At 39.1% G+C, this 41,149-nt stretch carries 46 protein-coding genes and 1 pseudogene; 39 read left to right on the top strand and 8 right to left on the bottom strand.

Annotated features, from left to right (window positions below):
- The first annotated feature begins 353 nt into the window (after positions 1–353).
- From DWZ63_RS06290 to DWZ63_RS06170, 24 genes are all read left to right on the top strand, one after another.
- Positions 354–1,595 (top strand): ammonium transporter, encoded by a 1,242-nt coding sequence (locus DWZ63_RS06290; protein ID WP_055944953.1) that lies wholly within the window; start codon positions 354–356, stop codon positions 1,593–1,595.
- 86 nt (positions 1,596–1,681) lie between these two features.
- On the top strand, positions 1,682–2,038 hold the full coding sequence (locus DWZ63_RS06285) for a P-II family nitrogen regulator (RefSeq protein ID WP_022013083.1): 357 nt from the start codon (positions 1,682–1,684) through the stop codon (positions 2,036–2,038).
- 75 nt (positions 2,039–2,113) lie between these two features.
- Positions 2,114–3,298: a helix-turn-helix domain-containing protein gene (locus DWZ63_RS06280; protein ID WP_055944952.1), complete on the top strand. Its 1,185-nt coding sequence runs from the start codon at positions 2,114–2,116 to the stop codon at positions 3,296–3,298.
- A 375-nt stretch (positions 3,299–3,673) separates the two neighbouring features.
- Positions 3,674–4,348: a cytidylate kinase-like family protein gene (locus DWZ63_RS06275; RefSeq protein WP_082440762.1), complete on the top strand. Its 675-nt coding sequence runs from the start codon at positions 3,674–3,676 to the stop codon at positions 4,346–4,348.
- Positions 4,349–4,754: 406 nt separating this feature from the next.
- The gene (locus tag DWZ63_RS06270) at positions 4,755–7,799 is read left to right on the top strand and encodes an SrtB-anchored collagen-binding adhesin (protein ID WP_054344587.1); all 3,045 of its coding nucleotides are present in this window, start codon (positions 4,755–4,757) and stop codon (positions 7,797–7,799) included.
- 233 nt (positions 7,800–8,032) lie between these two features.
- Positions 8,033–8,359: a YdcP family protein gene (locus tag DWZ63_RS06260; RefSeq protein ID WP_005339720.1), complete on the top strand. Its 327-nt coding sequence runs from the start codon at positions 8,033–8,035 to the stop codon at positions 8,357–8,359.
- A 15-nt stretch (positions 8,360–8,374) separates the two neighbouring features.
- The gene (locus tag DWZ63_RS06255) at positions 8,375–8,758 is read left to right on the top strand and encodes a YdcP family protein (protein ID WP_117524029.1); all 384 of its coding nucleotides are present in this window, start codon (positions 8,375–8,377) and stop codon (positions 8,756–8,758) included.
- Between the two features lie 100 nt (positions 8,759–8,858).
- The gene (locus DWZ63_RS06250) at positions 8,859–9,272 is read left to right on the top strand and encodes a DUF3795 domain-containing protein (protein WP_021738773.1); all 414 of its coding nucleotides are present in this window, start codon (positions 8,859–8,861) and stop codon (positions 9,270–9,272) included.
- A gap of 96 nt (positions 9,273–9,368) precedes the next feature.
- A complete protein-coding gene (locus DWZ63_RS06245) occupies positions 9,369–10,763 on the top strand; it encodes an FtsK/SpoIIIE domain-containing protein (protein WP_117524031.1) in 1,395 nt (464 codons plus the stop codon).
- Between the two features lie 183 nt (positions 10,764–10,946).
- A complete protein-coding gene (gene mobT / locus DWZ63_RS06240; protein WP_003062030.1) occupies positions 10,947–12,143 on the top strand; it encodes a MobT family relaxase in 1,197 nt (398 codons plus the stop codon).
- Positions 12,144–12,156: 13 nt separating this feature from the next.
- Positions 12,157–12,291 carry a DUF3789 domain-containing protein gene (locus DWZ63_RS06235; protein WP_003061156.1) on the top strand — a complete coding sequence of 45 codons (135 nt, stop codon included), beginning with the start codon at positions 12,157–12,159 and terminating at the stop codon, positions 12,289–12,291.
- 1 nt (position 12,292) lies between these two features.
- Positions 12,293–12,514 carry a hypothetical protein gene (locus tag DWZ63_RS06230; protein WP_003060793.1) on the top strand — a complete coding sequence of 74 codons (222 nt, stop codon included), beginning with the start codon at positions 12,293–12,295 and terminating at the stop codon, positions 12,512–12,514.
- Between the two features lie 67 nt (positions 12,515–12,581).
- On the top strand, positions 12,582–13,001 hold the full coding sequence (locus DWZ63_RS06225) for a nuclear transport factor 2 family protein (protein WP_003060053.1): 420 nt from the start codon (positions 12,582–12,584) through the stop codon (positions 12,999–13,001).
- 90 nt (positions 13,002–13,091) lie between these two features.
- The gene (locus DWZ63_RS06220; protein ID WP_008687105.1) at positions 13,092–13,388 is read left to right on the top strand and encodes a hypothetical protein; all 297 of its coding nucleotides are present in this window, start codon (positions 13,092–13,094) and stop codon (positions 13,386–13,388) included.
- Positions 13,307–13,810, top strand: a complete 504-nt coding sequence (locus tag DWZ63_RS06215; RefSeq protein WP_003062492.1) for an antirestriction protein ArdA — start codon at positions 13,307–13,309, stop codon at positions 13,808–13,810. The genes DWZ63_RS06220 and DWZ63_RS06215 overlap by 82 nt, the downstream gene beginning before the upstream one ends.
- Before the next feature lie 17 nt (positions 13,811–13,827).
- On the top strand, positions 13,828–14,331 hold the full coding sequence (locus DWZ63_RS06210) for an antirestriction protein ArdA (RefSeq protein ID WP_002323345.1): 504 nt from the start codon (positions 13,828–13,830) through the stop codon (positions 14,329–14,331).
- A 107-nt stretch (positions 14,332–14,438) separates the two neighbouring features.
- A complete protein-coding gene (locus DWZ63_RS06205; protein ID WP_003061368.1) occupies positions 14,439–14,837 on the top strand; it encodes a conjugal transfer protein in 399 nt (132 codons plus the stop codon).
- A complete protein-coding gene (locus DWZ63_RS06200) occupies positions 14,815–17,265 on the top strand; it encodes an ATP-binding protein (protein ID WP_003060327.1) in 2,451 nt (816 codons plus the stop codon). Before DWZ63_RS06205 ends, DWZ63_RS06200 begins: the two co-directional genes overlap by 23 nt.
- Positions 17,265–19,475 carry an MFS transporter gene (locus tag DWZ63_RS06195; protein ID WP_003060083.1) on the top strand — a complete coding sequence of 737 codons (2,211 nt, stop codon included), beginning with the start codon at positions 17,265–17,267 and terminating at the stop codon, positions 19,473–19,475. The genes DWZ63_RS06200 and DWZ63_RS06195 overlap by 1 nt, the downstream gene beginning before the upstream one ends.
- On the top strand, positions 19,472–20,479 hold the full coding sequence (locus DWZ63_RS06190; RefSeq protein WP_003059774.1) for a bifunctional lysozyme/C40 family peptidase: 1,008 nt from the start codon (positions 19,472–19,474) through the stop codon (positions 20,477–20,479). The genes DWZ63_RS06195 and DWZ63_RS06190 overlap by 4 nt, the downstream gene beginning before the upstream one ends.
- 16 nt (positions 20,480–20,495) lie before the next feature.
- The gene (locus DWZ63_RS06185) at positions 20,496–21,407 is read left to right on the top strand and encodes a conjugal transfer protein (protein ID WP_003062215.1); all 912 of its coding nucleotides are present in this window, start codon (positions 20,496–20,498) and stop codon (positions 21,405–21,407) included.
- Positions 21,408–21,551: 144 nt separating this feature from the next.
- Positions 21,552–21,866, top strand: coding sequence for a DUF6442 family protein (locus tag DWZ63_RS06180; protein WP_003061887.1), 315 nt, complete (start codon positions 21,552–21,554; stop codon positions 21,864–21,866).
- Position 21,867: 1 nt separating this feature from the next.
- Entirely contained in the window at positions 21,868–22,077 is a 210-nt protein-coding gene (locus tag DWZ63_RS06175; protein ID WP_007286202.1) for a helix-turn-helix transcriptional regulator, read from the top strand.
- A gap of 14 nt (positions 22,078–22,091) precedes the next feature.
- Positions 22,092–22,277 (top strand): hypothetical protein, encoded by a 186-nt coding sequence (locus DWZ63_RS06170; RefSeq protein WP_243020499.1) that lies wholly within the window; start codon positions 22,092–22,094, stop codon positions 22,275–22,277.
- Here DWZ63_RS06170 and DWZ63_RS06165 read toward each other — a convergent pair.
- The 6 genes and pseudogenes from DWZ63_RS06165 to DWZ63_RS06130 all read right to left on the bottom strand — a co-directional run.
- Positions 22,269–22,529 (bottom strand): annotated as a pseudogene (locus tag DWZ63_RS06165) (topoisomerase DNA-binding C4 zinc finger domain-containing protein); the annotation flags it as partial. The gene DWZ63_RS06170 and the pseudogene DWZ63_RS06165 overlap by 9 nt on opposite strands.
- 169 nt (positions 22,530–22,698) lie before the next feature.
- The gene (erm(B), locus tag DWZ63_RS06155; RefSeq protein ID WP_008687088.1) at positions 22,699–23,436 is read right to left on the bottom strand and encodes a 23S rRNA (adenine(2058)-N(6))-methyltransferase Erm(B); all 738 of its coding nucleotides are present in this window, start codon (positions 23,434–23,436) and stop codon (positions 22,699–22,701) included.
- A 124-nt stretch (positions 23,437–23,560) separates the two neighbouring features.
- The gene (locus tag DWZ63_RS06150; protein ID WP_001814874.1) at positions 23,561–23,644 is read right to left on the bottom strand and encodes a 23S rRNA methyltransferase attenuation leader peptide; all 84 of its coding nucleotides are present in this window, start codon (positions 23,642–23,644) and stop codon (positions 23,561–23,563) included.
- Positions 23,645–23,664: 20 nt separating this feature from the next.
- The gene (locus DWZ63_RS06145; RefSeq protein WP_003060411.1) at positions 23,665–24,507 is read right to left on the bottom strand and encodes an ABC transporter permease; all 843 of its coding nucleotides are present in this window, start codon (positions 24,505–24,507) and stop codon (positions 23,665–23,667) included.
- Positions 24,497–25,267 carry an ABC transporter ATP-binding protein gene (locus DWZ63_RS06140; RefSeq protein ID WP_003061398.1) on the bottom strand — a complete coding sequence of 257 codons (771 nt, stop codon included), beginning with the start codon at positions 25,265–25,267 and terminating at the stop codon, positions 24,497–24,499. The genes DWZ63_RS06145 and DWZ63_RS06140 overlap by 11 nt, the downstream gene beginning before the upstream one ends.
- 166 nt (positions 25,268–25,433) lie before the next feature.
- Complete coding sequence (locus DWZ63_RS06130; RefSeq protein ID WP_003060191.1) at positions 25,434–25,664, bottom strand: hypothetical protein; 231 nt, start codon at positions 25,662–25,664, stop codon at positions 25,434–25,436.
- Positions 25,665–26,124: 460 nt separating this feature from the next.
- On the opposite strand from DWZ63_RS06130, the gene DWZ63_RS06120 reads away from it, so the two are divergent.
- The 14 genes from DWZ63_RS06120 to spoIIID all read left to right on the top strand — a co-directional run bounded on the left by DWZ63_RS06120 (position 26,125) and on the right by spoIIID (position 37,879).
- Positions 26,125–26,544: a sigma-70 family RNA polymerase sigma factor gene (locus DWZ63_RS06120; RefSeq protein WP_003061815.1), complete on the top strand. Its 420-nt coding sequence runs from the start codon at positions 26,125–26,127 to the stop codon at positions 26,542–26,544.
- A 3-nt stretch (positions 26,545–26,547) separates the two neighbouring features.
- The gene (locus DWZ63_RS06115) at positions 26,548–26,802 is read left to right on the top strand and encodes a helix-turn-helix domain-containing protein (RefSeq protein WP_002322727.1); all 255 of its coding nucleotides are present in this window, start codon (positions 26,548–26,550) and stop codon (positions 26,800–26,802) included.
- 373 nt (positions 26,803–27,175) lie between these two features.
- Positions 27,176–27,379 (top strand): excisionase, encoded by a 204-nt coding sequence (locus DWZ63_RS06105; RefSeq protein ID WP_002322728.1) that lies wholly within the window; start codon positions 27,176–27,178, stop codon positions 27,377–27,379.
- Positions 27,380–27,456: 77 nt separating this feature from the next.
- Positions 27,457–28,647, top strand: coding sequence for a site-specific integrase (locus DWZ63_RS06100; protein ID WP_003062094.1), 1,191 nt, complete (start codon positions 27,457–27,459; stop codon positions 28,645–28,647).
- A 227-nt stretch (positions 28,648–28,874) separates the two neighbouring features.
- Positions 28,875–30,062, top strand: coding sequence for a transporter substrate-binding protein (locus DWZ63_RS06095; RefSeq protein ID WP_055944950.1), 1,188 nt, complete (start codon positions 28,875–28,877; stop codon positions 30,060–30,062).
- Positions 30,063–30,176: 114 nt separating this feature from the next.
- Positions 30,177–31,040, top strand: coding sequence for an urea ABC transporter permease subunit UrtB (urtB, locus tag DWZ63_RS06090; RefSeq protein ID WP_182431449.1), 864 nt, complete (start codon positions 30,177–30,179; stop codon positions 31,038–31,040).
- A 16-nt stretch (positions 31,041–31,056) separates the two neighbouring features.
- A complete protein-coding gene (locus tag DWZ63_RS06085; protein WP_118499136.1) occupies positions 31,057–32,097 on the top strand; it encodes an urea ABC transporter permease subunit UrtC in 1,041 nt (346 codons plus the stop codon).
- Between the two features lie 14 nt (positions 32,098–32,111).
- Entirely contained in the window at positions 32,112–32,849 is a 738-nt protein-coding gene (gene urtD / locus DWZ63_RS06080) for an urea ABC transporter ATP-binding protein UrtD (protein ID WP_118499134.1), read from the top strand.
- 11 nt (positions 32,850–32,860) lie between these two features.
- Positions 32,861–33,556, top strand: a complete 696-nt coding sequence (gene urtE, locus DWZ63_RS06075; RefSeq protein ID WP_118499132.1) for an urea ABC transporter ATP-binding subunit UrtE — start codon at positions 32,861–32,863, stop codon at positions 33,554–33,556.
- Positions 33,557–33,581: 25 nt separating this feature from the next.
- The gene (locus tag DWZ63_RS06070) at positions 33,582–34,811 is read left to right on the top strand and encodes a Zn-dependent hydrolase (protein WP_055944942.1); all 1,230 of its coding nucleotides are present in this window, start codon (positions 33,582–33,584) and stop codon (positions 34,809–34,811) included.
- A gap of 287 nt (positions 34,812–35,098) precedes the next feature.
- Positions 35,099–35,818, top strand: coding sequence for an MBL fold metallo-hydrolase (locus tag DWZ63_RS06065; RefSeq protein ID WP_022013081.1), 720 nt, complete (start codon positions 35,099–35,101; stop codon positions 35,816–35,818).
- Between the two features lie 165 nt (positions 35,819–35,983).
- Complete coding sequence (locus DWZ63_RS06060) at positions 35,984–36,472, top strand: HD domain-containing protein (protein WP_118499152.1); 489 nt, start codon at positions 35,984–35,986, stop codon at positions 36,470–36,472.
- A gap of 240 nt (positions 36,473–36,712) precedes the next feature.
- Positions 36,713–37,399 (top strand): nicotinamide riboside transporter PnuC, encoded by a 687-nt coding sequence (pnuC, locus tag DWZ63_RS06055; protein ID WP_055944939.1) that lies wholly within the window; start codon positions 36,713–36,715, stop codon positions 37,397–37,399.
- 225 nt (positions 37,400–37,624) lie between these two features.
- Positions 37,625–37,879, top strand: coding sequence for a sporulation transcriptional regulator SpoIIID (spoIIID, locus tag DWZ63_RS06050; RefSeq protein WP_055945646.1), 255 nt, complete (start codon positions 37,625–37,627; stop codon positions 37,877–37,879).
- Positions 37,880–38,029: 150 nt separating this feature from the next.
- Here the strand turns inward: spoIIID and DWZ63_RS06045 are convergent, their stop codons facing one another.
- Complete coding sequence (locus tag DWZ63_RS06045; RefSeq protein WP_022013078.1) at positions 38,030–38,863, bottom strand: Mrp/NBP35 family ATP-binding protein; 834 nt, start codon at positions 38,861–38,863, stop codon at positions 38,030–38,032.
- 537 nt (positions 38,864–39,400) lie between these two features.
- Between DWZ63_RS06045 and DWZ63_RS06040 the strand changes: the two genes are divergently transcribed.
- The gene (locus tag DWZ63_RS06040) at positions 39,401–40,594 is read left to right on the top strand and encodes a DUF6128 domain-containing protein (protein WP_055944937.1); all 1,194 of its coding nucleotides are present in this window, start codon (positions 39,401–39,403) and stop codon (positions 40,592–40,594) included.
- On the opposite strand, the gene DWZ63_RS06035 is transcribed toward DWZ63_RS06040, so the two are convergent.
- Positions 40,579–41,124: a GNAT family N-acetyltransferase gene (locus DWZ63_RS06035; RefSeq protein WP_055944934.1), complete on the bottom strand. Its 546-nt coding sequence runs from the start codon at positions 41,122–41,124 to the stop codon at positions 40,579–40,581. The two genes, DWZ63_RS06040 and DWZ63_RS06035, sit on opposite strands and share 16 nt — an antisense overlap.
- Positions 41,125–41,149: the final 25 nt, after the last annotated feature.

Below are 41,149 nucleotides of genomic sequence, written 5' to 3'. Positions count from 1 at the left end.
ATAATTTTTTTCACATCTAACTATTGACATTTATTAGCTGGACTTATCATAGAAAGAAGTACACGCTGTTTTATTCTAATATAAGTGTTTGCATAATATATGTCATCACAATTTTGGGATATTTCTGTAAAAAAATGGTTGCAATCCGTAAACGATTGTGCTATCATACAAACCATGACGAAGATGTCTAAAGCTTGAAAAAGCTCTAGGCATCTTTTTGTTTTCTAAAAAACTTTTAGCGGTCATTATATTTTGCCGGTGGTAATGACGGTGGTTTTAGAAACATTGTTGTTTTTTGAAATTTTATCTTAAAAAATTTGGGAATTAAAAATATGAAAGAGAGGTAATTATTTATGAATTCAGGTGATACAGCGTTTATGCTTATAAGTACGGCGTTTGTGTTTTTTATGACGCCGGGACTTGCATTTTTCTACGGGGGACTTGTAAGAAGAAAAAATGTATGTAATACAATGATGGCTTGTGTCTCTATTATGGGACTTTCAGTTGTTATGTGGGCGTTGTTTGGTTATTCTCTTGCCTTTGGCGGCAATCATGGGGGAATCATAGGGGATTTAAGATGGATAGGATTGAGTAATGTTGGTATGAAACCGGGACCATATGCGGACACGATACCGCATCTTGTGTTCTGTGCATTTCAGATGATGTTTGCAATGATAACACCTGCACTTATAACAGGTTCTCTTGTAGGAAGGATGAAGTTTAAGGCATTGTTTTTATTTGTTGCAATATGGTCTGTTATTGTATATTATCCGATGGCTCATATGGTATGGGGCGAGGGCGGACTGCTTGCAGCAATAGGTTCCGTTGATTTTGCAGGAGGAGATGTAGTTCATATAAGTTCAGGTGTCAGTGCCCTTGTATTAGCCATCATTTTGGGAAAAAGACGCGGTTATGAAGTTACGACATACCGTATTCACAATATACCGTTTGTTGTGCTTGGAGCATCACTTCTCTGGTTTGGCTGGTTTGGTTTTAATGCGGGAAGTTCACTTAAAGCAGATGGTCTTGCAGCCCATGCTTTTATGACATCAGGAATTTCGGCAGCTTCAGCACTTCTTTCGTGGATGCTTATAGATACTCTTATCAGTAAAAAGACAACACTTGTAGGTGCTTCAACGGGTCTTGTTGTTGGTCTTGTGGCAATCACACCGGGAGCAGGTTTTGTTCCGATATGGGCATCATTTATTATCGGTGCTCTTGTTAGTCCGATATGTTACTTTGGAGTTTCTCTTATCAAGAAGAAACTTAAGATAGACGATGCACTCGATGCTTTTGGCTGCCACGGTATCGGTGGTATCTGGGGCGGAATCGCAACAGGTATATTTACACAGAAATCAATAAACAGTACGGCAAAATGGGATGGACTTATATTTGGTGATTATCACTTGTTTGCTGCACAGATAGTTGGTATTCTTGTAACAGCGGCAGTTGCAGTTGTAGGAACTCTGATATGTGTTGCAATCGTGAGATTGTTTACTACGCTTCGTGTAGATAAGCGTGAGGAACAGCTTGGACTTGATATTTCACAGCACGGAGAGAGTGCATATCCAAGTTTCAACGGACTTGACCAGTAGGAAAACAGTGTACAGGGAAATATGGATTAGTTTATGTGCGGAATTGATATGCACAAAAACAGTGTGCAGAAAAGAGGTAATATTGTATGATGATTAAGATAGATGCTTTTATAAGAGAAGAAAAGTTTGAAGATGTAAAAGCGGCATTAAATGCGATAGGTGTAAACGGAATGACTGTTTCGCAGGTTATGGGCTGCGGTATTCAGCGAGGTTATAAGGAAATCGTAAGAGGTATGCAGGTAGATATGCAGATGCAGCCCAAGATTAAGTTTGAGATTGTTGTTTCCTCCGAGGAATGGGAGGAAAAGACGATAAATGCCATTCAGGAGGCAGCATTTACCGGCGAGACAGGTGACGGAAAGATTTTCAGTTATGAGATAAGAACAGCACAGAAGATAAGGACAAAAGAAACAGGTTACGATGCTATTCAGGCAACAGAGTAAGTTTTAAATGATGGTTATATTAGATAGATATGAGTAAGTAACCTGAAATTTTTAAAAGTTTAGGGAGGCATTGCCATGCTTTTTCAGGAAATAATGAGACTTGAACCATTTGAAGGTGCAACAGTTCTGGTGGGGGATACAAGAGGAGAACATCAGGTGAAAGCTGTTTATGTGTCAGATGGCAGCAATATTCCTGAAAAGGCAGAAAGGGGCGGTGCCTTTTTTGTGTGTGATACGGCTTTTGGAGATAAAAATAATAAAGAATTTGATGATAATCTCAAAAAATATATAGACTGTCTTACGGATAAACAGGCGGCAGGGCTGATTATTGAGAAACATACGGAGATGGCTGAAATAACGGAAGATATTGTTTTGTATGCCGCAAAAAAGGGTATTCCATTGATAATCATACCGTATGAGACAGCGGTTACACAGGCGGTTCCGCAGCTTTATTATTCTCTCTTTGAGGACAGGAACAGGCAGGATGAGAGCAATCTTTTTATGAAAGAACTTTTGTATGGTGATGAGCAGCACGCAATTTTGAGACTTGCCAATTTTAATTATAAAAATGAAAAGCAGCATATCGCAATTTTTTTCAGTTTTGATAAAACAGATTTTGACGGGAAGATGATAGAGGAACTTGCATTAGTGATGCCGATAAATCTTTCATTGACATTATTTAGTGTTGTCTATCCTGATGAGGACGGTGTTGTTGTTGTGCTTGAACTGTCACAGAAAGAGCCGGTGAAAGACATTGTCAATCGTTTTTTATCTGCCGTGCAGCATGATATGGGGGATAAACTTAACGGCAATACAGTCAGTGCAGGTGTGAGCAGTATTTTCTATAAACCTGAGAGAATGAAAGAGTGCGTTGACGAAGCAAAGAAAGCAATGCGTCTTTTGAGAGGATATAATATTTGTCATTCGGCGAGGTATTTTGAGGAGATAGGTATATACCGTTTTTTCTTTGAACTTGGTAATGATGTTGAACTTGAAGATTTTATGATGCAAAGACTTGGCGAGCTTATATCATATGATAAAGAGAATAACAGCGATTATATTGATACTCTTGAAACATATCTTGATTTCGGATGCAATATCGGGGAGACAGCGGAATATCTTTATATGCACAGAAATACCATACGCTACAGGATAATAAGGGTTGAGGAGATACTTGGAATAGACTTAAACAGTGCCGGAACAAGGTTTAATCTCAGATTTGCTTTTAAAATAAGAAAGTATCTGCGACAGTCGGAGTAAAAGCAAGTTTATATAATAGATAAGGGGTTCAATGAGATAAAGACAAAATTACAATAAATGATAAGAAATATCAATATGGCAATAGTTTTCTTTATTAAATGGTATGTATTGTGTGCACAAAATAATGCACTATCATTTGTGCATGGTGCACATATGAAATAATATATTACATTGCTATACTGGGTCTTGTTCAAAGGGGAACAGGATAGAAAATAAATTTTCTATGTTGTTTCCCTTTTTTAGTATTAACTGATTAACGGCAGAAAATGCAGATTTAAGGCCGTTGTTCACAACATAAGTGTGACAGTCAATGATTTAAGATGTTGTATTGCTTTTGAAAACAGGCTTACAGGCTTTGTAGAAATGAGGTGTGAGATGAACAATTTTGTTATTACGATTGCCCGTGGTTTTGGCAGCGGCGGAAAGCAGATTGCTTTAGAGATTGGAAAAAAGCTGGGGATTCCGTGTTATGAGCGTGAAATCCTTGACATGGCATCTGACAGAAGCGGTCTAAACAGAACATTATTTGAGCAGACGGATGAAAGGCTGCGGGGAAGTATTTTTTCAAAGCGTTTAAAAGGGATTCCGACAATAACGGTCGCATCACCTGAGGAAAAAGCTTTTGAATCAGATATTAATCTTTTTAATCTTCAGGCACAGATAATAAGGTCACTTGCACTTAGTGAATCCTGTATTATCGTTGGCAAATGTGCAGACCATATTCTTGATTACTTTGATAATGTTTTCAGAATATATATTGATGCACCGAGAGATGCCTGCGTGAAGTCGATTGTTTCAAAGATGGGAGTAACCGAGGCAGAGGCGAACAGGCTTATTAAAAAGACGGATAAGTACAGGGCAGATTATTACAGGTATTATACCGGAAAGGATTGGACAAATCCTACAAATTATGATTTGTTTGTAAACAGTGACAAGGTCGGCAGGACAAGATGTGCTGATGTTATTATTCAATATGTGAAATATCAGATGGAGTGCCGTGGTAAGAAAATTGAAAATTGCAATGATAAAAATGAGACAAAGGAGTCTTAAAAGTTATATGAAAATATGGCTTTGAGGCTTCTTTTTTTATAAGAACAAATTAACTTGTTTAAGACAAATGGCTTTTTTTAATGAAAGGCAGAAAGCCGTAAATTAAAAAGTGTTTAACAGAAAAACACAATAAAAATCTGATTATCCGCTAAAATACAGTATCTATCAGCATTTTCAAGGAAACAAACTCATCAATTTACTACTTATTTACTACCAACGAATGAGCCTTGATACGCCAGTTTTCCTAGATATGCAAAGATATGGTACAGCACATCAGTATTGAAACAAGAAAAAAATTGAATATTTTATAGACTATGGAACGCCTAAAATGACGTTCCTTTTCTATTTCCAGCCGTTCTTATTGGACGGCTATTTTATTACTCAAAATGAAAGGAGCATTAGATTTATGAAAAAGACATGGAAACGATTGTGTACGGGCTTCTTAGCTCTTGCGACTGTCGTTACTGCTTTACCGACTACACCCGTCCATGCAGAAAGTAAGCAATACTGGACGGAAAGTGCAGAGCGTGTCGGTATCATTGAAAAAGTAATGAATGACGGTTCTATCGGTTCGACATTCAATGAGGGCTATATGAAAGTCGAGGGCGAAACTGCCTATTGTATCGACATCAATACAGATTTTAAGAATGGCTACAAGACCAGAGCTGACGCAAGCTCACGCATGAGTGCCGACCAGATTTCAGATGTGGCGTTATCCTTAGAGTATGTCAAACAGTATGGCGAAGCTCACAAGGAATTGAACTATAAACAAGTCTATCTGTTGGAACAATGTGTAGTTTGGCAGAGATTGAGCGTACATCTTGGCTGGCAATGTGATAACGTGCGAGCTTCTTATGATGAAATTCCAAAGGCTACGCAGGACGAAGTTTTCTCTGGTGCAAGAGCCTTTGTCAAAGAGAATAAAGGACGCTATGAATGTGGCGGTTATATCTACTCTGGCGAGGGGCAGGAATTGGGACAATTCTGGGCGAAGCTGAATGTCGGAAATGCGAAACTGCAAAAGACTTCCAGTAATACCAGCATTACAGACAGTAACGGGAATTACTCTGTCGCTGGTGCGACCTATGGTGTCTTTTCTGATAAGGACTGCACGAAACAGCTTGCCACCCTTACGACTGATGAAAACGGAAATACAGATGTTGTAGAGGTAAAGGCTGGCACAGTTTATATCAAGGAATTATCTGCACCAGCAGGATATAAAGTAGATAAAACTGTATATTCCTTAAAGGTTGAAGCTGGAAGGACAGCGACCTTGAAAGTATCAGATACACCGAAAGTAACAGACACTTTGATTGAGCTTTTCAAGATTGATATGGAAACACAGAAAGACAATCCGCAGGGAAACGCTTCTTTAGCAGGTGCAGAATTTACATGGAAGTATTATGCAGGCTTCTATAACAAAGACAATCTTCCTGCCGAAGCTACTCGTACATGGATTACAAAGACAATCGCTGAAACAGACAGCAACGGGACAACTCATTACATCACAAAATTAGGGGACGCATACAAGGTGTCTGGCGATAACTTCTATATGCAGAACGGTAAAGCAGTTCTTCCACTTGGAACACTAACTGTTGAGGAAACAAAAGCTCCAAGCGGTTACTTGTTAGACGGTGCATATATGCAGGCTGGCGATAAGTCCGAACAGATAAAAGGCTTATACCTTACACAGATTACCGAGGACGGCGACCTTGCCGTATTATCTGGGAGTAATCAGTTTTCCGTATCAGACAAGGTTATCCGTGGCGGTGTTAAAATTCAGAAACGAGATTTAGAAACGGGCGATACCAAACCACAAGGAAGTGCTACCTTGAAAGATACTGCTTTTGACATCATTTCCTTAAATGATAATTCTGTATTGGTTGAGGGCAAGCTATACAAGAAAAATGAAGTAGTAAAGACAATTCGTACAGATATTGAGGGCGTCGCTTCTACTTCTGCTGACCTCTTACCTTATGGAAAATTCCGTATCGTTGAAAGTGAAGCTCCCGACGGTTACTTAACTGACGGTGCAAAACCGATTGATTTTGCAATCACAGAACATGGAAAAATCGTGGACTTAACCGACGAAGCTCATTCTATCTATAATCAGATTAAGCGTGGAGATATTGAGGGTGTAAAAATCGGTGCAGGTACACACAAGCGTCTTGCTAATGTTCCCTTTAGGATCACAAGCAAGACGACGGGTGAAAATCATGTAGTGGTAACTGATGATAACGGGCAATTCTCCACATCTGCTGAATGGGCTTCTCATAAGCATAATACAAACGCAGGAAAGACCAGCGAGGACGGTGTGTGGTTTGGAACTTCTGAACCAGACGACAGCAAGGGTGCATTACCTTATGACACCTACATCATTGAAGAAATGCGTTGCGATAGTAACAAAGGCTTTCAACTTATCCCACCTTTTGAAATCGTGGTATCAAGAAATAACCTTGTGATTGATTTAGGAACGCTGACTGATGAATACGAGAAAGAAATCTCTATCCATACCACAGCAACCAGCAAGGACGGCGAAAAGACAATCCTTGCAGGAAAAGAGGTTACGATTGTTGATACCATCAAATTAGACGGACTTACAAAAGGCACAAAATATCAGCTCAAAGGCTGGCAGATGTTAAAAGAAGAAAATGCCGAGCTTATCATTGACGGGAAACGTGTGGAAAACGATTATACCTTTGTCGCTGATGATGAAGAAATGAAAGTGGAAATTTCCTATACATTCAATGCGTCTGCTTTAGGTGGCAAAAATCTTGTTACCTTTGAAGAATTGTATGATTTCAGCAATCCAGACGAACCCGTAAAAGTTGCGGAACACAAAGACATTGAGGACGACGGGCAGACGGTACTTATCACAGAGCGTATCATCAAAATTCATACAACTGCTACCGATAAGGACGACAACAAAGAACTTGAAGCAGGAAAAGACGTTACAATCATTGATACCGTAACCTTAGAGGGCTTAGAAGTCGGTACACAGTACAAACTTGTGGGCTGGCAGATGTTGAAAGAAGAAAATGCAGAGCTTCTTATCAATGGAAAGCGTGTGGAAAGTGATTATACGTTTACTGCTGACAGCGAAACTATGAAAGTGGAAGTTGCCTTTACCTTTGACGCTACTTCTCTTGACGGCAAACAGCTTGTAACTTTTGAGGAATTATACGATTTAAGCAATCCAGACGAGCCGAAGAAAGTTACCGAGCATAAGGATATTGAGGATAAGGGACAGACGATTACTTTTAAGGAAAAGCCAGAAGAACCAGAGAAACCCGAAACACCACCGACACCGGAAAAGCCTAACAGACCTAGCGACAGTCCCAAAACGGGCGACAGTACAAATGTAATGGCTTTTATCGTGATGTTGCTTGCGTCTGCTGGTGGACTGGCTGGAACATATCTTTACAAACGCCGTAAAATGAAGAAATCATAAGGCGGTAACGGTATGATGAAAGAAAAATCACGCTCTCCGCCGAAGCTGTCAAACGGTAGACTTCCGCTTATTCTGGCTTGTCTGCTAACAACCTGCAAGAACACAGATAGTCAAGGGTGCGAAGCATTGATTTTACCCTTTACTATCTGGGGGATTGCTGGTACTTCCCGAACCGCCAGAATAAGAAATCACAATCAATTTATCAAAAATAGAAAGAAACGAGGTAAAACAATATGGAAATGAAATATGTCGTGCCAGATATGGCACAGTCTTTTGGAACTCTTGAATTTGCAGGCGAAAGCGAGCCAGTCTTTGAAAGAGATAAAAATAATCGCAGGGTCTTAGCCAGACGAAGCTATAACCTTTATTCCGACGTACAGAAAGGCGAAAATGTTGTGGTAGAAATTCCCGTGCAGGCTGGCGAAAAGAAGTTCAAGTATGAGCAGAAAGTAAAACTTGTCAATCCGAAGTTATACGGCAGAGGTTACGCAATCGGGGATATGGGACATACCGATTATGTATTAGTTGCTGATGATATTGTAGCAGTTGAAGAAAAGTAAAGGAGTGAAGAATTTATGAGATTATCAAACGGGTTTGTTATTGACAAAGAGAAAACATTTGGAGAATTAAAGTTTACAGCGGTGCGTGATGTGTTCTTACAGAATGAGGACGGGACACCGAGTACCCAGCTTAAAAAGCGTATCTATGATTTGAAGTGCAGTCTGCATGGTGGAATTATCCCCGTGTCTGTACCGCCAGAAGTATCGTTAAGGGAATTTCCTTACAATGCAGTTGTGGAGCTTGTCAATCCCGTAGCCGATACGGTATCAAGAAAAACCTATACGGGTGCAGATGTGGACTGGTATGTAAAGGCAGAGGATATTGTGTTGAAGAATAAAGGCAACCAGAACGCAGGTAATCCACAGAACTCTACACCGCAGGGACAGCCGAAAAAATAGGCTTGCTGAATAGATTTTCATTGTAGCGAATATATGGAACTGTTATAATATGGATATGAAGAAACGGACAAATATAAATTGTTGAAAGGAGTAAACAACTATGAAAATGTCAAAAGAAAAAATTGATATAAGCATGTTTGCCCCGTGCGGAATGAATTGTAAGGTTTGTTATAAGCACTGTTACAATAAAAAACCTTGTTCTGGGTGCTTGAATAGTGATAAAGGGAAACCAGAACATTGTCGTAAATGCAAAATAAAGGATTGCATCAAAGGAAAATCGTTATCCTATTGTTTTGAATGTGCTGAATATCCATGTAAGTTGATTAAAAATCTTGAAAAAAGCTATAATAAACGGTATCAAGCAAGTCTTATAGAAAATAGCCGTTTTGTTCAAGGACATGGTTTGGAACATTTCATGGAACAGCAGAAAATAAAATATACTTGTCCTAAATGCGGTGGCATTATTTCTATTCACGATAAAGAATGTAGCGAGTGTCAAGAAAAAATGAAATAACAAAATTACAGTTTGACAACTTCATATCCATATACACAAAGCAGTTAGTCTTAGGATTGACTGCTTTTTTCATACCCAGAAAGGAGTGATTGATTTATGCGTATGATTTGGAACAAAGGACACCGTATCAGAGCCAGTGACAAGCACCTTGTCTATCATTTTTCCATAGGGACGCTTCTGTTTGTATTCGTGGCGGTTCTCCTGCTACTGAATATAAAACAGCTCATGCGTGCCGATTGGGAGCATTTCAGCTTGTTTGAGAATGGCTTGACGCTTTCCCCTTACAACTTCATAACCATACTGATAGCGACTGGTGTTTGTGCATTGGTTGCTTTTCTGTATTACCGCTTCTGTTACGACAGTTTCAAGAAGCTCCTGCACCGTCAAAAGCTGGCACGAATGGTACTGGAAAATAAGTGGTATGAAGCCGATACCGTACAAGACAGCGGTTTTTTTACTGACCTGCAAAGCAGATCAAGGGAAAAAATCGTCTGGTTTCCAAAGATTTATTATCAAATGGAAAAGGGACTGCTTCATATCCGCTGTGAAATTACGCTGGGGAAATATCAAGACCAGCTTTTACGGTTAGAGGATAAATTGGAAAGTGGCTTGTATTGTGAGCTGACCGACAAGACCCTGCATGACGGATATATCGAATATATCCTGCTTTATGATATGATAGCAAACCGCATTACCATTGATGAAGTACGGGCAGAGAACGGCTGTCTTAGATTGATGAAAAATCTTGTCTGGGAATATGACGCACTCCCTCACGCTCTGATTGCTGGTGGGACTGGTGGCGGTAAAACCTATTTTTTGCTAACGCTCATTGAAGCCTTATTGCATACCAACGCTGTCCTTTATATCTTAGACCCGAAGAACGGTGACCTTGCGGACTTAGGGACAGTTATGGGAAATGTGTATCATACCAAAGAAGAAATGATTGACAGCGTCAATGCCTTTTATGAGGGAATGGTACAGCGAAGTGAGGAAATGAAGCGACACCCGAACTATAAGACGGGCGAAAACTACGCCTATCTGGGACTACCACCCTGCTTTCTTATCTTTGATGAATATGTGGCGTTTTTTGAAATGCTGGGGACGAAAGAAAGCGTGAGCCTACTTAGCCAGTTAAAGAAAATCGTTATGTTAGGGCGACAAGCAGGCTATTTCCTTATCGTTGCCTGCCAGCGTCCAGACGCAAAGTATTTCTCGGACGGTATCAGAGATAACTTCAATTTCCGTGTGGGATTGGGGCGTATCAGCGAATTAGGTTATGGTATGCTGTTCGGTTCGGATGTGAAAAAGCAGTTTTTCCAGAAGCGTATCAAAGGGCGTGGCTATTGTGATGTAGGGACAAGTGTTATCAGCGAATTTTACACGCCTTTAGTCCCGAAAGGACATGATTTTTTGCAGACTATCGGCTCTCTTGCACAAGCAAGGCAGGACGGGACGGCGACGTGCGAAGCGAAAGGCGACGGCACGGACTAGCCGTTGCTGGTGTGGCGTAAGCCACGCCAGCAGGTAAAACCCCTCGGTATCTAACAGAGGGGTACGTTTGCAAATAGACAATAGACAAAAAACATAGGAAACATAAGGCTTCTGGCATGGTTTTCTAGCAAAAATCGGCTGTGAAGTCGCCTTAAAAAACTTCACACTTTACAGATTGGGGGTATGGTTCTGAATGAAGAACAACGGATAAAAGAATTACGGGAGAAACGGATTGCTTACGGTATCTCACAAGGCAGGCTGGCGGTGGCTTCTGGTATCACAAGGGAATATTTCAACAAGATAGAAAGTGGAAAAATGAAGCCGTCAAAGGAACTTCTGGAAACTCTGCATAAGGAACTGGCAAGGTTCAATCCAGAAGTACCGCTTACCATGCTGTTTGATTATGTGAAAATTCGTTTTCCCACGCTGGATATACAGCACATCATCAAAGATATATTAAAACTGAATATCAATTATATGCTCCATGAAGATTACGGACATTACAGTTATACGGAGCATTATTCTTTAGGGGACATCTTTATCTATACGTCGGCTGACGAAGAAAAAGGTGTCCTTTTAGAGTTAAAGGGGCGTGGTTGCCGACAGTTTGAAAGTTACCTGCTGGCACAACAAAGAAGTTGGTATGACTTTCTCATGGACGCACTCATAGACGGTGGCGTGATGAAGCGTATCGACCTTGCTATCAACGACCATACGGGTATTTTGGATATTCCAGAGCTTGCGGAAAAATGCAGGAAACGGGAATATATCGGAAAGTCCAGAAGTTATAAGTTTTATCAGTCGGGCGAGCTTATCAAGCATAGAGAGGACGACAGAGAATATATGGGACGCACCCTTTATCTTGGTTCGCTAAAATCAGATGTGTATTTCTGTATCTATGAAAAGGACTATGAGCAGTACGTCAAGTTAGGGACACCGCTGGAAGAAGCCGACATTATCAACCGTTTTGAGATACGGCTTAGAAATGAACGTGCCTATTATGCAGTACGAGATTTGCTGACCTATTATGACGCAGAGCAGACTGCCTTTTCTATCATCAACCAGTATGTGCGGTTTGTTGATGAAGAAGCAGACAAGCGAAAAAATGACTGGAAACTCAATGACCGCTGGGCGTGGTTTATCGGCGATAACAGACAGAGCTTGAAGCTGACGACAAAGCCAGAGCCTTACACCTTAGACCGTACATTGCGGTGGGTACAACGGCAGGTAGCACCGACCTTGAAAATGCTGAAAAGGATTGATAAGGGAAACGGAACAGACTACATGAAAACTATCGAACAGCAGGCAAAGCTCACAGAAAAGCATGAAATGATAATCAAACAGCAGACGACCCCTGCAAAAGATTTAGTAGAAAGTTAGGAGTGATGAAAAAATGTGGGAATTATTGAAAGACTTCCTGCTGGTATCTGTTGGAACGGGTATCGGCGTAGCCTTGATGTGTATTTTAAGTGTTGGCAAAGGAGCTGACTATGAAATGAAGAAATTAAAAGAAAGCGAGGACAAATAACATGAATTTCGGGCAAAATTTGTATCAATGGTTTTTAAGCAACGCACAGAGCTTAGTGCTTATGTCGATTGTGGTTATCGGTATCTACTTAGGGTTCAAGCGTGAGTTTTCAAAACTTATCGGTTTCTTGGTAGTTGCCTTGATTGCTGTCGGCTTGGTATTCAATGCTGGCGGTGTGAAAGATGTACTGTTAGAGCTGTTCAATAAGATTATCGGTGCATAAAATTTTATTGTGGGGCTGATGTATGGGTGCTATAATGTGAAAAAAGAAGTAATCGAGGTGTTCTATTTTGAATGAGAGAGAAAAAATTATTCGTTTATGGTTTGATATGTGGTTGAAACAGCAAGACTTAGGAATAGATAAAATTTTTACAGAAGATGTTGTTTATACGGAAAGCTGGTGTCCTAAATATGAAAATCTTAAAACAGTAAAACATTGGTTTAATGAATGGAATACTCGTGGTAAAGTCATTATTTGGGATATTAAACAGTTCTTTCATAAAGAAAATCAAACTGTCGTAGAATGGTATTTTAAAAATGAAATGAATACGGGAAGCGTTGAAGAATTTGACGGTATTTCCTTAATTGAATGGACAGAAGATAACAAAATCAAATCATTAAAAGAATATGGTTGCAATCTGAATAACTATAATCCATATCAACACAGCGATAACCCTCAATTTAGAGATGAAAAAACAAACTGGTTTTAAAACTTAATCAAATTATATCCATATACATAAAGCAGTTAGTCTTAGGATTGACTGCTTTTTTCTTACCTAAAATCAGATTGGAGTGATGAAATGAGCGATATTTTTAAGGATATGCAGGCAAACGTCGGCTGTGATTATATTTCTAACCTGCCCTCTTACAAGCGTAAAGTGTGGCATGAAATGAAGCGATTACCGCTTACGAATTATGATATAAAACAGTTAGAAGATTTTTCAAAGTATGTGTTTGGTATGTCGTACCAGAGCTTAAAAGATGTGATGAAGCAACAGAAAGGACGTGAGGAACAATGCAGGAAACAAGGGTGCTGGTGGAAACGAGAGGAACAACTGGCGAAGAAACAATATCATACTGGTTCGACCTGCCGATAGATGTTGCCGAGTTTGAAGAAAAGTTAGGTATCGGTGCAGAAAGTGGGGATTATCGTATTATCGAAAAGGTGTTGCCTTATGCTGATGAAGTCCACGAACACACCAGCGTGTACCAGCTCAACGAATTAGATTTTATGTACCGCCAGCTTTCAAGTGATATGCAGGAAGAATATGTATCACTACTTACGGTGTTTGAAAATTTAGAAGCACTTTATATTTGCAGGAACGTGATTATTGTTTATCCCGACTGTAAAAGCATGATAGATGTTGCAAGGCAAAAGCTGATGAACGACCCGATGTTCAAGCATTTATCCGAGGACTGTCAAGAATACTACTTTGACTTTGAAGCCTACGCTTCTCACTTGCAGGAACACGGGAAATTTTTAGTAACAGAACACGGTATCTTTGAACTGCCAGAGTAGGAAATGAGGTGGTGCTTATGATTGATGATATGGCGGTTTATATTGCTAATCTTGGCAAATACAATGAGGGCTATTTAGTCGGTGCTTGGTTCACGTTCCCCATTGACGAGGAAGATGTGAAAGAAAAAATCGGCTTGAATGAACAGTATGAGGAATACGCTATCCATGATACCGACAACTTTCCCATTGCGATTGGCGAGTATGTTTCCATTGAAGAACTCAATGAGATGTATGAAATGATAGAGGAACTTCCCGACTATATTGTAGAGTGTCTGGACGAATTTATCAGCCACTATGGGACGCTGGAAGAAGTCGTGGAACATAAGGACGATATTTACTATTATCCCGACTGTGAAACCATGACAGATGTTGCCTACTACTACATAGACGAATTGCAGGCACTTGGGGACATTCCACCCAGCTTACAGAATTACATTGACTATGAAGCCTACGGGCGAGATTTGGATATGGGCGGTTGCTTTATTGAAACAAGCCGAGGTATGTGCGAGATACCATATTAACGCTGGAAGATCAGCGACAAGCATTGTTGCTACTGACAGCGTATTTCTCTTTAAGGGACAGTCTGAAAATGGCTGTCCTTTTCTATTTTGAAAGGAGCTGAAAGAACTTGAAAAAGATTAAAAGCTACACGGGTATCTGGAACGTGGAAAAAGTCTTGTATGCAATCAATGACTTTAACTTACCCTTTCCCGTTACTTTTACACAGATTACATGGTTTGTGATTACGGAATTTATCATCATTCTGTTTGGGGATATTCCCCCACTTTCCATGATTGAGGGAGCATTTCTCAAATACTTTGGTATTCCCGTTGCTCTCACTTGGTTCATGTCGCAGAAAACCTTTGACGGAAAGAAGCCGTACAGCTTTTTGAAATCACAGATAACCTATGCCCTGCGACCAAAAATCACTTATGCAGGAAAAGCCGTAAAACTGCATAAGCAGATATTGAATGAAACAATCACGGCAGTAAGGAGTGTGAACTATGTTCCCGATAAAATATATTGACAATAACCTTGTCTGGAACAAGGACAATGAGGTGTTCGCCTACTATGAGCTGATACCATACAACTATTCTTTTCTATCCGCAGAGCAGAAATTTATCGTGCATGACAGTTTCCGACAGCTTATCGCACAGTCCCGTGAGGGTAAAATTCATGCGTTGCAGATTGCCACAGAAAGCTCAATCCGCAGTATGCAGGAACAGTCAAAGAAGCTGGTAACTGGAAAATTAAAGGAAGTTGCCTGCCAGAAGATAGACGAACAGACCGAAGCGTTAGTATCTATGATTGGGGACAATCAAGTGGACTACCGCTTTTTTCTTGGCTTTAAGCTCATGGTTACGGAAGAACAGCTCAATCTGAAGAACATCAAAAAATCGGTGTGGCTGACGTTCACAGAATTTCTCCATGAAGTGAACCACACGCTGATGAATGATTTTGTTTCCATGCCGAATGATGAAATCAACCGTTACATAAAAATGGAAAAGTTACTGGAAAATAAAATCTCCCGTCGCTTTAAGGTGCGTCGCTTGGAAATCCATGATTTTGGGTATCTCATGGAACATCTTTACGGCAGGGACGGTATCGCTTATGAAGATTATGAGTACCAGCTACCAAAGAAAAAATTGAACAAAGAGACGCTGATAAAATACTACGACCTTATCCGTCCGACAAGGTGTGTGATTGAGGAAAGCCAGCGGTATTTACGATTGGAACATGAGGACAAGGAAAGCTATGTGTCCTATTTTACCGTCAATGCGATTGTAGGAGAGCTTGATTTTCCGTCGTCTGAAATCTTCTATTTCCAGCAACAGCAATTCACATTCCCCGTTGATACGAGCATGAATGTAGAAATCGTGGAAAATCGGAAAGCATTAACGACCGTCCGCAACAAGAAAAAGGAACTGAAAGACCTTGATAATCACGCCTATCAAGCAGGAAGTGAAACCAGCTCAAATGTGGTGGACGCTTTAGACAGCGTGGACGAGCTGGAAACTGATTTAGACCAGACAAAAGAAAGTATGTATAAGTTAAGCTACGTCATACGGGTGTCTGCACCCGATCTTGACGAGCTGAAACGCCGTTGTGATGAAGTCAAGGACTTTTACGACGACCTCAATGTAAAGCTGGTGCGTCCTGCTGGGGATATGCTGGGGCTTCATTCTGAATTTTTACCAGCCAGCAAGCGATATATCAATGACTATGTGCAGTATGTAAAATCAGATTTTTTAGCTGGGCTTGGCTTTGGTGCGACACAGCAGTTAGGAGAAACTACGGGTATCTATATGGGCTATTCTGTTGATACGGGAAGAAATGTGTACCTGCAACCGTCCCTTGCCAGTCAAGGTGTAAAAGGTACAGTTACCAACGCTTTAGCGTCTGCTTTTGTCGGTTCGCTTGGCGGTGGGAAATCGTTCTGTAACAATCTTCTGGTATATTATGCGGTGCTGTTTGGCGGTCAAGCACTTCTGTTAGACCCTAAAAGTGAGCGTGGTAACTGGAAAGAAACGCTCCCAGAGATTGCACATGAAATCAATATCGTAAATCTTACCAGCGATAAGGACAATGCAGGGCTTCTTGACCCGTTTGTGATTATGAAGAATGTAAAAGACGCTGAAAGTCTGGCAATCGACATCTTAACATTCCTTACGGGTATTTCTTCAAGGGACGGCGAAAAATTCCCCGTACTTCGTAAGGCAGTACGCTCCGTTACCCAGAGCGACAGTCGGGGCTTGCTCCATGTGATAGACGAGCTACGCCGTGAAGATACGCCCATATCAAGAAATATCGCAGACCATATCGACAGCTTCACGGACTACGACTTTGCACACCTGCTGTTTTCAGACGGTACGGTAGAAAATGCTATCAGTCTGGATAATCAGCTCAATATCATTCAAGTAGCCGACCTTGTACTGCCAGATAAAGATACCACTTTTGAAGAATACACGACCATTGAATTGTTGTCTGTGTCTATGCTGATTGTGATTAGTACCTTTGCCCTTGATTTTATCCATTCGGACAGAAGCATTTTTAAGATTGTCGATTTAGACGAAGCGTGGGCGTTCTTAAATGTGGCACAAGGAGAAACCTTATCAAATAAGCTGGTTCGTGCTGGGCGAGCTATGCAGGCAGGCGTTTATTTCGTTACCCAGTCTGCCTATGACGTGTCAAAGGAAAGTCTGAAAAACAATATCGGCTTAAAGTTTGCATTTAGAAGCACGGATATAAACGAGATAAAGCAGACCTTAGAGTTTTTCGGTATCGACAAGGACGATGAGAACAACCAGAAACGCTTGCGTGATTTGGAGAACGGACAATGCTTATTGCAGGACTTATACGGGCGTGTCGGTGTGGTGCAGATACACCCAGTCTTTGAAGAACTGCTACACGCCTTTGATACCAGACCGCCCGTACAGAGAAATGAGGTGGAGTGATGAAAGAAAGGATAAAAGGTGTGTTCACAAAAAAGAAGATTTTCCACTTTCTCAAAATGGCTCTGTTCGTGGTGGCACTCTCCCTTATCCTGCTTTCACTTTTGGGGACGGTGGCTCATGCGACGGGGCTTGTAGACGATACCATAAACGCAGAAAATCTTTATTCAAAATATCCCCTTTCCAACTACCAGCTTGATTTTTTCGTCGATAATAGCTGGTCGTGGCTTCCGTGGAACTGGCTCGACGGTATCGGAAAATCGGTACAATACGGGCTGTACTGCATTACCAACTTTGTCTGGACTATCAGTTTGTATTTGAGTAATGCAACGGGCTATGTGGTGCAGGAAGCCTATAAGCTGGACTTCATCAATGATATGGCAGACAGTATCGGAAAGAGCATACAGACCCTTGCAGGCGTTACCGAGAACGGCTTTTCTTCTACGGGCTTCTATGTTGGTTTCCTGCTTCTCATTATCTTAGTGGTGGGAATGTACGTTGCTTATACGGGACTGATAAAACGGGAAACCAGCAAAGCACTTCACGCTGTTATCAACTTTGTGGTGGTGTTCGTGCTGTCCGCTTCATTTATTGCTTATGCTCCCGACTATATCAAGAAGATAAATGAATTTTCATCAGACATCAGTACCGCTTCTTTGGATTTGGGAACAAAAATCATGCTCCCTAACTCCGACAGCGAGGGTAAGGACAGCGTGGACTTGATACGGGACAGCCTATTTTCTATTCAAGTGGAACAGCCGTGGCTCTTGCTTCAATTCGGGAACAGCAACGCAGAAGAAATCGGGACAGACCGTGTAGAAGCTCTCGTATCGGCAAGTCCAGAGGACGAGGACGGGAAAACCAGAGAGGAAGTCGTGAAAACAGAAATCGAGGACAACGACAATAACAATCTGACAATACCGCAGGTCGTGAACCGTTTGGGTATGGTGTTCTTCCTCTTGTTCTTTAACTTGGGTATCACGATATTTGTATTCTTGCTTACGGGCATGATGTTGTTCAGCCAGATACTTTTTATTATCTTTGCAATGTTTTTACCTATCAGTTTTTTACTTTCCATGATACCGAGCTATGAAAGCATGGCAAAGCAGGCAATCGTGAGAGTATTTAATACCATAATGACACGGGCAGGAATAACGCTCATTGTAACGGTGGCATTTAGTATTTCCAGTATGTTTTACAACATTTCCACAGACTACCCATTCTTTATGGTGGCGTTCTTGCAGATAGTATGTTTCGCTGGTATCTACATGAAGCTGGGCGACTTAATGAGTATGTTCTCACTTAATGCTGGCGACAGTCAAAGCATGGGACGACGCATATTCCGCAGACCGTATCTGTTTATGCGACATCGGGCTAGGCGTATGGAACACCGTATTGCAAGGGCGGTAAGTGCTGGCGGTATTTCGGGCGGTGTAGCTGGTGCGGTGGCTGGAAGTGCCGTTGCTGGCAAGAGAGCCGAAAGAAAAAATACGGCTTCTAAAGAAAATCGGGGCAATACCACTTCCAGCATGGGACAGCGTGCAGGTTCAAAAGTCGGTGCTGTTTTAGATACGAAAAATAAAGTGAAAGACAAGGCAAACGCTGTCAAAGAGAATATCAAGGATATGCCGACACAGACCGCTTATGCGGTGTATTCCGCAAAGGAAAAGGCAAAGTCCAGCGTGTCCGACTTCAAGCGTGGCATGGTGCAGGAACAGCAGTCCAGACAGACGGGACGCTTGGAAAAGCAGGAACAGCGTAAGAAAAATATCGCTGACAAACGTATGGAGCTTCAAAAGGCACAAGAAGCAAGGCAGGTACAGCGAAAGGCTGACGGATCAGCGACAACGGGAGCTACCCGTCCCCATGAGCGACCAGTCACAGCTTCAACCATTCCAAAGCCGAGTGTTGAAAAAATGCAGGAAGTCAAACGCCCAGCCACAGCTCCAACTCCGAAAGCAAGTGAGCCAGTCAAGACAAATGTTATCAAAGAGCGTCCGTTATCTTCTGGTGCTTCTGATAAGAAAGCACCCCAGCCTACACAGACAGTACATAGGCAGAATGTAGAAAAAGTGGTATCGCAGGAAACACGCCAGAATGACACCAAAGACCGCAGGATAAAGGTTCAGCAGACCCAGAGCGTCCAGAAGAACCAGCAGACCATAGAGAAAACCCGTAACCTTGTAACGAAGAAAGGACAGAAGAAAAAATGAAACTGAAACATATCGCTATCATTGGCAGTCTGTTTCCTATCCTCTTTTCTCTGGTGCTTTTCTTTGGCGTCCTCATTAGTGCGGACAGCGACGACGAGAACAGCAATTTTTCTTCTGGCATTACGGGTATGAACCTATCCGCAGAAGTCTTGAAACATCAGCCTATGGTAGAAAAATACGCCAGAGAAAACGGTATCTCCGAGTATGTCAATGTGTTACTTGCTATCATTCAAGTAGAAAGTGGCGGTACGGCAGAAGATGTTATGCAGAGTTCGGAAAGTCTTGGTTTACCGCCTAATTCCTTAGATACGGAAAGCTCAATCAAGCAGGGGTGTAAGTATTTTGCGTCCCTGCTTTCTTCCTGCAAAAATCAAGGTATCGACGACTTGAATGTAGCGATACAGTCTTATAACTATGGCGGTGGCTATGTGGGATATGTGGCAGGAAAAGGAAAAAAACACACTTTTAATCTTGCAGAGAGCTTCGCCCGTGAGAAATCGGGTGGAAAGAAAGTAACCTACACCAACCCGATAGCCGTTGCTAAGAATGGGGGCTGGCGGTATGGCTATGGAAATATGTTCTATGTGGAAGTAGTCAATCAGTATTTAGCAGTTCCGCAGGTATCGGGAGAACTGGCACAAAAGGTAATGAATGAAGCGTTGAAATATCAAGGCTGGAAGTATGTGTATGGTGGCAGTAACCCGAATACTTCCTTTGATTGTTCGGGATTGACGCAATGGTGCTATGGAAAAGCTGGTATCTCCTTACCGAGAACAGCACAAGCACAGTATGACGCAACCCAACATCTGCCACTCTCGCAGGCAAAAGCAGGCGATTTGGTGTTTTTCCATTCCACCTATAACGCTGGTTCGTATGTAACACACGTCGGTATTCTTGTTTCGCCGACACAGATGTACCACGCAGGCGACCCGATAGGATATGCAGACCTAAGTAGTAGTTACTGGCAACAGCACTTAATCGGTGCAGGACGAGTAAAACAATAGAAAGGACTTGAAAAATATGTTTAAGAAGAATAAGAAACAGACAGAAACTATCAAAGAACCAAAAGAAAAAAAGGTGCGTACTGTCAAGGTAGGCACACATAAGAAAACCGTGATTGCGTTGTGGGTGGTGCTTGTCGCAAGCGTGAGCTTTGGGGTGTATAAGAATTTTACGGCTATCGACCAGCACACCACCCATGAAAAAGAAATCATTGAACTTTGCTTGCAGGACACCAACGGGATAGAAAATTTCGTGAAAAACTTTGCGAAGTCCTATTACACATGGGATAACAGCAAAGAAGCTATCGAAGCAAGGACGCAGGCAATCAGCGGTTATCTGACAAAGGAATTGCAGGACTTAAATGTAGACACCATTAGAACCGATATACCGACCAGCTCCACGGTTACAGATGTGATTGTATGGCATATCGAGCAATCGGGAGCGGACACTTTTTCTGCTACCTACGAAGTAGATCAGCAGATAAAAGAGGGAGAACAGACAAGCAATGTGAAAGCAACCTATACTGTAAAAGTCTATGTGGACGCAGACGGGGATATGGTAATCGTTCAAAACCCTACCCTTGCACCAGCAGTTGAAAAATCAGACTATGAGCCTAAGACACCAGAAGCAGACGCAAGCGTGGACGCTGATACGGTAAATGACGCTACCGCTTTTCTGGAAACATTCTTTAAGCTGTACCCAACAGCGACGGAAAAAGAGCTTGCTTACTATGTATTGGGAAATGTGATTGAACCTATCGGCAGGGACTACCTTTATTCTGAACTGGTAAACCCTATCTTTATAAAGGACGGCGACAATGTGAAAGTCAAGGTTGCGGTAAAATTCATTGATAATCAGACAAAAGCGACGCAGGTATCGCAGTATGAGCTTGTGCTACATAAGGATAGTAACTGGAAGATTGTAGGATAAATGATATAGCGTGCATTTCCTATCAGATTTGCACGCTTTTACAAAACGACAAGAAAACTGTGCAAAAATATTGACTTGTAATGACCGAATGCTATAATATAAATGACAAGTGTACTTGGTATTATTTGAAGGGAGCGTTATATAATGGATAAAGAAAAAATACTATCACAAAACAAAAAAGAGAATCTATATCTTGATGAATACGAAAAACATATTAAACTTCAAGGGAAATCTTTTGGCTTAATGTTTGTTTTATTTATCTGCATTTTAATTCTTTTCATTAAAGCAGTTTGTAAAGAACCTTACTATGACATAATGACAATTATTGGGTCTGTGGCATTTGGCTCTATGGGTTATGAAGCACATATTTCAAAAAATAAATCCAAATTTGTTATTGCTTTATTCTTTTTTCTATTTATGGGGTATTACTTTTATAAATTTTTAATGGTAGGTTTATAGAATGGACGAACATTTAATTTTGCGAAACAGATTAAAAACTGTACGAAAAGAAAAAAAATTATCACAAACAGAATTAGCTGAACTAGTCGGGGTTTCTCGGAATACAGTTAGTTCTATTGAAACTGGACAATTTAATCCAACAGCAAAATTGGCATTAGTGCTTTGTATAGCTTTAGATAAAAAATTTGAAGAATTATTTTATTTTGATTAAAGGAGAGAACGATTATGGAATTAGAGGAATTGATTGTTGAAATAGTTATAGGATTGTTTTTACTTTTTACATCTTATCAAATAGGTATAAAAGAGAATATTACTTTATTACATGGTTATCATTATACACAACTTGACCCTAAAGATAAAAAGGTGTTTACAAAAAAAGCCCTCTTTAAAGGGCTTTTATGTTTATTTTGAAAAAGAGATAAAATCAATATATCCCTTTTCCCCAATTTTTACAACGGCATTGTAGGGCTTTTTCTCTTTGTTTTTGATTCCTTTTACCAGGGTTTCTTTTCCCTCCAGTAATTCTTTTACATTCGTTTTGGTTAGTTTTTTCTTTCTAAAATGTTCAGCTAAAGTAAACTTACATTCAGGATAATTTGAACAACCATAAAACGATTTTTTTAATACAATATTGTTGCCACACTTAGGACATTTTCCTACAAGGGGTCCCGAGCGCTTAGTGGGAATTTGTACCCCTTATCGATACAAATTCCCCGTAGGCGCTAGGGACCTCTTTAGCTTCTTGGAAGCTGTCAGTAGTATATCTAATAATTTATCTCCATTCCCTTTAGTAACGTGTAACTTTCCAAATTTAAAAAAGCGACTCATAGAATTATTTCCTCCCGTTAAATAATAGATAACTATTAAAAATAGACAATACTTGCTCATAAGTAATGGTACTTAAATTGTTTACTTTGGCGTGTTCCATTGCTTGATGAAACTGATTTTTAGTAAACAGTTGACGATATTCTCGATTGACCCATTTTGAAACAAAGTACGTATATAGCTTCCAATATTTATCTGGAACATCTGTGGTATGGCGGGTAAGTTTTATTAAGACACTGTTTACTTTTGGTTTAGGATGAAAGCATTCCGCTGGCAGCTTAAGCAATTGCTGAATCGAGACTTGAGTGTGCAAGAGCAACCCTAGTGTTCGGTGAATATCCAAGGTACGCTTGTAGAATCCTTCTTCAACAATCAGATAGATGTCAGACGCACGGCTTTCAAAAACCACTTTTTTAATAATTTGTGTGCTTAAATGGTAAGGAATATTCCCAACAATTTTATACCTCTGTTTGTTAGGGAATTGAAACTGTAGAATATCTTGGTGAATTAAAGTGACACGAGTATTCAGTTTTAATTTTTCTGACGATAAGTTGAATAGATGACTGTCTAATTCAATAGACGTTACCTGTTTACTTATTTTAGCCAGTTTCGTCGTTAAATGCCCTTTACCTGTTCCAATTTCGTAAACGGTATCGGTTTCTTTTAAATTCAATTGTTTTATTATTTGGTTGAGTACTTTTTCACTCGTTAAAAAGTTTTGAGAATATTTTATATTTTTGTTCATGTAATCACTCCTGAAGTGATTACATCTGTAAATAAATACAGAAGTTAAACGATTTGTTTGTAATTTTAGTTATCTGTTTAAAAAGTCATAAGATTAGTCACTGGTAGGAATTAATCTAACGTATTTATTTATCTGCGTAATCACTGTTTTTAGTCTGTTTCAAAACAGTAGATGTTTTATCTACATTACGCATTTGGAATACCAACATGACGAATCCCTCCTTCTTAATTACAAATTTTTAGCATCTAATTTAACTTCAATTCCTATTATACAAAATTTTAAGATAACAGTCAAGAACATATCTGCACAAGTTGTAGATATACCATAAATGCTGATAATCAACATGATTACGCTTACCATCAAATAAGTAAGTGTTTCTTGCTTATTAAAATTATCCATAGTACAACGTGAATTCCAGAGAAAAAGAGAAATCGCACCAAGAATAATACTTAAAACAAAAATGACATTTCTTTTTTTACTGTCACGGAACATTTTCTTTTCATTTTGTTTGTCAAAATAAAGAAAATCACGTATCGTCATTTTACTTATTCTTCTTAATAGATTAAGCAAAACCAAAACATAAATAGTTAAAAAATAAATTATCAATAGTCCAATAGAAACGAAATTCAAAGAAATAAAGAGAGTTTTTGGAATACCCAGTAAGTTTACAATTACTAACGACACAAACTGGCTGAATAAAAAGCCAATAGGAATAGCTAATACAAATGCTAAAATTCCCAACAGTATATTTTCAATTACAACTAAGTGGGCAATTTCTTTTTTCTTAATGCCAAGAAGCATATATGTTCCTAATTCTTTACTTCTTTTTTCAAACATAAATTTCGTTGTATAGTTGATCAAAAAGCATATCACAAAAATAATAAGAATATTTACAGCGAACAATGAATTCTTAAATGCATCCATACTGGAACATAACTTTACAATTTCATCAGAATTTGCCACCAAATTAAAAGCAAATATAAGAGAAAAGGATGCAGTAACGGTTATCAGATAAATCAAATAATCTTTAATATTTCTTTTTGTATTTCTATACGCTAACTTACCTAACATTTCCCACTTCACCTCCGAGCAAGGTTAATATATCCAGTATTTCATTGAAGAAATCTTTTCTGCTTTTTTCCCCTCTGAAAATTTCATTGAATATTTTACCGTCTTTCAAGAACAAAATACGTTCACAGAAAGACGCACTAAACGGGTCATGTGTTACCATTAAAATAGTAGCCTGCATTTTCTTGTTGATTTCAGACATTGTTTCCAGTAATAATCTGGAAGCTTTTGAGTCCAAAGCTCCCGTCGGTTCATCAGCTAAAATCAGTTTCGGTTCATTGATTAAGGCTCTAGCACAAGCACAACGCTGTTTTTGTCCGCCAGAAACTTCATAAGGAAATTTCGATAAAATATCACGAATACCCAATTTATCGGCGATAGCATGAACTCTTTTCTCAATATCAGTAGGGTTCTGTTTGTTGATAACCAATGATAAAGAAATGTTTTCTCCAATCGTTAAAGTATCTAAAAGGTTGAAATCTTGAAAAATGAACCCTAAATTTTCACGTCTGAAATCAGCAAAATCTTTATCCTTGATTTTGGTAATATCTTGATTATTGACTGTAATGTGTCCGCTGGTTACAGTATCAATCGTAGAGATACAGTTTAATAGGGTAGTCTTTCCAGAACCACTAGCTCCCATGATTGCGACAAATTCGCCCTTATCTACATACATAGAAATACCGTCTACTGCCTTTGTGATATTTCCAGAGTTACCCCCGTAGTATTTTTTTACTTGCTCTAAATTTAAAATGTGTTCCATTAAAAATCGCTCCTTTCTTCCTGCCACATTTATTTGTTTTGGAATACAATTAAATTATAGCAAGGGCAGTATTCAATTACACTTACAGTTTTGAAAGTAAACAGAGAGTAAAAGAGCCGTGATAATGCAGATCACAATTTTGTGAAGCATTTCCACGACCCTTTTATTATAATTTTGCCTTTGTCTTTTTCGTAATGATATAAATATATTCTTCTGGTGTAGGGCGTTTATTCCCAAAATACTTTTTGAAATTTGCCTGCACCTCTGGGTCGGTGCTATTCATAGCTTCATCAATCGTAGCTTCAATATCCGCCCGAACATCAGCCAATGATACACCGCCAGCTTTTGCACCAGCTTTCAATGCCTTTTTTATATCTCTTTTGTTCAGTCCTATCATATTCATACCTCAATTCTACTTTTTAAAGCTAATAAGTTTTCCATTGTATTTTACAATGATGAATATGATATAAAACACTCCTACAACAATCAAAATAAGACCTATGTAATAGCCTAATTCAGAATGAGAGATTAAATTGATAATCGGCATAACAAGAATACCAATACTAACCAGTAAAGTGCCTATTCCTATTTTTTTTGTAATCACAAATCACTTATCACAAATCACAAGTGATTAATCACAAATCACTTGTGATTTGTGATTCTTAATGATACAATATTACTATGTTTTAGCTTTAAAGGCTCGTACAGACTATATGTTTTGTGCGGGCTTTTTTCATACCCGAAAAAATTTAAAAAATTTTTCAAAAGAGGTCATTAAATCACACCTAGCTGTCCTTATATGGTGCGGAAAGAGGGATAAACACTTTTCAAATCATAAAGGAAAGGAGGTGAGATTGATGAAACCGTCTGACTTCCAGAAAACAGTTCAATGTCGTTTTGAAAGTTGTTTAAAGAAAGTTGTCCGTAGTGTCGTGAAAGATTATTACAAGGAATTAAACCGTCGTAAGAATAAAGAAATATCTTTCAGCGAATTGCCAGATGTCCTTGTTGATAAAATGGCTGTTTGGGACGACTACGAAACAGATTATACAATCTTTTCAGTATGTGGCATTGATATTCGTGTCCTTGATGATGAATTGGCAGAAGCCTTGAAGAAACTTCCAGAAAGAAAACGCAATACTCTGTTGATGTATTACTTCTTGGAAATGACAGAAAGTGAAATTGCCAACTTGCAGAAAATCACGCAAAGCGGTGTATTTAGAAACCGACATCACGCTTTGGAAACTATGAAAAAAATACTCAAGGAGGAACATTAGAAAATGAAACAGTTATTTAAGAAACCGTCTTATTACTTGATTTCATCAGCTATGGACGGAAACGAAAAAGCGATTGAAAAATTACTGGCATTTTATGACCCTTACATATCAAAGTGCTGTTTGCGTTCACTTTATGATGAATACGGCAATGTTTATATCGTTGTAGATATGGAATTAAAAGGACGTATCAGAGAAGCACTTATCAAAATGATTTTAGGTTTTGATATTGAAGATATGGACTTAGAACCAGAAGAATAAGCAGTTTTTAGCGGAGCATGATTTAATATCCCCCTCTTTCCTGCTCTGCCACCTGCTTTTATATGAAAGCAACACGCTTTCACCACAGCTCTTTGACAACTGAATAAAGCAGACAGATACGTTTGTGAGATGGCGAGCCACGGGGACTGTACGCCACGACCTTTTCAAAAGAAAGCGAGCGACCCACGCAGTGATCCGAGAGCGACTGTTGGAAAAGTTGTTTTGCCACGACCTATCCTCACAGAATAATGATACGTCCGCATGGTGCGGTTCTGCCCACAAGAATGGGAATAGTTGAGATACTAATGGAGCTTTCCAAAGCCGTCTGCCTGCTTGTAAAAAACGACACACAGTAAAGGGGGGTGCATAGATTATGAACAATACTGATGTGCCTATTTGGGAAAAATATACGCTGACGGTTGAAGAAGCGTCCAAATACTTCCGCATTGGCGAAAAGAAATTGCGTAAATTAGCCGAAGAAAATCTTGACGCTGGCTGGGTTATCGTGAACGGCAACCGTATTCAGATTAAGCGAAAACAATTTGAAAAAATCATAGATACATTGGACGAAATCTAATGTCATTGAGCCGTAGATATGGTATAATAAATATAGCGTATCACGGCTCGTTCCATGACGGAAAGGAGCTTTACACTATGTCTAATGTAAAACGAAAAGACAGTAAAAATCGCAATTTGCGTAATGGAGAGAGCCAGCGAAAAGACGGAAGATACGTTTATAAATATACCGATATATACGGAAAGCCACAATTTATCTATTCTTGGAAACTTGTACCGACAGACAAGACACCTGCTGGAAAGCGTGATGATATATCGTTGAGGGAAAAAGAAACACAGATTAAAAAAGACCTTAACGACGGTATCGATACAGCAGGCGGTAAAATGACAGTCTGCCAGCTCTACGACAAGAAGAACAGCCAAAGAAAGAACATCAAGAGGGCTACTGAAAAAGGACGACAGTATCTTATGAACGCTCTGAAAAATGACCCATTGGGTATGAGGGCGATTGATACTGTTAAGCAGTCGGACGCTAAAGAATGGGCTATCAGAATGAGCGAAAAAGGATACGCCTATAAAACGATTGATAACTACAAGCGTTCCTTGAAAGCGTCATTTTACATGGCGATACAAGACGACTGTATCAGAAAGAACCCGTTTGAATTTAAGCTAAGTGATGTTCTGGAAGATGATACGGAGCAGAAAGTTATCCTTACACCAGAGCAGGAAGAACGCCTGCTTGCCTTTATGGAAAAGGATAAGATTTACAGCAAGTATTATGATGAGGTTGTGCTTCTGCTGGAAACGGGACTTCGTATTTCTGAATTTTGCGGACTAACGACGCATATTGATATGCAGAACAGAATACTCAATATAGACCACCAGTTATTGAAAGACAGCGAAATCGGCTACTATATTGAAACGCCAAAGACCAAAAACGGAAAACGAGAACTTCCATTGACAGAACGGGCTTATCAAGCAATCCAAAGAATACTAAAGAACAGAGGAAAGGCACAACCGTTGATTGTAGGTGGTTATAGCAATTTCCTATTCTTGAACCGTGAGGGCTTACCTAAAGTTGCAGGAAACTATGAGGGCATGGTGCGAGGACTAATTAAGAAGTATAACAAGTATCACACGGACAAGTTACCGAACATCACACCACATTCATTCCGACATACTTACTGTACGAATATGGCAAACAGAGGAATGAACCCAAACACCCTGCAATATCTTATGGGACACGCTAACATAACCATGACACTTGGCTATTATGCACACGGTACATTTCAATCTGCAAAAGCAGAACTGGAAAGACTGGCTTGTTAATATCGGAGCTTATATTTACTACTCATTTACTACTTTTGGTTGCATTTTCATGCTGGTAAATGCCAGCTTATGCAAGGTATCTTCCAAAAAGAAAATACCGATAAAGCCCTAAAATACGGGATATATCGGCATTTACCAACTTATGAAAAGATAATCAGAAATTTAGTAAGTTTTTAAAATAAAAAAATATGATTTGCACAAAGTATAGTGCAGGAATGGAGGCATATATGAGAAAGAAAGTATTATCTTTAGTTTTAGCGGCGGCGATGGTTTTTGGAATGACAGGCTGTGACTCAGCTATCAGCAGTGAGTCAAAATCAGACTCAGGCGACAAGAGCGATACTATAAAAGTTGGAGTTTTGCTCAGTACAACAGGTGATTTTTCAATTTCAGAAACGCCTATGAAAAACTGTGCACAGATGGCAATCGATGAGATAAATGAAAAAGGCGGAATAAACGGCAAAAAGATTAAGGCAATCTACAGCGATTACGGTTCAGACCCTTCAATGGCAGCCGAGAAAGCACAGGAACTTATATTAAATGACAAGGTGTGTGCGATTGTCGGAACAAACTCAACATCGACAAGACTTTCAGTAGAGCCTATTATCGAAAAATATGATAACCTGCTTGTTTATAATACATTTTATGAGGGTGAAAAACCATCTGACAATGTTCTTTATACAAATACTGTTCCAAGTCAGCAGGTAGACGGATTTTTACCATATATAACAAAAAATATCGGAAAGAAGATATTCTTTGTCGGTTCAGATTATGAGTTTCCTAAAAATACTATAAGTTATGCAAAGAAGAAACTTAAAGACCTCGGTGCTGAATGTGTCGGTGAGGAGTATGCACCGTCAGGAACAACGGATTTTGCTTCTATCGTAAATAAGATTAAGAGTGCAAAGCCTGATGTTATATTCTCAGCAGTTGCAGGTAATGATTCAGTATCATTTTATTCAGACTGCTCACAGTACGGAATAGATATGAAAAAGACTCCAATATGCTCAGTTGCCTGTCATGAGGGAACTGTAAAAGGTATCGGCAAGGCAGCAGTCGGAACATATTCATGCTTTAATTATTTTAATGTTCTTGGAACTACAGAATCAGATGAGTTTGTAAAGAAATACAAAGAAAAATACGGCACTGACACAACAGTCAATAACGGTGCGGAGTCTACATATACAGGTGTGTATATGCTTGCGGATGCCATTGAAAAAGCCGGTTCGACAAAACCTGCTGATATTGTAAAAGCGGCAGCAGGAATGGAGATAAGCTGTCCGGCAGGAAAGATAAAGATGGACGAGAAAAATCATCACGCATGGCTTCCAATCTATATTGGAAAAGTTAATAAAGACCTTACATTTGATATTGTTTCAAAGTCTGACGGACTCGTAGAACCGGTTACAGACTAAAATATCAAAGACTTGTGAAACTGATTATATGTTGTGTTAATTGCGAGGATATAACAAATACTGACGCAGGCACAGTTTTACATATGTATAAAATGATGACTAGGAGGAATGTATATGGAGTTAGTTGTCTCTCAGATAATTAATGGAATAAGCGGCTCGGCGGAATTGTTTCTCGTTGCCATAGGGCTTGTTATTACATTCGGTATGCTCGATGTTGTAAATATGGCTCATGGAGAGATGATAATGCTCGGTGCATACTTTGGATGTGTATTTGTGAACAGTCTCCATCTTCCTTTTGCGGTGGCGGTTATCCTGACCGTCATTGCAACGGGACTTATAGGAGCATTGATAGAACATTTTCTGATAAGAAAGATTTATGGTAAGGTTGCGGAGACATTGCTTGTAACCTTTGCACTTACATATATCATACAGCAGATAGTGAGAATGATATTCGGACCTGAAAATCAAAATCTTGCAATGCCGATAAAAGGAAGCCTGCATCTTGGTGGTGTGACAATTCCTTATTACGATATGTTTCTTATACTGATGGCATTAATAGTTCTTTTTGTTACACTCGGATTGTTTTATAAAACATCTTATGGAATGCAGCTTAGAGCCATCACACAGAACAGACAAATGACACAGTGTCTCGGTGTAAATTCAGGTAATATCGACAAGATAACATTCGGATACGGATGTGCACTCGCAGGACTTGCGGGAATACTTCTCGCTCCTGTTTCAAGTGTATCACCCGGAATGGGAACTGACTATATCGTAGACAGTTTCTTAGTCGTTATACTTGGCGGATTAAATTCTATCGTTGGCTCGCTGTTTGGCTCGGTAGTCATTCAGGAAGCAGTTTCGGTAATGGCAAGTTTTATGAGTCTTGTAACGGCAAAACTTCTTATATTTGTCGTGATAATAGTTGTTATCAGATTTAAGCCGCAGGGATTGTTCTCGGCAAAGGATAAGAGATAGGAAAGGAGGCAGTACCATGAAAGATAGATTAAAGAAAGCTACCATCGACAAATATCTTGCAATTATAGTGATAATTGCACTTGCATTTGTGCCGTTTGTGGCAAATTTATACAGTACACAGATTTTAGGAAAATTTATAACATATATGATTGCTGCTCTCGCACTCGACATCCTCTGGGGATACGGCGGTCTGATGAATCTCGGTTTTGCGGTATTTTTTGGAATGGGCGGTTATATCGTTGGAATTTCTCTTGCCTGTCAGGACGGACTTCCTGCATTTATGAGCAGTCTTGGGAAACTTCCGGCAATTTATGCACCACTCAAAAGTATTCCTGTTGCGATAATACTCGGAGTTTTAATTCCGGCACTTGTTGCACTTGTACTTGGTTATTTTATTTTTACGAGCAAGATAAAAGGTGTATTTTACAATGTTATAACGCTTGCATTTGCGGGGTTGTTTGAACTTTTTATAACAACAAACCAGTCTTATACCGGAGGTTCAAGCGGTGTCAACGGAATTGCTTCAGGACTGAATAAGATAACGATAGGCGGGCATTCGGTAAGTATAGTGCAGTGGTATTACATAGCATTTATATCACTTGTTGTTATTTATATTTTGTGTTTATGGATTACTGAATCACGATTTGGAAAAGTCATCAAATCGGTAAGAGATAATGAAGCAAGACTTCGTTTCTTAGGTTACAATCCGGCAGTGTTTAAGATGACATTATTTGCCATTGCGGGAGCAATAGCAGGATATGCAGGTATGCTCTATGTACCGATGACATCATTTATCTCAATAGAAAGTGCGGGTGTCACATTTTCAACAATGATGCTTGTATGGCTTGCCGTGGGAGGCAGGGGAAATCTCTCAGGAGCGATGATAGGTGCATTGTTTGTAAGTTTTCTGCAGAGTAAATTGTCAAGCAGTTTTGGAGAGATATGGCAGCTTGTACTCGGTGTGATTTTGATAGTAGTCGTATTGTTCCTGCCAAACGGTGTTATAGGAACATTGAAAAATATCCAGTATAATCGCAGAACCAAAAAGAAAGCGTAGAAAGAGGTGACTATATGGGCTATCTTGAATTAAAAAATCTGACGGTTGAATTTAGCGGTTTTCGTGCTGTCAATGAAGTGAACATGACGATTGAAAAGGGTGAACTCAGAACGCTTATCGGACCAAATGGTGCGGGAAAGACCACCATAATAGATATGATAACAGGAAAAACAAAGCCTACATATGGAAGCCTACTTTTAGATGGCAAAAATATAGCGGGCAAAGATGCATATGAAATTTCGGATAAATTTAAAGTAGGACGAAAATTTCAGGGACCGAATATATTTGATTATATGACGGTCGAGGAAAATGTAGAAGTTGCACTTTCTGGTTACAGCAGTTTATTAAAGACATTTACATATCGAAGAAAAAAGAACATTCAGGAAAAAATAGACGAAATTCTGGAACAGATAAATCTAAAAGATGAAAAAGAAATACTTCCAAACTATCTTTCACACGGACAAAGACAATGGCTTGAAATAGGTATGGTTCTTGCACAAAATCCTGAGATAATAACACTGGATGAGCCTACCGCGGGAATGACGGCGGATGAAACATACAAGACAGGTGAACTTATCTTAAATGTGATGAAAGATAAAACATTAATCGTGGTAGAACATGATATTGATTTTGTAAAACAGATTTCAGAGAAGATAACGGTACTCAGCCAGGGCGAGATACTTGCCGAGGGAAGTTATGATGACATAACCTCAAATCCTGAGGTTGTGCGTGTATATCTGAAAACTGATTAAGGAGGCTTGCTATGTTAAAAGTAGATGATGTATCGGTAAGTTATGGAAAAAGTCAGGTTGTTTATAATGTATCATTTGAGATAAAAGATGACGAGAAACTTATTTTACTTGGGAGAAACGGTGTTGGAAAGACAACATTATTAAAAAGCATAATAGGACTTCTTCCGGCAAAAACGGGAGATATAAGTCTTAATTCAGATAAAGTGACAAAACTAAAACCGTATGAGCGTTCAAGAAAAGGAATAGCATATGTTCCGCAGGGCAGGGAGATAATACCACAGCTTACGGTGCAGGAAAATCTTGAACTTGGGGCATTGGCACATAAAGTGGATTATGCAAAAAAAGTTGAGGAAATATTTGAATATTTTCCGGTACTTACACAGCACTTAAAGAGAAAAGGCGGTGTATTATCGGGTGGGCAACAGCAGCAGCTTGCAATCGCAAGAGCATTAATGAGTGATCCAAAGATATTGATACTAGATGAGCCGACCGAGGGAATACAGCCTAATATAGTGTCGGATATAGCGGATATACTTACGAGGTATCATAAGGAAAAGAAAGTACCGATAATAGTAGTTGAGCAGAACCTGAGATTTGCGAGAAAACTTGGTGACAGATTTTTAATTATGCAGAAGGGTTCAATCGTGGCACAGGGGCAGATGGACGAACTTACGGATGAGCTTAGTAAGAAGTATATGAGTGTGTAATGTTGATATGAGGGAGGCAGGTTTTATGTATAAATGTGATTTAGACAGACTGAGTGAGAAAATTAAAACTTTTAGCAAGTTTGGTGATACAGGTAATGGTGGTATTACAAGACTTTCGCTGTCGGATGAGGCTTTGGCGGCAAGGGAGGAGTTTTGTGAGAGATTAAAAAAACTTGGAGCAAATATCGTGACCGATGATATGGCAAATATATATGCCACTATTCCGGGAAGTGAAAATCTTCCTGCTATACTTAGCGGTTCGCATCTTGATTCGGTAAGACAGGGCGGGAATTATGACGGTGTGCTTGGCGTTTTAAGTGCGATGGAGGCAGTTGAAACGATAGTCACTGACAAGATACCGCATCGTCATCCGATAACGGTTGCTGTCTGGACAAATGAGGAGGGTGCAAGATTTGAGCCTGCGATGATGTCATCCGGAGTTTTGTGCGGTAAATTTAAAAAGGAAGATATGCTTAACAGTGAAGCTAAAGATATTCCGGGATATTATTTTAAAGATGCACTCCAAAAAAGCGGATATAAGGGCAGTGAAGAAAACAGGATGAACCCCGAAAAGACTGCAGGACTTGTGGAACTTCATGCTGAGCAGGGACCGGTGCTTGATGCGGAAAATAAAGAGGTCGGAATAGTCGAGGGTGTATGCGGCATGGTAAATTATGAATTTACGATGCGTGGACAGGCAGACCATGCGGGAACATTTCCTATGAAATACAGAAAAGATGCATTGTATGCCTGTGCAAAAGTCATAGATTATCTGCATGAAAATCTTGATAAGCTTGATGAAGAACTCGTCTATACGACAGGAAAAATATCGGCACATCCAAACATTCACACGATAATACCTGATGAAGTGAAACTGACACTTGATTCAAGGCATAAAGACCCGAAAGTCATGGAACAGGTTGTCGAAGTAATAAAAAATCTGCCTGAGTCATTAGAAAAATGCACTGTCGAAAAAAAAGAAGCATGGGCAAGAGATACTGTATATTTTAATAAAAAACTTGTCGGGTTTGTCGAGGACAGCGTAAAAGAACTCGGTTATACATACAAAAAAATGTATAGTGGTGCCGGACATGATGCACAGTATATGTGCGATGCTATACCAACGACAATGATATTTGTGCCTAGTGTGGAGGGACACAGTCATTGCGAACTTGAATACTCAACACCTGAGAATTGCTTAAAAGGAGCAAATGTACTTTTAAATACATTGCTTAAGATGGATGAGGAATTGTAGATTTTTTGGGATTTGGGAAATGGACGCCGTAAATAGGGATTATATTCCACCTCAGTGACGCTTTCGCTCGGAGAACACCGTAGGTGTGGACAGTAACTAATAATCCATATTTACGGCTGTTTTTGGTGCAAGTAATTGAAATTGTATATACAAAATGCTACAATGCTGTTAGATTTGAAACCTATCAAGGAAGTCGCAAAGTGGCAGAGCGTACCACAAATATCTGCTTTAACAGATAAAAAAGGGTTTGGCAGTTGTATGTATTGAAGAATGAGAGGGCGTTATTTATGGCAGCGGATATGAGAGAAAACAGTGCAGAGATTACAAAGATTCAGGATGTTGATAACAGCAATAATAAACAGTTTCCGACATGGAAGTGTGTTACGGATTATTTTTCTTATATCACGCCGGCTATAAAACCGCTTTCTGCTAATGTGTCCGTGATTGAGGGTGAAAAGTATCTGTGGGTTTATGATGTTGGAAGTCATGAAAATATTCCTGAAATGCTTGCGGAGATTTCAAAGCAAAAAGGAAAGAAGATTAAGATTATTTTGTCGCATTTTCATCCCGACCATATTGCAAATGTGCAACATATAAAGTGGGAGAGTCTGTATCAGGGGAAAAACACATACAAATATACACATATCGGTGAGATTGTTGAGAGTGATATAAATGTGGATGAAACAGACATAAAACTTAGAATTTTTCAGATGCCGTCAAGCCATGCTAAGGGTTCGCTTGCTCTTTTGGTTAATAATAAATATTGTCTGCTTGGCGATGCTCTGTATCCGGCTCATAAGGGTGATAAGACTGTCTATAATGCCGGAATTTTGAAACAGCAGATTGATATATTAAAAAAGATGGCGGCTCCATATGTTCTTCTTAGTCACAGAGAGCCGTTTGTGCAGAAAAAACAGGCTGTTATATCATGGCTTGAAAAGATATACGCTATGAGAGAGAAGAATGAGCCGTGGATTCTCATGACAGGGCAGAATGTTCCAAACTGAAACCAGTGCCAAAGGCAAATCTATATCACAGATAGCAGACGAAATTGAGGAGACAGAGGATAAGGTTTTGGAGTTGATAGAGCAGATTAAGTCTGAATGACAAACAGCATAATATAAAAAAGAAAGAAGGATTTATGGATGGATTGTGATGAAGTAAGAGTAGGAATGTTAAATAGATTACATTTTGAAATGATAAAATTATATAATGGTGACGCAAGAAGAATACAGCATTTTTGTAAAGTCCATAGCTATGCAAAACTTATTGCCGAGATGGAAAATGTCGATAAAGACACATTATTTATTATTGAAACAGCGGCATTTACACATGATATAGGAATACATTTGTGCGAAGAAAAATATGGAGATTGCAATGGCAAACTTCAGGAAAAAGAAGGACCTGCACTTGCACAAAAGCTGCTTGAAAGTCTTGATTTTCTGCAGAATGTGTCAGAGAGAGTGCAATACCTTATCGGTCATCATCATACATATAACGATATAGATGGCATTGATTACCAAATTCTTGTAGAAGCAGATTTTTTGGTGAATATGTATGAGGACAGTCTGTCAAAAAAGGCGGTAAAACACGCATATGACAGCATTTTTAAGACTTCTTCCGGCAGGAAGATATGTGAGGAAATATTTGGAATTGATTGAGTTGTTTTAGTGGGAATGTAAAAAGAAATATTCCGTATGTGACTATTATAATATAGTCTGTATGGGGTATTTTTTTTTGTGTGATATATGTCATTGAAACCGTAAATTTTTGATGTTATTATACATAGGAACATTTTGGAGAGGTCTGTTTATCATTTTTATACTTATGATTGTAATGCATGAATTGCTGGTAAAGAAGATGGGAGAATAGACAATGATTTTTAAGAAATGGAGATAATAATGAATAATCCGATAAAAACATTGACAAAAAGAGAATGGTCTATCTGGCTTGGCTCAATAATAATAGTTCTAATATCAAATCTTGCGACAAAAGATTTTGACCTGCTCACACTTGTTGCGGCACTTACAGGTGTAACATCGCTTATTTTTGCCGCAAAAGGAAATGTGTGGGGTCAGGTGCTTATGATACTTTTTAGTATTCTTTACGGGATAATATCATTCCGCTTTCGTTACTGGGGAGAGATGTTGACATATCTCGGAATGACGCTTCCAATGGCTGTATGGTCTACGATAACATGGATTAAAAATCCGTCGGAAAATAATGGAAATGAAGTACAGATACAGTCTTTAAGTAAAAAACATATAGTGGCACTTTGTATAAGTGGAATAATTGTGACAGCAGTTTATTATTATATTCTTAAAAGTTTTAACACACCTAATATTATTTTTAGTACGATTTCGATAATTACAAGTTTTATTGCAGCGTCACTTACGATGCTCAGGTCATCGTATTATGCGGTGTGGTATGCTGTGAACGATGTTGTTTTGATAATACTGTGGGTGCTCGCATCACTTAAAGATCCGGCATATATTCCTGTTGTTGTGAATTTTAGTATATTTTTTATGAATGATATGTATGGATTTATGAGTTGGAAACAGAGGGAGTTAGAGCAGGCAGAAGTTTGAAGATATTAGGATGAAGAAAAACTTCGTGATGATGGTGTGTAGCGGATTTTTAAATATGGAATTGCCTGTTATAAAAAACGGTGTAAAGCGAGTGTCATTAAATAATTTTTAACAACGGCCTGTCATAAAATAAAAAAGCTCCTCATATGATGTAAAAAAATAAGAGGAGCTTTTAATGTGGAAAAGCTAAATTTTAGAAACAGGAGAAGAAAAAATGCATACATAATAGATGAAAGATTAAGTCAGAGAGCCGTAAGTCTTGCTAATTATATGATTGAAAATAAATCTACCGTAAGGCAGGCTGCTAAAGTGTTTGGAGTAAGCAAATCTACCGTACATAAAGACCTTACAGAAAGGCTCGAAAACATTGATTCGTCATTGGCAGGGCAGGTAAGGGAAGTTCTTGACTTGAACAAATCAGAGAGACATATAAGGGGAGGAATGGCTACAAAGGAAAAATATGCACATATGCATATGTGATTGATAGTGTTAAAAACGACAAGGAGATAGAAATAATTGTTTCTATCTCCCTGTTTTTGTATTTTATGATTTGTACGCTGTTTTTCTTATGGCTGTAAATATATATAATTCAATAATCAGTAAATTTTATATGTTTACAGTGTGTTACAGTTATTCTTTAGTGGCATCAACTATAGCTTCTATTGCTTTATCAAACCAGTCAACATCAAGACTTTCTACATCGCCGGCATCGCTTGCGGCTGCAATAGCAGGAGTCATAGGTATCTGACCGAGTATCGGCAGTTTATATACTGCGGCGACTTCAGCAAGGTGGCTTTTTCCAAATACTTCGATGTGTTTTCCACAGTCCGGACATTCCACATAACTCATATTTTCAATAATTCCTATAATAGGAACATTCATCATCTGTGCCATTTTTACGGCTTTTGCAACTATCATTGATACAAGCTCCTGAGGAGATGTTACGATAACGATTCCGTCAACCGGTATTGACTGGAAAACCGTAAGTGCTACATCACCTGTTCCGGGTGGCATATCTACAAACATATAATCAACATCAGTCCATATAACATCCTGCCAGAACTGTTTTACTGTTCCGGCGATAACAGGACCACGCCATATGACCGGGTCAGTCGCATCATCAAGAAGAAGATTTACGGACATTGTCTGTATTCCCGTTTTTGAATAAACAGGGTATATTCCGCTTTCATCACCTCTGGCTCTCTCTGTAATACCAAAAGCCTTAGGGATTGACGGACCTGTTATATCTGCGTCAAGAACGGCTGTATTATAGCCTTTTTTCTGGAAGTTTGCGGCAAGCATTGAAGAAATCATTGATTTGCCGACACCGCCTTTTCCGCTTATAACACCGATTACTTTTTTGATTGTACTTTTTTCATTTGGTTTTTCTATAAAACTCTTAGGGTCACGGCTTGCACAGGCTTCACCACAGCTAGAGCAGTCATGATTACAATTTTCACTCATAATAATCCTCATTTCTGCACACATTTTTTGGGCATATCAAGTTTGTGTCAAGTGTGCGCAGACACAAATCTTGTGTGCGAAAAATCGGATTTTTCGCACTATCATCCATAATTATTTATTAACTTCAATATCGTAGTATAACATTTTAGTTTTGGAGTGTCAAAAATACATTTGTCATAATCTTTGTAAACATATCATATATTTATATCATAAAGTTGGTAACAGTTCAGCCTTGCATCTCTTACATTCATAAACCTGCCAGCAAGCTGTCAGTCGCTGCTATGCAGCTTATGTTTATTTCATTTCAGAAATGAAAGGCTATTCTACCATAAAAAGATACTTAATAATACAATGAACAAGCTCATTGTATTGCCAACTATCTTTTTATGGCTGAACTGTTACTAAAGTTGTGCATATTTTTTGTTGCTGCGTGCAATGTATGCGTGGACAGTGACGAGGTTTTGATGTTGTTTACAATATTTGTGACCGGTAACTGGTTTATGCACAAAAATTTATGCTATAAAGTGGAGGCAGGTTATGGGTCAGTATAAAAGAATGGTATCTTACTTATACAAATATATAAATGGTGCAAAAAGCCAGAATACAGGATTTGTAAGAATTGAACTTATGGATGTGCAGTGCCGGTTTACTGTCCAGATGAGGATGGTTCCGTTTGAAGTGTTTCCAAAAGTATATCTTTATATTCAAAAAGAGCATGGTGCAAAATGCATAGAAGTGTCGGACATGGGGACAAAATCGGGAAATCTTGTCAGCAGATTTGCTCTTGATAAAAACAATATTGAGCAGACCGGTTATTCATTTGAGGACATAGACGGACTTGTGGTTTACATATCGGATGAAATGTTTTTTGCGACTTCATGGGTGAGGGATGAGGTTAAATTGGGGCAGATAGAGATTGTTTCAAAAACAAGGGAGATGCCTGCCGACAGCATTTTTGAAACAGAAAATACAAAGAGACTGAATGAAAACAATATATCTGAGAGCAGCAATACAGGGAGAAAAAATATTTATGAGAGTGGCAATATGAAGAGCGTAAAAGAGAAAAATGTATTTGATATGGAAAATGAAAAAAGACTGAATGAAAATAATACATCAGATATAGAAAATGCAGAGAAACTAAATGAAAATAATATATTTGAAAATGTTAGTGATGAGTGTATGCAGGTATATAATTTATCAGATAATAGTTTGGCAGACAAAGGATATGAGATGAATGATACAGAAAAATTCGGAAAGTATGCAGGGCAGAATATGGACTCTGATGAGGTCGCAAGTGTTGCTGAGACAAGAGCGGAAAGTGACATAAATACGGAAAAGATGGTGATAAAAGCTAGTGTTTATGAGGAAAACGACAAAGATTTCGGGGAGAGGATACTTAGCACATTTCCGGTGATGTATCCGTTTGCATCAGGAATAATAGATAAAAGTGTGCGTATTGAATTGAAAGACATAGGCTGTCTTCCAATAAAAATGTGGGTACTTGCAAACAATACATTTTTATTGCATGGTTATTGCAGCTACAGGCATATCATATTTGCAAAAATAAAGATTTCTGACATAGAGACGCAGTATGCTGTTGGTTCGCCGGGGATTTATAACAGCTATGATGAAAATATAGCAAGACAGCATGGCTTTATATATTTTCAGCCTATAGGGGAAGTTAAGGACAAAAACGGTACATTCGGCTATTGGATTCATCCGTTAAAGTAAGTATAGAGAAGATGGTCTTCCCATTTGTCATTTATCTTTGCGAATGAGTGGAGATATCCCTCTTTAACAAATCCCAGATTGTTGAGAAGCCGTATGGAGCTTGTGTTATCAGGCATTACATAGGCTTCTATGCGATGCAGGGGATAATTATGGCAGAGTTCGGGGAGAAGAAAGCGGAGTGCTTCCGTCATATAGCCATTTCCGGTATGATTTTTGTCGAGTTTATAACCGACCATACAGCTTTTAAAAGCACCTTTTAGAAAATTGCTGAAACAAATAGTCCCGATAGGAAAATCGGGATTTTTTTTGTCAAAAATCCAATAGCGCATATAATTATTTTTAAAAAAGCTGTTGTACTCTACCGAGAGATTTGCTTTCTGAAAAGATTCGGTATAAAATCGTGAATTTCTTGCAGGCTCAACGCCCTCAAGAACATCCTTATTATTTTTATAAAAATTCAAAACTGCAGGTGCCCATAAAGGCGGCAATATATTTAAAATAAGACGCTCCGTCTGATAGAAAACATTCATGATAAGTCTCCTTTTTTAGAAATAA

Origin of the sequence: Clostridium sp. AF34-13, from assembly GCF_003477845.1 — a bacterium.
Classification (GTDB): Bacteria; Bacillota; Clostridia; order Lachnospirales; family Lachnospiraceae; genus Butyribacter; species Butyribacter intestini.
Note: the sequence above shows the minus strand (reverse complement) of the source record. Positions and strands in the feature narration are given on the sequence as shown.

Coding starts and splice junctions, on each gene's coding strand:
- DWZ63_RS06290 (WP_055944953.1), top strand. CDS start 354: ATGAATTCAGGTGATACAGCGTTTATGCTTATAAGTACGGCGTTTGTG.
- DWZ63_RS06285 (WP_022013083.1), top strand. CDS start 1,682: ATGATGATTAAGATAGATGCTTTTATAAGAGAAGAAAAGTTTGAAGAT.
- DWZ63_RS06280 (WP_055944952.1), top strand. CDS start 2,114: ATGCTTTTTCAGGAAATAATGAGACTTGAACCATTTGAAGGTGCAACA.
- DWZ63_RS06275 (WP_082440762.1), top strand. CDS start 3,674: ATGAACAATTTTGTTATTACGATTGCCCGTGGTTTTGGCAGCGGCGGA.
- DWZ63_RS06270 (WP_054344587.1), top strand. CDS start 4,755: ATGAAAAAGACATGGAAACGATTGTGTACGGGCTTCTTAGCTCTTGCG.
- DWZ63_RS06260 (WP_005339720.1), top strand. CDS start 8,033: ATGGAAATGAAATATGTCGTGCCAGATATGGCACAGTCTTTTGGAACT.
- DWZ63_RS06255 (WP_117524029.1), top strand. CDS start 8,375: ATGAGATTATCAAACGGGTTTGTTATTGACAAAGAGAAAACATTTGGA.
- DWZ63_RS06250 (WP_021738773.1), top strand. CDS start 8,859: ATGAAAATGTCAAAAGAAAAAATTGATATAAGCATGTTTGCCCCGTGC.
- DWZ63_RS06245 (WP_117524031.1), top strand. CDS start 9,369: ATGCGTATGATTTGGAACAAAGGACACCGTATCAGAGCCAGTGACAAG.
- mobT (WP_003062030.1), top strand. CDS start 10,947: ATGGTTCTGAATGAAGAACAACGGATAAAAGAATTACGGGAGAAACGG.
- DWZ63_RS06235 (WP_003061156.1), top strand. CDS start 12,157: ATGTGGGAATTATTGAAAGACTTCCTGCTGGTATCTGTTGGAACGGGT.
- DWZ63_RS06230 (WP_003060793.1), top strand. CDS start 12,293: ATGAATTTCGGGCAAAATTTGTATCAATGGTTTTTAAGCAACGCACAG.
- DWZ63_RS06220 (WP_008687105.1), top strand. CDS start 13,092: ATGAGCGATATTTTTAAGGATATGCAGGCAAACGTCGGCTGTGATTAT.
- DWZ63_RS06215 (WP_003062492.1), top strand. CDS start 13,307: ATGCAGGAAACAAGGGTGCTGGTGGAAACGAGAGGAACAACTGGCGAA.
- DWZ63_RS06210 (WP_002323345.1), top strand. CDS start 13,828: ATGATTGATGATATGGCGGTTTATATTGCTAATCTTGGCAAATACAAT.
- DWZ63_RS06200 (WP_003060327.1), top strand. CDS start 14,815: ATGTTCCCGATAAAATATATTGACAATAACCTTGTCTGGAACAAGGAC.
- DWZ63_RS06195 (WP_003060083.1), top strand. CDS start 17,265: ATGAAAGAAAGGATAAAAGGTGTGTTCACAAAAAAGAAGATTTTCCAC.
- DWZ63_RS06190 (WP_003059774.1), top strand. CDS start 19,472: ATGAAACTGAAACATATCGCTATCATTGGCAGTCTGTTTCCTATCCTC.
- DWZ63_RS06185 (WP_003062215.1), top strand. CDS start 20,496: ATGTTTAAGAAGAATAAGAAACAGACAGAAACTATCAAAGAACCAAAA.
- DWZ63_RS06180 (WP_003061887.1), top strand. CDS start 21,552: ATGGATAAAGAAAAAATACTATCACAAAACAAAAAAGAGAATCTATAT.
- DWZ63_RS06175 (WP_007286202.1), top strand. CDS start 21,868: ATGGACGAACATTTAATTTTGCGAAACAGATTAAAAACTGTACGAAAA.
- DWZ63_RS06170 (WP_243020499.1), top strand. CDS start 22,092: ATGGAATTAGAGGAATTGATTGTTGAAATAGTTATAGGATTGTTTTTA.
- DWZ63_RS06150 (WP_001814874.1), bottom strand. CDS start 23,644: ATGTTGGTATTCCAAATGCGTAATGTAGATAAAACATCTACTGTTTTG.
- DWZ63_RS06145 (WP_003060411.1), bottom strand. CDS start 24,507: ATGTTAGGTAAGTTAGCGTATAGAAATACAAAAAGAAATATTAAAGAT.
- DWZ63_RS06140 (WP_003061398.1), bottom strand. CDS start 25,267: ATGGAACACATTTTAAATTTAGAGCAAGTAAAAAAATACTACGGGGGT.
- DWZ63_RS06130 (WP_003060191.1), bottom strand. CDS start 25,664: ATGATAGGACTGAACAAAAGAGATATAAAAAAGGCATTGAAAGCTGGT.
- DWZ63_RS06120 (WP_003061815.1), top strand. CDS start 26,125: ATGAAACCGTCTGACTTCCAGAAAACAGTTCAATGTCGTTTTGAAAGT.
- DWZ63_RS06115 (WP_002322727.1), top strand. CDS start 26,548: ATGAAACAGTTATTTAAGAAACCGTCTTATTACTTGATTTCATCAGCT.
- DWZ63_RS06105 (WP_002322728.1), top strand. CDS start 27,176: ATGAACAATACTGATGTGCCTATTTGGGAAAAATATACGCTGACGGTT.
- DWZ63_RS06100 (WP_003062094.1), top strand. CDS start 27,457: ATGTCTAATGTAAAACGAAAAGACAGTAAAAATCGCAATTTGCGTAAT.
- DWZ63_RS06095 (WP_055944950.1), top strand. CDS start 28,875: ATGAGAAAGAAAGTATTATCTTTAGTTTTAGCGGCGGCGATGGTTTTT.
- urtB (WP_182431449.1), top strand. CDS start 30,177: ATGGAGTTAGTTGTCTCTCAGATAATTAATGGAATAAGCGGCTCGGCG.
- DWZ63_RS06085 (WP_118499136.1), top strand. CDS start 31,057: ATGAAAGATAGATTAAAGAAAGCTACCATCGACAAATATCTTGCAATT.
- urtD (WP_118499134.1), top strand. CDS start 32,112: ATGGGCTATCTTGAATTAAAAAATCTGACGGTTGAATTTAGCGGTTTT.
- urtE (WP_118499132.1), top strand. CDS start 32,861: ATGTTAAAAGTAGATGATGTATCGGTAAGTTATGGAAAAAGTCAGGTT.
- DWZ63_RS06070 (WP_055944942.1), top strand. CDS start 33,582: ATGTATAAATGTGATTTAGACAGACTGAGTGAGAAAATTAAAACTTTT.
- DWZ63_RS06065 (WP_022013081.1), top strand. CDS start 35,099: ATGGCAGCGGATATGAGAGAAAACAGTGCAGAGATTACAAAGATTCAG.
- DWZ63_RS06060 (WP_118499152.1), top strand. CDS start 35,984: ATGTTAAATAGATTACATTTTGAAATGATAAAATTATATAATGGTGAC.
- pnuC (WP_055944939.1), top strand. CDS start 36,713: ATGAATAATCCGATAAAAACATTGACAAAAAGAGAATGGTCTATCTGG.
- DWZ63_RS06045 (WP_022013078.1), bottom strand. CDS start 38,863: ATGAGTGAAAATTGTAATCATGACTGCTCTAGCTGTGGTGAAGCCTGT.
- DWZ63_RS06040 (WP_055944937.1), top strand. CDS start 39,401: ATGGGTCAGTATAAAAGAATGGTATCTTACTTATACAAATATATAAAT.
- DWZ63_RS06035 (WP_055944934.1), bottom strand. CDS start 41,124: ATGAATGTTTTCTATCAGACGGAGCGTCTTATTTTAAATATATTGCCG.